This window comes from Neorhizobium sp. JUb45 (assembly GCF_004343585.1).
In the GTDB taxonomy this organism is placed as follows: domain Bacteria; phylum Pseudomonadota; class Alphaproteobacteria; order Rhizobiales; family Rhizobiaceae; genus Neorhizobium.
The window spans coordinates 682,390-738,978 of sequence record NZ_SLYW01000001.1 but is presented as its reverse complement, the minus strand read 5'-3'; the positions used below and the strand labels follow the sequence as shown (position 1 = coordinate 738,978).

The 56,589-nt window shown below is 60.8% G+C and carries 56 protein-coding genes; 27 read left to right on the top strand and 29 right to left on the bottom strand.

The genetic code is table 11. From position 1 onward, the window contains the following. Nucleotides 1–46: 46 nt before the first annotated feature. From sbmA to EDF70_RS03540, 8 genes are all read right to left on the bottom strand, one after another. A complete protein-coding gene (gene sbmA, locus EDF70_RS03575; protein WP_132271945.1) occupies nt 47–1,327 on the bottom strand; it encodes a peptide antibiotic transporter SbmA in 1,281 nt (426 codons plus the stop codon). A 128-nt stretch (nt 1,328–1,455) separates the two neighbouring features. Further along, nucleotides 1,456–2,625, bottom strand: coding sequence for a YbfB/YjiJ family MFS transporter (locus EDF70_RS03570; RefSeq protein ID WP_132271944.1), 1,170 nt, complete (start codon nt 2,623–2,625; stop codon nt 1,456–1,458). 105 nt (nt 2,626–2,730) lie between these two features. Then, nucleotides 2,731–3,486, bottom strand: a complete 756-nt coding sequence (map, locus tag EDF70_RS03565; RefSeq protein WP_132271943.1) for a type I methionyl aminopeptidase — start codon at nt 3,484–3,486, stop codon at nt 2,731–2,733. A gap of 53 nt (nt 3,487–3,539) precedes the next feature. Further along, complete coding sequence (locus EDF70_RS03560) at nt 3,540–4,601, bottom strand: LLM class flavin-dependent oxidoreductase (protein ID WP_132271942.1); 1,062 nt, start codon at nt 4,599–4,601, stop codon at nt 3,540–3,542. A gap of 263 nt (nt 4,602–4,864) precedes the next feature. Beyond that, entirely contained in the window at nt 4,865–5,326 is a 462-nt protein-coding gene (locus tag EDF70_RS03555; protein ID WP_132271941.1) for an SRPBCC family protein, read from the bottom strand. Between the two features lie 87 nt (nt 5,327–5,413). After that, nucleotides 5,414–6,688: an RNA polymerase sigma factor gene (locus EDF70_RS03550; RefSeq protein ID WP_132271940.1), complete on the bottom strand. Its 1,275-nt coding sequence runs from the start codon at nt 6,686–6,688 to the stop codon at nt 5,414–5,416. Further along, nucleotides 6,685–7,077: a YciI family protein gene (locus tag EDF70_RS03545; protein WP_132271939.1), complete on the bottom strand. Its 393-nt coding sequence runs from the start codon at nt 7,075–7,077 to the stop codon at nt 6,685–6,687. The genes EDF70_RS03550 and EDF70_RS03545 overlap by 4 nt, the downstream gene beginning before the upstream one ends. A gap of 127 nt (nt 7,078–7,204) precedes the next feature. Further along, complete coding sequence (locus tag EDF70_RS03540; protein ID WP_132271938.1) at nt 7,205–8,248, bottom strand: SMP-30/gluconolactonase/LRE family protein; 1,044 nt, start codon at nt 8,246–8,248, stop codon at nt 7,205–7,207. A 394-nt stretch (nt 8,249–8,642) separates the two neighbouring features. Here EDF70_RS03540 and EDF70_RS03535 point away from each other — a divergent pair, with 394 nt between their 5' ends. Together EDF70_RS03535 and EDF70_RS03530 are read left to right on the top strand one after the other, a co-directional pair. Then, the gene (locus EDF70_RS03535) at nt 8,643–10,601 is read left to right on the top strand and encodes a methyl-accepting chemotaxis protein (protein ID WP_132271937.1); all 1,959 of its coding nucleotides are present in this window, start codon (nt 8,643–8,645) and stop codon (nt 10,599–10,601) included. Between the two features lie 347 nt (nt 10,602–10,948). Then, the gene (locus tag EDF70_RS03530) at nt 10,949–12,856 is read left to right on the top strand and encodes a HAMP domain-containing methyl-accepting chemotaxis protein (RefSeq protein ID WP_132271936.1); all 1,908 of its coding nucleotides are present in this window, start codon (nt 10,949–10,951) and stop codon (nt 12,854–12,856) included. A 90-nt stretch (nt 12,857–12,946) separates the two neighbouring features. Here EDF70_RS03530 and EDF70_RS03525 read toward each other — a convergent pair whose 3' ends face one another. Continuing rightward, nucleotides 12,947–13,840, bottom strand: coding sequence for a DMT family transporter (locus tag EDF70_RS03525; RefSeq protein ID WP_132271935.1), 894 nt, complete (start codon nt 13,838–13,840; stop codon nt 12,947–12,949). A gap of 403 nt (nt 13,841–14,243) precedes the next feature. Between EDF70_RS03525 and EDF70_RS03520 the strand changes: the two genes are divergently transcribed. Further along, nucleotides 14,244–14,831 (top strand): outer membrane protein, encoded by a 588-nt coding sequence (locus tag EDF70_RS03520; protein ID WP_165931951.1) that lies wholly within the window; start codon nt 14,244–14,246, stop codon nt 14,829–14,831. A gap of 67 nt (nt 14,832–14,898) precedes the next feature. Here EDF70_RS03520 and EDF70_RS03515 read toward each other — a convergent pair whose 3' ends face one another. Further along, nucleotides 14,899–16,491, bottom strand: a complete 1,593-nt coding sequence (locus EDF70_RS03515) for an MFS transporter (protein WP_132271933.1) — start codon at nt 16,489–16,491, stop codon at nt 14,899–14,901. A 106-nt stretch (nt 16,492–16,597) separates the two neighbouring features. On the opposite strand from EDF70_RS03515, the gene soxR reads away from it, so the two are divergent. After that, complete coding sequence (soxR, locus tag EDF70_RS03510; protein WP_132271932.1) at nt 16,598–17,128, top strand: redox-sensitive transcriptional activator SoxR; 531 nt, start codon at nt 16,598–16,600, stop codon at nt 17,126–17,128. Between the two features lie 11 nt (nt 17,129–17,139). Here soxR and EDF70_RS03505 read toward each other — a convergent pair whose 3' ends face one another. Further along, nucleotides 17,140–17,748, bottom strand: coding sequence for a DUF2026 family protein (locus tag EDF70_RS03505; RefSeq protein WP_132271931.1), 609 nt, complete (start codon nt 17,746–17,748; stop codon nt 17,140–17,142). A gap of 324 nt (nt 17,749–18,072) precedes the next feature. Between EDF70_RS03505 and EDF70_RS03500 the strand changes: the two genes are divergently transcribed. Together EDF70_RS03500 and EDF70_RS03495 are read left to right on the top strand one after the other, a co-directional pair. Then, nucleotides 18,073–19,170 carry an AbrB family transcriptional regulator gene (locus EDF70_RS03500; RefSeq protein ID WP_207908213.1) on the top strand — a complete coding sequence of 366 codons (1,098 nt, stop codon included), beginning with the start codon at nt 18,073–18,075 and terminating at the stop codon, nt 19,168–19,170. Nucleotides 19,171–19,295: 125 nt separating this feature from the next. Next, nucleotides 19,296–19,559 carry a DUF982 domain-containing protein gene (locus tag EDF70_RS03495; RefSeq protein WP_132271930.1) on the top strand — a complete coding sequence of 88 codons (264 nt, stop codon included), beginning with the start codon at nt 19,296–19,298 and terminating at the stop codon, nt 19,557–19,559. A 10-nt stretch (nt 19,560–19,569) separates the two neighbouring features. On the opposite strand, the gene EDF70_RS03490 is transcribed toward EDF70_RS03495, so the two are convergent. Genes EDF70_RS03490 through EDF70_RS03480 form a run of 3 tightly spaced genes read right to left on the bottom strand, consistent with a single transcriptional unit; the run spans nt 19,570 to nt 22,591 of the window. Next, complete coding sequence (locus EDF70_RS03490) at nt 19,570–19,767, bottom strand: heavy-metal-associated domain-containing protein (RefSeq protein ID WP_132271929.1); 198 nt, start codon at nt 19,765–19,767, stop codon at nt 19,570–19,572. Nucleotides 19,768–19,778: 11 nt separating this feature from the next. After that, on the bottom strand, nt 19,779–20,192 hold the full coding sequence (gene cueR, locus EDF70_RS03485) for a Cu(I)-responsive transcriptional regulator (RefSeq protein WP_132271928.1): 414 nt from the start codon (nt 20,190–20,192) through the stop codon (nt 19,779–19,781). After that, a complete protein-coding gene (locus EDF70_RS03480; protein WP_245519031.1) occupies nt 20,189–22,591 on the bottom strand; it encodes a heavy metal translocating P-type ATPase in 2,403 nt (800 codons plus the stop codon). Before EDF70_RS03480 ends, cueR begins: the two co-directional genes overlap by 4 nt. 144 nt (nt 22,592–22,735) lie before the next feature. Between EDF70_RS03480 and EDF70_RS03475 the strand changes: the two genes are divergently transcribed. Both EDF70_RS03475 and EDF70_RS03470 read left to right on the top strand, forming a co-directional pair. Then, nucleotides 22,736–23,071 carry a hypothetical protein gene (locus EDF70_RS03475; RefSeq protein WP_132271927.1) on the top strand — a complete coding sequence of 112 codons (336 nt, stop codon included), beginning with the start codon at nt 22,736–22,738 and terminating at the stop codon, nt 23,069–23,071. A gap of 1 nt (nt 23,072) precedes the next feature. Continuing rightward, nucleotides 23,073–23,894: a nucleotidyl transferase AbiEii/AbiGii toxin family protein gene (locus EDF70_RS03470; RefSeq protein WP_132271926.1), complete on the top strand. Its 822-nt coding sequence runs from the start codon at nt 23,073–23,075 to the stop codon at nt 23,892–23,894. Nucleotides 23,895–23,897: 3 nt separating this feature from the next. On the opposite strand, the gene EDF70_RS03465 is transcribed toward EDF70_RS03470, so the two are convergent. Both EDF70_RS03465 and EDF70_RS03460 read right to left on the bottom strand, forming a co-directional pair. Then, nucleotides 23,898–25,004 carry a LuxR C-terminal-related transcriptional regulator gene (locus tag EDF70_RS03465; RefSeq protein ID WP_132271925.1) on the bottom strand — a complete coding sequence of 369 codons (1,107 nt, stop codon included), beginning with the start codon at nt 25,002–25,004 and terminating at the stop codon, nt 23,898–23,900. Between the two features lie 131 nt (nt 25,005–25,135). Beyond that, nucleotides 25,136–25,594 carry a YcgN family cysteine cluster protein gene (locus EDF70_RS03460; protein WP_132271924.1) on the bottom strand — a complete coding sequence of 153 codons (459 nt, stop codon included), beginning with the start codon at nt 25,592–25,594 and terminating at the stop codon, nt 25,136–25,138. Between the two features lie 278 nt (nt 25,595–25,872). On the opposite strand from EDF70_RS03460, the gene EDF70_RS03455 reads away from it, so the two are divergent. Beyond that, nucleotides 25,873–28,044, top strand: coding sequence for a PBP1A family penicillin-binding protein (locus EDF70_RS03455; protein WP_245519070.1), 2,172 nt, complete (start codon nt 25,873–25,875; stop codon nt 28,042–28,044). 68 nt (nt 28,045–28,112) lie between these two features. Here EDF70_RS03455 and EDF70_RS03450 read toward each other — a convergent pair whose 3' ends face one another. Then, complete coding sequence (locus EDF70_RS03450; RefSeq protein ID WP_132271922.1) at nt 28,113–28,550, bottom strand: hypothetical protein; 438 nt, start codon at nt 28,548–28,550, stop codon at nt 28,113–28,115. A 124-nt stretch (nt 28,551–28,674) separates the two neighbouring features. On the opposite strand from EDF70_RS03450, the gene EDF70_RS03445 reads away from it, so the two are divergent. Beyond that, the gene (locus tag EDF70_RS03445) at nt 28,675–29,370 is read left to right on the top strand and encodes an alpha/beta hydrolase (protein WP_132271921.1); all 696 of its coding nucleotides are present in this window, start codon (nt 28,675–28,677) and stop codon (nt 29,368–29,370) included. A gap of 14 nt (nt 29,371–29,384) precedes the next feature. Here EDF70_RS03445 and EDF70_RS03440 read toward each other — a convergent pair whose 3' ends face one another. Next, nucleotides 29,385–30,548, bottom strand: coding sequence for a hypothetical protein (locus tag EDF70_RS03440; protein WP_132271919.1), 1,164 nt, complete (start codon nt 30,546–30,548; stop codon nt 29,385–29,387). A 78-nt stretch (nt 30,549–30,626) separates the two neighbouring features. Here EDF70_RS03440 and EDF70_RS03435 point away from each other — a divergent pair, with 78 nt between their 5' ends. Together EDF70_RS03435 and EDF70_RS03430 are read left to right on the top strand one after the other, a co-directional pair. Continuing rightward, nucleotides 30,627–31,214 carry a DUF1214 domain-containing protein gene (locus EDF70_RS03435; RefSeq protein ID WP_132271917.1) on the top strand — a complete coding sequence of 196 codons (588 nt, stop codon included), beginning with the start codon at nt 30,627–30,629 and terminating at the stop codon, nt 31,212–31,214. Further along, nucleotides 31,207–31,755 carry a DUF1254 domain-containing protein gene (locus EDF70_RS03430; protein WP_132271915.1) on the top strand — a complete coding sequence of 183 codons (549 nt, stop codon included), beginning with the start codon at nt 31,207–31,209 and terminating at the stop codon, nt 31,753–31,755. The genes EDF70_RS03435 and EDF70_RS03430 overlap by 8 nt, the downstream gene beginning before the upstream one ends. A gap of 31 nt (nt 31,756–31,786) precedes the next feature. Here the strand turns inward: EDF70_RS03430 and EDF70_RS03425 are convergent, their stop codons facing one another. Then, nucleotides 31,787–31,966, bottom strand: a complete 180-nt coding sequence (locus EDF70_RS03425; protein WP_132271913.1) for a hypothetical protein — start codon at nt 31,964–31,966, stop codon at nt 31,787–31,789. A gap of 713 nt (nt 31,967–32,679) precedes the next feature. On the opposite strand from EDF70_RS03425, the gene EDF70_RS03420 reads away from it, so the two are divergent. Then, nucleotides 32,680–33,600 carry a DUF2336 domain-containing protein gene (locus EDF70_RS03420; RefSeq protein WP_245519030.1) on the top strand — a complete coding sequence of 307 codons (921 nt, stop codon included), beginning with the start codon at nt 32,680–32,682 and terminating at the stop codon, nt 33,598–33,600. Here EDF70_RS03420 and EDF70_RS03415 read toward each other — a convergent pair. Continuing rightward, entirely contained in the window at nt 33,597–33,944 is a 348-nt protein-coding gene (locus EDF70_RS03415) for a DUF1491 family protein (RefSeq protein WP_132271909.1), read from the bottom strand. The two genes, EDF70_RS03420 and EDF70_RS03415, sit on opposite strands and share 4 nt — an antisense overlap. Nucleotides 33,945–34,128: 184 nt before the next feature. Here EDF70_RS03415 and EDF70_RS03410 point away from each other — a divergent pair, with 184 nt between their 5' ends. Next, the gene (locus tag EDF70_RS03410; protein ID WP_132271907.1) at nt 34,129–34,359 is read left to right on the top strand and encodes a hypothetical protein; all 231 of its coding nucleotides are present in this window, start codon (nt 34,129–34,131) and stop codon (nt 34,357–34,359) included. Nucleotides 34,360–34,390: 31 nt separating this feature from the next. Here EDF70_RS03410 and EDF70_RS03405 read toward each other — a convergent pair whose 3' ends face one another. After that, nucleotides 34,391–35,422, bottom strand: coding sequence for a peptidoglycan-binding domain-containing protein (locus EDF70_RS03405; RefSeq protein ID WP_132271905.1), 1,032 nt, complete (start codon nt 35,420–35,422; stop codon nt 34,391–34,393). Next, entirely contained in the window at nt 35,394–36,983 is a 1,590-nt protein-coding gene (locus EDF70_RS03400; protein ID WP_132271903.1) for a HAMP domain-containing sensor histidine kinase, read from the bottom strand. Before EDF70_RS03400 ends, EDF70_RS03405 begins: the two co-directional genes overlap by 29 nt. 465 nt (nt 36,984–37,448) lie before the next feature. Between EDF70_RS03400 and EDF70_RS03395 the strand changes: the two genes are divergently transcribed. The 4 genes from EDF70_RS03395 (at nt 37,449) to EDF70_RS03380 (ending at nt 39,872) form a co-directional block, all read left to right on the top strand. Then, on the top strand, nt 37,449–37,886 hold the full coding sequence (locus EDF70_RS03395) for a DUF5330 domain-containing protein (RefSeq protein ID WP_132271901.1): 438 nt from the start codon (nt 37,449–37,451) through the stop codon (nt 37,884–37,886). A gap of 245 nt (nt 37,887–38,131) precedes the next feature. Then, nucleotides 38,132–38,839: a glutathione S-transferase N-terminal domain-containing protein gene (locus EDF70_RS03390; RefSeq protein WP_132271899.1), complete on the top strand. Its 708-nt coding sequence runs from the start codon at nt 38,132–38,134 to the stop codon at nt 38,837–38,839. Between the two features lie 50 nt (nt 38,840–38,889). Further along, nucleotides 38,890–39,348, top strand: coding sequence for a GFA family protein (locus EDF70_RS03385; RefSeq protein ID WP_132271897.1), 459 nt, complete (start codon nt 38,890–38,892; stop codon nt 39,346–39,348). A gap of 92 nt (nt 39,349–39,440) precedes the next feature. After that, on the top strand, nt 39,441–39,872 hold the full coding sequence (locus EDF70_RS03380; protein WP_132271895.1) for a VOC family protein: 432 nt from the start codon (nt 39,441–39,443) through the stop codon (nt 39,870–39,872). Between the two features lie 42 nt (nt 39,873–39,914). On the opposite strand, the gene EDF70_RS03375 is transcribed toward EDF70_RS03380, so the two are convergent. Continuing rightward, entirely contained in the window at nt 39,915–41,261 is a 1,347-nt protein-coding gene (locus tag EDF70_RS03375) for a D-alanyl-D-alanine carboxypeptidase family protein (protein ID WP_348639706.1), read from the bottom strand. A gap of 333 nt (nt 41,262–41,594) precedes the next feature. Between EDF70_RS03375 and EDF70_RS03370 the strand changes: the two genes are divergently transcribed. The 3 genes from EDF70_RS03370 to EDF70_RS03360 all read left to right on the top strand — a co-directional run bounded on the left by EDF70_RS03370 (nt 41,595) and on the right by EDF70_RS03360 (nt 43,803). Next, a complete protein-coding gene (locus EDF70_RS03370) occupies nt 41,595–42,089 on the top strand; it encodes an invasion associated locus B family protein (protein WP_132271893.1) in 495 nt (164 codons plus the stop codon). Between the two features lie 79 nt (nt 42,090–42,168). Further along, nucleotides 42,169–42,720, top strand: coding sequence for an SH3 domain-containing protein (locus EDF70_RS03365; protein ID WP_245519029.1), 552 nt, complete (start codon nt 42,169–42,171; stop codon nt 42,718–42,720). 159 nt (nt 42,721–42,879) lie between these two features. Then, the gene (locus tag EDF70_RS03360) at nt 42,880–43,803 is read left to right on the top strand and encodes a bestrophin family protein (protein WP_132271889.1); all 924 of its coding nucleotides are present in this window, start codon (nt 42,880–42,882) and stop codon (nt 43,801–43,803) included. A gap of 11 nt (nt 43,804–43,814) precedes the next feature. On the opposite strand, the gene glpK is transcribed toward EDF70_RS03360, so the two are convergent. Both glpK and EDF70_RS03350 read right to left on the bottom strand, forming a co-directional pair. Further along, complete coding sequence (glpK, locus tag EDF70_RS03355) at nt 43,815–45,320, bottom strand: glycerol kinase GlpK (RefSeq protein WP_132271887.1); 1,506 nt, start codon at nt 45,318–45,320, stop codon at nt 43,815–43,817. A gap of 104 nt (nt 45,321–45,424) precedes the next feature. After that, nucleotides 45,425–45,652, bottom strand: a complete 228-nt coding sequence (locus tag EDF70_RS03350) for a hypothetical protein (RefSeq protein ID WP_132271885.1) — start codon at nt 45,650–45,652, stop codon at nt 45,425–45,427. A 300-nt stretch (nt 45,653–45,952) separates the two neighbouring features. Here EDF70_RS03350 and EDF70_RS03345 point away from each other — a divergent pair, with 300 nt between their 5' ends. From EDF70_RS03345 to xdhB, 5 genes are all read left to right on the top strand, one after another. Continuing rightward, the gene (locus EDF70_RS03345) at nt 45,953–47,056 is read left to right on the top strand and encodes a methyl-accepting chemotaxis protein (RefSeq protein ID WP_132271883.1); all 1,104 of its coding nucleotides are present in this window, start codon (nt 45,953–45,955) and stop codon (nt 47,054–47,056) included. A gap of 176 nt (nt 47,057–47,232) precedes the next feature. Next, nucleotides 47,233–48,078, top strand: coding sequence for a glycosyl transferase (locus EDF70_RS03340; RefSeq protein ID WP_132271881.1), 846 nt, complete (start codon nt 47,233–47,235; stop codon nt 48,076–48,078). 97 nt (nt 48,079–48,175) lie between these two features. Continuing rightward, nucleotides 48,176–48,952, top strand: coding sequence for a 3-hydroxybutyrate dehydrogenase (locus EDF70_RS03335; protein ID WP_132271879.1), 777 nt, complete (start codon nt 48,176–48,178; stop codon nt 48,950–48,952). 59 nt (nt 48,953–49,011) lie between these two features. Next, nucleotides 49,012–50,484, top strand: a complete 1,473-nt coding sequence (xdhA, locus tag EDF70_RS03330) for a xanthine dehydrogenase small subunit (RefSeq protein ID WP_132271878.1) — start codon at nt 49,012–49,014, stop codon at nt 50,482–50,484. Between the two features lie 187 nt (nt 50,485–50,671). Continuing rightward, entirely contained in the window at nt 50,672–53,008 is a 2,337-nt protein-coding gene (gene xdhB / locus EDF70_RS03325; RefSeq protein ID WP_132271876.1) for a xanthine dehydrogenase molybdopterin binding subunit, read from the top strand. A 2-nt stretch (nt 53,009–53,010) separates the two neighbouring features. Here the strand turns inward: xdhB and EDF70_RS03320 are convergent, their stop codons facing one another. From EDF70_RS03320 to EDF70_RS03310, 3 genes are all read right to left on the bottom strand, one after another. Then, entirely contained in the window at nt 53,011–53,331 is a 321-nt protein-coding gene (locus EDF70_RS03320) for a hypothetical protein (protein WP_348639705.1), read from the bottom strand. Nucleotides 53,332–53,345: 14 nt separating this feature from the next. Then, the gene (locus EDF70_RS03315; RefSeq protein ID WP_132271874.1) at nt 53,346–54,260 is read right to left on the bottom strand and encodes a DMT family transporter; all 915 of its coding nucleotides are present in this window, start codon (nt 54,258–54,260) and stop codon (nt 53,346–53,348) included. A gap of 100 nt (nt 54,261–54,360) precedes the next feature. After that, a complete protein-coding gene (locus EDF70_RS03310; RefSeq protein WP_165931928.1) occupies nt 54,361–55,302 on the bottom strand; it encodes a sensor domain-containing diguanylate cyclase in 942 nt (313 codons plus the stop codon). A gap of 206 nt (nt 55,303–55,508) precedes the next feature. On the opposite strand from EDF70_RS03310, the gene xdhC reads away from it, so the two are divergent. Next, nucleotides 55,509–56,342: a xanthine dehydrogenase accessory protein XdhC gene (gene xdhC, locus EDF70_RS03305; RefSeq protein ID WP_132271870.1), complete on the top strand. Its 834-nt coding sequence runs from the start codon at nt 55,509–55,511 to the stop codon at nt 56,340–56,342. Here the strand turns inward: xdhC and EDF70_RS03300 are convergent. Further along, nucleotides 56,316–56,549 carry a hypothetical protein gene (locus EDF70_RS03300; protein ID WP_132271868.1) on the bottom strand — a complete coding sequence of 78 codons (234 nt, stop codon included), beginning with the start codon at nt 56,547–56,549 and terminating at the stop codon, nt 56,316–56,318. The genes xdhC and EDF70_RS03300 overlap by 27 nt on opposite strands. Nucleotides 56,550–56,589 lie beyond the last annotated feature (40 nt).

Below are 56,589 nucleotides of genomic sequence, written 5' to 3'. Positions count from 1 at the left end.
CTTTTCACCCGGCGCGGCCAAAACTGCTGTGTGTTTTATTGAGAAATCAGGTCGGCTTGTTCGCCGCCATCTCGCCGCCTTCGGCTTCACGCTCCAGATAGTTCTGGTCGATCACCGGCAGAGGCTGGTCATCAATGGCGGCCTCGAAGGCAACCAGACGCTTGCGGATCGACAGAAGCTCGATGATCGTCGACCAGGAGCTGACCAGATACTGAAAACTGTCGCTGACCTGGCCGAACGCGGTGGCGATCTGCTGCCAGATCCCCATGGTGATCTTGGCGGCAACGATGGTCGGGATCAGCATGAATGTCAGAATGATCGCATCGAGCTGACCAAACGTGTAGCGGGCGACGTTGAAGTACAGGTAGTGCCAGTACATGCGGAAATAGTTCTTGCGCACATTGGAAAACAGCTCGCGCATGGTCGGCGGCTGCGCCCGATCCTCGTGGTCTTCACCATAGACCAGCTCCTTGCGGAAGGCCGCTTCGACGCGCTGATTGCGGAACTGAAGGCCCGGCAGCTTGATGCCGACGACGGCAAGCAAGACTGTACCAAAAACAGACCACAGGAGCGCCAGCCAGAACAGCGAATGCGGAATGGCTCCGAGCAGTGGGATTTCAGTGACATGCACCGACATCTGGAACAGCAGCGGCAGGAAGACGACCAGCGTCATGATCGAATTGATCAGCACGACGCCAAGACCTTCGACAATGGACGCAAATCGCATCGTATCTTCCTGAACACGCTGCGAGGCACCTTCGATATGGCGAAGCTTGTCCCATTTCGACAGGTAGAAATCGTTCATGGCCGTGCGCCAGCGGAAGACGTAATGGCTGGTGAAGTAGGCAGTAACGACGTTCATCGCCACGCCGACCATGCCGATTTCAAGGAAACGCAGCTGCAGGTCATAAAACTGTCCAGCCGTGATGCCGGGCTGCTTTTCGAGCGCGCGCTGGAAAAGATCGAAGAACGGACCACGCCAGTTGTTCAGCGCCACCGAAATCTGCACGACGAAATAGGCGATGAAGATGATGAAGGCCGATCCCCAGATGGACCAGTTCGACCACGGGTGATCCCGGTCGATCAGCTTCCAGACACCGCCAAAGATCAGCACGAAGATGGTGAAATAGAGATAGAACCAGAGATTGTCCGGGGTGAGGAAATAGGCAAGCCCGAGGGGTGCCTGCTGGCCTGCCTCAAGCGGCGGCATGCCGAGAGCGGCACCCATTTGCGGGCCGACGGCATACCACACGAAGATGCAGACGGCCGTCCACAAGGCAGCGGACAGGAAAAACAGTTTTGGTCGGGGGAAGAAGGAGTGGAACACGGAGCGGCTGCTTTCCTGAGTTCGAATCTAACAATGGTCGGGTGGACCTTTAAGCGCGAAACTAAGGCAAGTCCAAGGGAGCGGCAATGGGGCTTGCCGTTTGTTACCTATTTGTAACCGTGGACATTTTAGCCGCGCTCACGCAGCAGCGGCAGTGACAGTGCAATGGCCGCGACCAGCACTCCGGCGGCCAGCAGCGACGGTGCGGTAAAGCTCCCCGTACGCTCGGCCACAAAACCCGCCACCAGCGGCCCGATGATCTGACCGGTTCCGAAGGCGGCGGTGACCACGGCGATCGCCCGGCGCGGGCTTTGCGGCGCGAAACGGCGGCCGAGTTGCAGACCGAAGGCGGTGATCACCATGAAGGTCGCGCCGAGCAGAAAGCCACCCACCAGCGTGCCGGCCACCGGCGGCAGTTCGACAGACGCGACGACGCCGATCAGAAGCACGACGATGGCCGCGAGATAGGCCCCACCAAGGCCGATCCGGCGCGCGATCGGGTTCCATGCGAACAGCGACACCGCCGCCGCACAGCCGGCCACGAACCACACGAGAAACTCGATCATCGGCCCGGTATTGCCCATGCGCGCAATGGCGACGAGGAAGGTGGCGGTGATGACATAACCGAAACCGTAAAGGCCGTAGGACAAAACCGTCATGATCAGCGGCAGGCGCCAGACAAGCGGCGGCTCGGCCACGCTTTTTGCGTCACCCTGCGGCCTGGGCAGGAAACGCTGAACGAAGACAAAGATGGCAAGGACGACAGCCGCCGAAGCGAACCAGTCGAGACGCCAGCCATGCGCCGCATCCCCCGCCAAGGCATTTACCCCCAGAACCAGCAGCGAGGACAGAGCGATGCCGACACCGACGCCGCCGAAATGCAGCATGCCGATCGTCGGGCGTCCCGCCGCATGCATCATCACGATCGTCGAGGTGAACAGCATGGCAAGCGCGCTGGCCGCACCGGCAAGAAAGCGAATGACGGTGAAGGTGGCGACCGACGTCGTCAGCCCCATGGCCGCCAGAAGCACGACAGACGCCAGCAGACCGGCGAGCGCCACCTTGCGCTCCCGGCCCGCCGCCCAGCCATAGGCCGAGGCGATAGCGCCGAGCAGATAACCGGCAAAATTGCCGGCGGCGATCGTGCCGGCATCAGCCGAGGACAGCGGAATACCGGTGATCATGCCCGGCAGGATCGGCGTGTAGACGAAACGGCCAAACCCCATGGCACCGGCCATGGCGGCAGCGCCGGCAAGGCCGATCCAGAGCGAGGAAGAAGAAGAAGGAGAAGAGGACATGGGCGGCTTATCGCACCCGGCCTACAGCCTGACAAACCACAAATTCTGATCGCTGCGATCAGGCGGATTGAGGCGCCACCGACAGATGGCGCCTTTCGAAAAACCTCAGTTCGGCAGCGTCAGGATGAGCGGGCCGTTGCGGGTAACAACGATCGTATGCTCGTATTGCACGGTTGGCGCGCGCGGATCGCTGTAAAGCGTCCATGGATCACCATTGCCGCCATCTTCCGCCCAGGTACCGCCGAGCGACAGGAAAGGCTCGATGGTGAAGACCAGCCCCTCTTCCATGATCCGGGTTTCATCCGGGTCCGGCCAGGTGGAAACTTCCTTCGGCTCCTCATGCAGCGAGCGGCCGACGCCGTGGCTGGCAAGGTTGGAGATCAGCGTATAGCGGTTCTTGGTGGCGAAGGCGCCGATGGCATTGCCGATACCGGCGATCGGCTTGCCGGTCCTGACCTGCTGCAGACCGGTCCACAACGCGCGACGGCCGTCACGGCAAAGCTTTTCGATCTGTTTGCTGACCGGCGGCACGGCGAAGGACGAACCGGTATCGCCAAAAAAACCGTCCTTGACGGCCGACACGTCGATATTGACGAGATCACCCGCCTCGATGCGGCGATCGCCGGGAATGCCGTGCGCCACTTCCTCGTTGACGCTGATGCAGGTGGCGCCCGGAAATTCATAGCAGAATTCCGGGGCCGATTGCGCGCCATTATCCTCGAGGATCTTGCGGCCGATCAGGTCGAGTTCACGGGTGGTGATGCCCGGCTCCAGAGCCTTTGCCATGGTTTCCACGGCCACGGCGCAGAGGCGCCCGATATCCTTGAGCTTCTGCAGCTCTTCTTCGGTGGAAATCACCATGCGTGCATTCTTCCTATCATCGTGTCTCGCGGCCTTCCCCCAAGGCCGGCTTGTCAGGCAGCCGGTTTCGCGCCATCGGACGATCCGGTCAATTCCTTTCTGACCAGAGGTGCTACTTTCGTGCCGTAAAGTTCGATGCCGCGCATGATCTGCGCATGCGGCATCAGACCGATCGCCATCTGCAGCATGAACCGGTCGTTTTTGAACACCGCGTGCGCCGCGACGATCTTTTCCGCCACCACTTCCGGCTCACCGAGGAAAAGATTGCCCTGGGCCCCACGCGCCGCATCGAAATGCGCACGATTGGTCGGTCCCCAGCCACGTTCGCGGCCAAGCCGGTTCATCACCTCGGCCTGCGGACCATAAAACTGATCGGCAGCGGCTTCAGTCGTATCGGCAATGAAGCCATGCACATTGATGCTGGTCTTCAGCGTCGACGGGTCCTGACCGGCGCGGCGAGCGGCCTCGCGGTAAAGATCGAACATCGGCGCAAACCGGCGATATTCACCGCCGATAATGGCGATGGCCAGCGGCAGGCCCATGGCCCCTGCCCGCGCCACCGATTCCGGCGTGCCGCCAACGGCGATCCAGATCGGCAGCTTTTCCTGCAGCGGGCGCGGATAGACGCCGCGCCCATTGATCGGCGGGCGCAGCTTGCCTTCGTTCCAGCTCACCACTTCCTGATCGCGAATGGCGAGCAGCAGGTCGAGCTTTTCGGAAAACAGCTGGTCGTAATCGGCGAGATCGTAACCGAACAGCGGGAAGGATTCGATGAAGGAACCGCGCCCCGCCATGATTTCCGCACGCCCATCCGACAGCAGGTCGACGGTCGAAAACTGCTGGAACACCCGCACCGGCTCATCCGAAGAGAGAACGGTAACGGCACTGGAAAGGCGAATGTTTTTCGTGCGCACGGCGGCGGCGGCCAGCACGGTCGAGGGAGACGATGCCGCATAATCGACGCGGTGATGTTCGCCCAGCCCAAACACGTCGAGCCCGACCTGATCGGCCAGCTCGATCTCTTCAAGAAGATCCTTCAGCCGCCGATGCGCTTCCGCACCCTTGTTGACCGCGTTCGGATCGACATCCGCAAAAGTATAAAGACCGAGTTCCATGCGCCCAAAATTTCCGTTGTTCGATAGCCTCACATAGATATCGCCGGCAGCCGGCACAAATGTGAAACTTTCGAAGCCATCCTTCGAAGATTTCGATGGGCGAAACGATTCCGATTTCAGAAGGTTGCGGCGACGGGCGAAATCTGCGGGTGAAGCACATATCCTTCAACATGGCGGAGGCGACAGATATATCCGCCGCCTCTCGCTGATTGAATCCAACACGCAAACATGCCTGGCAAACGCCTGAAAAGACTCGCCAAAGCTCAGAACGTCCTGGCGATCTCCGCCATCTGGCCGGCGACGATGCCCCAGCCTTCCTCGAAACCCATCTGCTTGTGGGTTTCCATGTCTTCCTCCGTCCAGTGAAGGGCAGTCGCGGTATAACGCGTGCGGCCGTTGCCGAGGTCCTCGAATTCGATGATACCGGTCATGAACGGCTTGTCTGACGGCTCCCATGCCTTGGTGAAGGCATCGGTGAAAACGATCTTCCTGTTGGGCACGACTTCCAGATAGACGCCGGTATTGGGGATCTTTTCGCCTTCCGGACCTTCCATCAGGATAAAACTGTCGCCACCGGTGCGCAGATCCATGCGCGCCTCGGTCACCTTCCACGGCAGCGGGCAGAACCATTCGCCATAGCGCTCCGGCGTTGCCCAGACCTTGAAGAGCTTTTCGGCTGGCACATCGAATTCGCGAACGAGCTGCAACTGATATTGGGCGGTCATGGCTTTCTCCTCTGGTTTTAACGCATCGCTGTGAATGTGAACCTAGGACGCATGGCGATACGGGAAACCGACAGGGGGCGGAGAATTTTATGTCCCCACCTCCCCCAGCCGGTCGATCTGCATGCGGATATGCGCGGCTTCCGCCGGCGAATTGGCGAGCGATATGGCGCGGTCGAAGGCTTCGCGTGCCTCGGCCTTTTGCCCGGCCTGCATCAGCAACCCTCCGCGCACGCCGTGAAAATAGAAATACCCGTCGAGTGGCGCCGCCACCGTGGCAATCAGCGCCAGAGCCTCCTCCGGGCCTTCCGCCTTCGAGACCGCAACCGCGCGATTGAGGGTAACGACCGGCGACGGCTGCAGGTGTTCCAGCGCCTGATAGAGAAGATCGATCTGCCACCAGTCGGTATCTTCCGGCTTTTCGGCGCGGGCGTGCAGGGCAGCAATCGCCGCCTGCAACTGGTAGGGCCCGCCGCTCCTGTGCCGCACCGCCTTGTCGAGCATGGCGAGCGCTTCGGCGATCAGCTTTTTGTCCCACAGTGAACGATCCTGCTGTTCGAGCAGAATAATCTGCCCGGCCTCGTCGAACCGGGCGCCGGCGCGGGCATGCTGCAGCAGCATCAGGGTTGCCAGCCCCATGATCTCCGGTTCTGCCGGAAAAATCCGCAACAGGATGCGCACCAGCCGGATCGCCTCCTCGCAAAGCGTGAGGCTGTCGGGATTGTTGACGCCGGACGAATATCCTTCGTTGAAGACCAGATAGATCATCGCCGCCACGGTTTTCAGCCGCGCGGCCCGTTCATAGGCATCCGGTGCCTCGAAACCGACGACACCCTTGTCACCCGGCCTCTTCTCGCTCTGGGCTCTGGCAATGCGGGCCTTGGCGCGGGTGATGCGCTGTTCCATCGCCGCATCCGAGACCAGAAAGGCCTTGGCGATCTGCGGCACGGTGAGGCCCGACACGATCCGAAGCGACAGCGCGATCTGCTGGGTGTTGGGCAGTTCCGGATGGCAGCAGATGAACATCAGCCGCAAAATGTCGTCGCGGTAATGGGCATTGTCCAGCCGGTCGGCGATATCCTCTTCGGCATCGGAAAGATCGGAAAACGCCGCCTCTTCCGGCAGCGGCTCGTTCTTGGCGCGTTTGCGGACCTGGTCGACACCGCTGTTGCGTCCGACAAAGATCAGCCATGCGGCGGGATCACGCGGCGGCCCCTTGTCCGGCCAGGTGCGGATGGCGCGCAGGCAGGCTTCCTGAAACGCTTCTTCCGCCGTATCGAGATCACGGAAATAACGCAGGAGTGCGCCCAGTGCCTGCGGCCGCGCCGCCGTCAGCGCCAGTTCGATCCAGCCGAGATCGGTCATGATGCACCACCTGCCCCAACCTGCGCATCGCCGGGATGGAAAACGTAGAACGGCCGGATTTCATAGGAGCTGGAGCCGGGATTGACGGCAGACAGGTCCTTGGCGAAGGTGACGGCCTCATCCAGCGTCTCGAATTCAGCGGTGTAAAAACCGAGCAGCACTTCCTTGGTTTCGGCAAAGGGACCGTCGAGCACCAGCGGCTCGTCGCGGCCCTTGCGCACCGTGGTCGCCGCCGTCGTCGGCATCAGCCGCCCGACCGGGCCAAGCTTGCCGGCTTTCGCCAGCGGCTCCTGCAAGGCGTAAAGTTTTTCCATGACGGCAGCCTCCTCGTCCTTGGACCAGGCGAAAACGGTTTCCTCATGGGCGTAACACAGGATGGCGTAGAGCATGGATTTCTCCCTTCTGCATGGAAGACGCAGAAGTAACGGCAGAACCGACATCATGCACCCGAAAATGCAAGCAGGGCCGGATCGTTCACAGATCCGGCCCCGCAAGTCAGTCATTCAAAACAGCCGATCAGACGGCGCCGCGGGTTTCCACGAACAGCGCGTAGACCGAATGGCTGGACGCCATATAGAGGCGGTTCTTCTTCTTGCCACCGAAAACGAGGTTCGGGCAACGCTCGGGCAGCTTGATGAAGCCGATCGCCTTGCCTTCCTTGTTGAAGATTTTCACGCCGTTGAGGTCTTCCGGCTTGGCACCGGCAGCGCCCGAAGAGCCCCAGCCGCACCACAGGTTGCCGTCAACGTCAACCTTGAAGCCGTCGAGACCGCCATTGTCGTCGGCGGTGATGAAGGCCTTCTTGTTGGAGACGGTCTTGCCGTCCTTCGATACGTCGTAGGACCAGACGATGCGGTAAGGCGCAGCGCGGCCTTCGACAACGTAGAGCTTCTTTTCGTCTTCGGAGAAGGCGATGCCGTTCGGGCCCTTCAGTTCGTCGGTGATGAGCGACAGCTCACCTTCCGCCGAAATGCGGTAAACGGAATGCGGCAGTTCGGCTTCCGCCTTTTCGCCTTCCCATTCGCCGCCGATGCCGAACGGCGGGTCGGTGAACCACAAGGAACCATCAGACTTGCAGACGATATCGTTCGGCGAGTTGAGCTTCTTGCCCTTGAACTTGTCGGCGAGAACAGTGATCGAACCGTCATGCTCGGTGCGGGTGACGCGGCGGGTCAGGTGCTCGCAGGAGATCAGACGGCCCTGCAGGTCGCGGCAATGACCGTTGGCATAGTTCGAATTGGCATCGAACACGCTCCAGGTCTCGTTGGTCTCGTCGAACTTCATGACGCGGTTGTTCGGGATATCGCTGACCAGCAGGTACTTGCCGTCGCCGAAATAGACCGGGCCTTCCAGCCAGCGGGCGCCGGTGGCAACCTGTTCCAGCGAGGCGCTGGCAACGCGGTACTTGGCGAAGCTCGGGTCGAGAACCTGGATGGACGGATCCGGGTAGATCGGCGAGGGCGTGAAGCTGATCGCCTGAGCGGAGGCAATCTTGGTGGTGACGGCAGTCGCGGCGGCGGCAACGCCCAGCGACATGATGTTACGGCGGGAAAGATCCACGGTAAAAGGTCCTTCGAAAACGGATTTTTGATTTCATATCAATTTGCCCCAGCGCATGGGGAAAGCCTGAACATAGCCCGGTCCGGGATTTACCGGCTCAACCTTTCGCACTGCAACAAACAGATGGTTGCCTACTGCGCAGATGGTTACGCGGTTATGAAAATCAGGCAAAAAAGTGGCAAGCCACCGAATTTCGTTCGAAATTGTGATGCACTGCAGCAAGTGTAAGATTTTCTTATGATAATGCCCATAACTTCCGGGACCAAGGACATTGCGATCGATCAGGTCGCCGGGGCGCGCATGATGTGCGCCGTCTTAAAAAGAAGACGATTCCTGCATTTCCCTTTTCCCGCCATGCGCTTCCGTTCCTTCAGCGTGCTCCTGAGGCTATCCGATGCTCAAGAATTTGAAGATCAAGACAAAGTTTTTGATGGCGATCGCCATCCTCGGCGCGATTTCGCTCGCCGGCCTTCTTTTCGTTACCCAGCGCTTCAGCGCTGCCAATCAGTCCTATTCGCACTTCCTCCAGAACGAAAGCACCGCGGCGACCTTCGTTCCTCGCGGTGCAGCCGGCATGTGGACGGCAACCACCTGGCTCAGCCGCGCGCTTGCCCAGGATCCGCAGTCTCCCGCCTTCAAGGATCTTTCCGAACGTTTCGGCAAGGAAATCACAGGCGCCCGCGGCCGTCTGGCACAGGTTCCGGGTCTCGTCCCGAGCCGTCAGGCCGCCACCGACGAACTGCTCGCCGGCGCGGACAAGCTGAAGGCGATCGGCGACGATCTGCTGAAGGCCCATGCCGCCGGCGATACCGCAAAGGTAACGGCCCTCTCGTCCGACCTCGACAAGGCCATCGTTGAACTGTCGCCGAAATTCGGCGCAAGCAACGGCGCCATGGCGGACCTGATCAAGAACGGCGGCGACTCTCTGTCGGCCGAAGTGTCCTCGACCATCCAGTTCGCCATCATCGGCATGCTGATCGGCATCGCCGTTGCCATCGTGCTGGCACTGACGATCGCCCAGAAGGGCATTACCGGTCCGATGGCACGCCTGCGTGAACGCATGGCATCGCTTGCCGCCGGCGAAACCCGCGCCGAGATCGATGGCCTCGACCGCAAGGACGAAATCGGCCAGATGGCCGAAGCCGTCGCAATCTTCCGCGACAACGCGCTGGAGCGTCAGCGTCTGGAGCAGGAAGCCGAAGACAATCGCAGCCTGTCGGAAAGCGACCGGATCGAACGTGAAGCCCAGCGTGCCCGTGAAGCCGCCGACGTCAAGTTCGCCGTCGACAACCTTGCAGAAGCGCTTTCGAACCTGTCCGACGGTAACGTCTCCTACCGGATCGATCGTTCCTTCGCAGCCTCGCTCGATGGTGTCCGCAACGACTTCAACGCCTCGGCCTCCAAGCTGCAGGCAGCTCTTGAAGAAGTCGCCGCAAACGCCCGCAGCATCGAAGCCGGTTCCGGCGAGATCAAGTCGGCCGCTGACGATCTGGCCAAGCGCACCGAACAGCAGGCCGCATCGATCGAAGAAACCGCTGCAGCTCTGGAAGAAATCACCACCACGGTGAAGGACGCCGCACGCCGCGCACAGGACGCCGGTGCACTGGTTGCCCGTACCCGTCAGGGCGCTGAAAAGTCCGGCGAAGTTGTCCAGAACGCCGTCAAGGCGATGGAGCAGATCGAAAAGTCCTCGGGCGAGATCGGCAACATCATCGGCGTCATCGATGACATCGCATTCCAGACCAACCTGCTTGCATTGAACGCAGGCGTCGAAGCCGCACGCGCCGGTGAAGCCGGCAAGGGTTTTGCCGTCGTCGCTCAGGAAGTTCGCGAACTGGCCCAGCGTTCTGCAAACGCCGCCAAGGAAATCAAGACGCTGATCACCGCCTCCAACCAGCAGGTTCAGAACGGTGTTCACCTCGTCGGCGAAACCGGCAAGGCGCTGGAAACCATCGTCTCGGAAGTCCAGGAGATCAACCGCAACGTCAACGCCATCGTTGAAAGCGCGCAGGAACAGTCTTCCGGTCTCCAGCAGATCAACACCGCGGTCAACGCGATGGATCAGGACACCCAGAAGAACGCCGCCATGGTGGAAGAACAGACCGCTGCCAGCCACGGCCTCGCTCGCGATGCCGCCGCGCTGAACGCCCTGCTCGCCCAGTTCAAGCTGTCGCATGTCCGCATGCAGCAGGTTGCCGCCGCCAGCCGCCCGGCTGCTCCCTATGCAGCACAGCAGTCGGCCCGCCCGGTTGCCTCCCCTGCCCGCAAGCTGGCCAACAAGGTCGCGACCGCGTTTTCCGGCAATGCCGCTCTCGCCGTCGACACCCAGGCCAACGACTGGCAGGAATTCTGAGAAACACCGCCTGCGGCCCTGCCGCCGGCAACGGACTGACAACAAAACGGCCGCAGACGAAAGTCTGCGGCCGTTTTGTTTTGATCGCAATTCTTAACAGGCAGCATCCTCACAATTGACGCCTGTCAATTTTAAGTCATTGAAACTGCGACATTTTGTCGAAAACCGCCCAGGAATTTTCAAAGTAAGATTTTATTATAAGACGAAATTCTACGGTTCGCGCCAAGGACACTGGAGACCTCTTCTTCGGTCGCAGCGCGCATGATGTACGCCGTCTCGACGAGACGATCCCTGCTTTTCCCAGACATGAGCCTCCGCTCTTTCCCGAGTTTTTACGAGGTTATCCGATGCTGAAAAATCTGAAGATCAAAACGAAATTCCTGATGGCGATCGCCATCCTCAGCCTGATATCGCTGGCTGGCCTGACATTCGTTACTCACCGGTTCAACGCCGCCAACGAAGCCTATTCGCGCTTCCTGCTGAATGAGAGCATGGCCGCCACCTTTGGCCCGCGCGGTGCGGCCGGCATGTGGACCGCCGTCAACTGGCTGAACCGTGCCGTCAGCCAGGATCCGCATTCCGACGCCTTCACCGAATTTGCCGCCAAGTTCAGCAATGAAATGACCGGCGCCCGCAACCGTCTGGCGCAGATCCCGGACATCGTGCCGAGCCGCAAGGCCGCCATCGACGAATTGCTGGCAGGCTTCGACGAACTCAAGATCGTTGGCGGCGAACTGGTCAAGGCACACGCCACCGGCGACAAGCAACAGTTCGCCGCCGTCTCCGCAAAGCTCGAACAGATCACGCTCGACATGTCCGTCAAATCCGGTGCCAACAATGGCGCCATGGCCGACCTGATCAAGAACGGCGCACAAGAACTGTCGGACGAGGTTTCGACGACGATCCAGCTTGCGCTCGCCGGAATGCTGGCGGGGATCGCCATTGCCGTTGTCTGGGCCATGATCATTGCCCAGAAGGGTGTCGTCACACCGATGATCCGACTGCGGGAACGCATGTCGTCATTGGCATCGGGCGAAACCGAGGCAGCAATCGATGGCCTCGACCGCAAGGATGAAATCGGCCAGATGGCGCAGGCCGTCGCCGTCTTCCGCGACAATTCCCTTGAGCGCGCCCGCCTGCGGCAGGAAGCCGAAGACAATCGCAGCCTGTCGGAACAGGAGCGTATCGACCGCGAAGCCATCACGGCCCGTGATGCCGCCGATGTCAAATTTGCCGTCGACAGCCTTGCCGAAGCACTGTCGAACCTTTCGGACGGCAATGTCTCCTACCGCATCGATCGTTCTTTCGCGGTCTCGCTCGATGGCGTGCGCAACGACTTCAACGCCTCGGCTTCCAAACTGCAGGCAGCGCTTGAACAGGTATCGGAAAACGCCCGCAGCATCGAAGCCGGTTCCGGCGAAATCCGGTCGGCGGCCGACGATCTGGCCAAGCGCACCGAACAGCAGGCCGCCTCCGTCGAAGAGACGGCTGCGGCGCTCGAGGAAATCACCATCACGGTGAAGGATGCCGCCCGCCGCGCGCAAGAAGCCGGCGACCTCGTCGCCCGCACCCGTCAGGGCGCTGAAAAATCCGGCCATGTCGTCGCCAATGCCGTCAAGGCGATGGAAGCAATCGAAAAGTCGTCCGGCGAAATCGGCAACATCATCGGCGTCATCGACGACATTGCCTTTCAGACCAACCTGCTCGCGCTGAATGCCGGTGTCGAGGCGGCCCGTGCCGGTGAAGCCGGCAAGGGTTTCGCGGTCGTCGCCCAGGAAGTCCGCGAACTGGCCCAGCGCTCCGCCAATGCCGCCAAGGAGATCAAGGCACTGATCACCACCTCGAACCATCAGGTGCAGAGCGGTGTGGAACTGGTCGGAGAAACCGGCCGCGCGCTGGAAGAGATCGTTGTCGAGGTTCAGGAGATCAACCGGCACGTCAATGCCATCGTCGAAAGTGCGCAGGAGCAATCGTCCGGTCTCCAGCAGATCAATACTGCCGTCAACACGATGGATCAGGACACCCAGAAGAACGCTGCCATGGTGGAGGAACAGACAGCAGCCAGCCACGGCCTCGCCCGTGACGTGGCTTCGCTGAACACACTCTTGGCACAGTTCGATCTATCGGGCACCCGCCCGACGCTACGCCCGGCCGACCAACGCGAAGCGCCCCCTGCCTCCCCTGCCCGCATGCTGGCCGGCAGGCTGACATCGGCATTTTCCGGCAATGCGGCGCTTGCTTTCGATCGGGACTGATCGCTGCAGCAACACCCGAAACGAGAACGACCGCGGACAAAAAGTTCGCGGCCGTTCTCGTTGCAAGCAAATCGTCATGCCGCGGCCGACTTACGCCTTCAGCACTTCCGCGTCTTCTTTCCGCACGCCGAGGCGATGCTCGCGCCACACCGTAAACAGCCCGGCGCCGACGACGATGACGGCGCCGATCGCCATATTGAGCGTGATCGTTTCGCCGAAAAAGGCGACGGCGACGGCAGCGCCCATGACGAGCTGAAGATAGGTCAGCGGCTGTGCTTCGACGGCACTCAGCAGGCCATAGGCCTTAATCATGAAATAATGGCTGGTGGCACCGCAGATGCAGAGTGCCGCCATGGCCGGCCAGTCCTCCATCGCGATCGGCGTCCAGTAGAACGGCCCGATGACGCTGGCGAGTGCGGCACCCGCAACGCCGGCATAAAGCACGCTCGTCACCGCACTGTCGGTACTGCTCACAGCCCGAGTGGCAATGCTGTAAAGCGCGTACATGAAGCCGGCTGCGAGCGGCAGCAGAAGACGAATATCGAAATGCACATTTGTCGGATTGAGGATGATCAGCACGCCGACAAGACCGACGCCAAGCGCCACGCCGCGACGCCAGCCGACCGTCTCGCCCAGAAGCGGCACGGACAGGAGCGTGATCATCAGCGGTGTCGCCTGAAAGATCGACTGCGTCATGGCAAGGCCGGCAATGGTGAAGGAAATGACGACGACCACCACCTCGCTGACCAGCAGCATGCCACGGATGACCTGCAAAACGGGGCGTTTGGTGACAACGGCGCGACGCAGGCCACCGGGCGAGGTCGCAGCCAGCAGAACCACAAACACCGCAAAGGCCCAGAAGCGGATCATCGTCACCATGATCGGCGGATATTTGTCGCCCAGAAGCTTCGAAAACGCATCCTGGCCCGCAAAAATGGTGATGGCGAGAAGGACGTAGAGATAGCCCAATGTCTTGCTGTTCATGGGGTCTTGCTTTTCATGTCCGGGGTCGTGTGTGGCAGGAGCAACGCTGCGTAATCTTGTTCTTCGGCTCCTATACCGTTTGCGGTTGATACGCCAGTTCGGCCATGCGGCGAACGGTACGCCCGCCTGCAAGCGCCGGTAGATTCATCCGCGACCTGCTCAAAAATGCCGCTTTCTGCACATTTAATCACACAAGCGCGATCGGGATGGCATGGAACCAAACGGCCACCTACGTAGTTTGCGCAACGTGATGGTCCTCCGCGACTTGGCTTGGGAGCCGCGGCTGGAGTGTTCGAACAGCAAGGCATCTGCCTGTCACGATACCCGAGAGGAAAAGTCCATGAAGAAATTCTCCCCCGCAGCCGGCACCGCCCTGGCTGGTATTTTCGCCGCCGCAATCGCGATGACCGCGACCTCGGCAGCACGCGCGGCAGATGCCGTCGAGCAGATCCCGGAAGCGCCGGTTGCGATCGAGGCGACGGCACCGGCCTTTACGTGGAGCGGTCCCTATGTCGGTCTGCACGGCGGTTACGGCTGGGGCAACGGCGATGTCGGTGCGTTTTCGGAAAATTTTGACGGCGGTCGTTTCGGCGGCTTCGTCGGTTATAACTGGCAGATGTCGAATGGTTTTGTCGCCGGTCTCGAAGGTGACGTGAACTACGACTGGAACGAGCAGAGCATTGCTGGCGCTGACGTAAAAAGCGGCTTCTCCGGTTCTGCACGCGCTCGCCTGGGTTATGCCATGGATCGCGCCCTGCCCTATATTGCAGGTGGCTGGACAGCGACCAACGCCAAGGTCAGCGGCCCGGTTAGCGACGACGACACGCTCAGCGGCTGGACGATCGGCGCAGGTGTAGACTACGCATTCACCGACAACATCTTCGGCCGCGCCGAGTATCGTTACAACGATTACGGCAGTGGCAACCTCGCTGGCGCCAACGTCAATTTCGACCAGCATATCGTCAATGTCGGTATCGGCGTGAAATTCTGATCGTCGCAGATCGATTTGAGTTGCCGAGGGCAGCGGGGCACTCCGCTGCCCTTTTTCGTATGCGGGCTTAGCGCGGCAGTTTGACACCGAACGAAAACAGGAAGGCTATGCCGGCCCCGACTGCCGCAAGGCCGTAAAGCCAGAGTGACGGCAGGGCGATAGAGGGGGCAAGTGCGGCATCCGGCACACTGGCTTCCAGCTTGGCGACCAGACCGGTCGCTGTTGCCACCAGTCCGGCAAGACCGGCACCGATCGCGTAGCCCACAGTCGATACGGTTGGTAGCAAGGCCCCTGCCCGGTCGCGCTCCTGCGCAGGCGTGCCGGCCAGCGCTGCGCGATTGACATTGGCCCATGCCAGACCGAAACCGGTTCCGATCAGGATCTGGCTGACAATCACCAGCGCGATCATGTGCGACGTCAGGCCGATCGCGATGATGATGAAGCCCGCCAGCTGAAACAACGGCCCCATGCGGGTGCGCGCATCCTGGAGGCGTGGCGACGGATTGCGGCTGGCAAACACCGCAACAACGCTCCATGTGAGCGGCATCAACAGTACGACCGCGCCGACGGTGATCGGCCGGTAGTGCCAGATCTCCGAGATCGCCAGCGCCAGATAGACCGCACCAACGGAATGGCTGAGCGACATCAGCAGCAGCACCCAAAGTCCGCAGCCGAACACCGAGCGCGAGCCGAATGCCTGCGTCGGCAGCAATTTTGGCCCGATCCGTCCGTCGAACACCATGGCCAGCACGAAAAGAGCGACGCCGGCAATCACCGCAAGCGCCTGTCCCCAACCGGACGAGGCGACCGATGACAGCGACAGGACCAGCGCGCCGACGATCAGCATGCCGATCGCAAACGGGGCTGCGGCCACACGGTCGGCGGTGGATGGCGCGGGCTTGGCAATCGGAGCAAGTACGACAAGCAGGAGAAGGAAAGGCACGATGGCAAGGAAGGACATGCGCCAGGAAAACGCTTCCGTCAGCCAACCACCGACAATCGGGCCGAGCAGAGACGCCACTGCCCAGACCATCGCTTCCGCCGCGAAAACCTTGGAGATCAGACCGGGGCGAAAATTGCCGGGGATCAGGCTGTAGGCGATCGCCACGATCAGCCCGTCGGCAACACCCTGCAGCAGCCGTCCGGCAAGGATGAAACCAAAATTTTGCGCCGCCAGCGCAGCAAAGCCACCCAGCGCGAACAACAGGCACGAGACAAGCAGCGATGTGGAAAGGCCGACACGATCACGAAAGGCAGCAGCCCCCGTTCCGCCGGCAATCGAGCCGATGAAATAAAGGCTGTAGGCCCAGCTGAAAAACGCCGTGCCGCCAAGCTCCGCAGCCGCGAGTGGCATGGCCGCGACGATGGCAAACGAGTTGAAGGCATGCAGCCCTACCCCGGCCGATACCAGCGCCAGCATGACGGCATTGCGACCGGATAAAAGGGCCGACCAGTCGTCTGCGGGATCGGTCTGTGGTCTGTCGGCTGCTGCTTGAGCCTTCGTCTTCAATGTCGCCCCATTCGAACCAACGGCACTTGCGCCCTCTTCCATGCCGGTCTCTTCAGGCTCTCGCACCGCATTTTCCCCTTCGCATCGCTCGGCGAATTTTCCGCCGCGCTCGGAAATGCGCTGCCTGAGATTTTCTTCTACCGTGTCCATCCTCTGCCTTCCAGTTGGGGGACTGCATGGGCACGTTTCAAAAAAGCGCTGCCATTCCCGAAATCATGCTGTACGATCTCAACCTTACTTGAGGTCAAGATGCAAAATGGCAAAATCGAAACCACCGGGCGATGCCGGTGCAAGTGCAGGCTACACCTCTGTCGAGAGCCTAAGTCCACGCATCCGTGCCAGTGATGGCGTCAGTGTCGGTTTCGTGGCGGAGCGATCCGGCGTCGCCGTTTCGGCCCTTCATTTTTACGAGCAGGAGGGGCTGATCCGCAGCTGGCGCAACGGCGCCAACCATCGCCGCTACGATCGTGACGTGTTGCGGCGGGTGGCGGTGATCCGGGTCGCCCAGAAGGCCGGCGTCCCGTTGAAGGAAATCGCCAGGGCCCTCGCCACGCTGCCGCAAAGCCGCACACCGAATGCCCATGACTGGGAAAAACTGTCGACCGGATGGAAAGCCGAACTCGATGCGCGCATCGAACGCCTCACGCGTCTGCGCGACGAACTGAACGGCTGCATCGGCTGTGGCTGCCTGTCGCTAAAAAACTGCCCGCTTCGAAACCCCGACGACCGGCTGGCCGCCGGAGGGCATGGCCCGGTCTTGCTGGAAGAGTTGAAGGCCGATGAGTAAGCGAGCAGGCGTTACCAGCTGCCGGCAAGCGGATTGCCAGACAGGGAAACGGTTCTTGCCTTGCCGTCACGATCGCTGAGTGAGAGCGAAGCCGGCATCTGTCGTGGCGACTTGCGGAACCAGCCGGCGGCAACGGATGCAAGGTCGCCGATTGCGCCATGTTTGTGCCATTCGGCGAAACGGCGAGACATTGCCTCGGCTTCCACCTGATAGAAAAAATCGCCGGACTGGTTGAGCGCGTTGATGCCGGATGCCATCTCGGCGAGCGGCCGCTGGAACATTTTGGACGCCACCGCCAGTTCGGGCACGGTCTGCGGAAAGGCCGGCGCCATGAAATCGATCGCCCAGCCATCGGCCTCCACCCAGCAATGAAAATTCTCGCCGGCACCGGTCACATATCCGTCTTCGCGATGGTCTGCGAACAGCAGCATCGCGCCGCCGAGATTATAGGCCGCCAGCCCGCCCTTCGGCTTCGCCTTTATCTTGAAATGGTGCTCCAGAATGAAGGCGCCAAAGGTGGAGAAATACATGGCGGCCGTTGCCGGATCGGCATTGTTGGCGGTGAGCAGGCTATGGATCACCTTGTAAATCCGATGGTAGTCGCTCTGCTTGATCAACATGGGCCTTCATCCGCAAAATTCTGTTCTGGCGCGGTGACTATGCGAGAGCGGGCGAGATGTAAACGCCGACACAGGAAATCCCTCGCGCAAATCGACCATGCCGGGCACAGGCACAACCGGGAGGAAATATCTTGCGGCACCGCAGCATCAGTTGCTCATCGGATAGATGGCATTGCATCGATTTCGCCCCTGCCAGCCTTGCGAGCTGTCCGAGAACGTGATTACCACGAGGGCGCCCGGGCATAACCCGGCATCCAGCCTTTTGCGGAATACCGGTTGTCTCTGTGCCGCCGGATCCGGTCCGCGCCATTCACGGAGCATGTTTTGACCGAGAGAAATCCAGCAGGCCGCGCCTTCGAGGCAAAGCGACCCGCCACATGGCCCGTTCCGCTGCGCTGGATCGCCCTGCTTCTCGTCTCCGCCGTCATCGTTTTTCTTCTGGAATTGATGCATCTGCCCGCCGCACTGCTGCTGGGGCCGATGGCGACGGCCGTGCTGATGGCGACGATGGGCGGTGGCGTGCGTATCGGCAGCCGCGCGTTCACCTCCGCACAGGGCATTATCGGCATGATGATCGCCAGCAACATGCCACTGTCGCTGTTCAGCGAACTGAAGTCCGACTGGCCGATCTTTATCGTCGGCGTGTTCTCCACCGTGGCCGCGGCAGCATTTCTCGGCTGGTTGATGGCGCGCACAAAACTCTTTCCGGGCACGACAGCCATCTGGGGCTCCTCGCCCGGTGCCGCCTCCGCCATGACGCTGATGTCAGCCGGTTATGGTGCAGACATGCGCCTCGTTGCCTTCATGCAATATGTTCGCGTCGTCTGTGTCGTGCTGGCCGCCACCATCGTCGCCCGCTTCATGGGCGTCACCATCGTCGATGAACAGGCAACCGTCTGGTTTCCGCCGGTGGATTGGCTGGCCTTCGCCGCAACCATCGCTGCAGCACTTGTCGCGTCCTGGGTCGGCATGCGCTTGAAAGTTCCGGGTGGTCCGCTGCTTCTGCCGCTAGCCGCCGGCATGGTGCTGAAATTTTCCGGCGTTATGCCGATCGTGCTGCCGCCATGGGTTCTGGCCATCAGCTTTGCCGCCATCGGCTGGGGCATCGGCATGCGCTTCACCCGCGAAGTGGTGGCCCACGCCGCCCGCGCCCTGCCCCGCGTGCTGCTCTCGGTGTTTTCGCTCATCGCAATCTGCGGCTGCTTCGCCGCCGGCCTCGTCCATTTCGCCGGCATTGATCCGCTGTCCGCCTATCTTGCCACCAGCCCCGGTGGCGCCGACAGCGTCGCCATCATTGCCGCCTCCACCAATGTCGATGTGCCCTTCGTGATGGCCATGCAAGTAACGCGCTTCATCTTCGTCGTCATCACCGGTCCGGCAACCGCACGCCTGCTTTCGCGTAGCTCACAAATACACAAATAATCTGATATATACTCTCATTCAGTAATTTATTAGATAAATCGAATTTAACGGGACAGCGGAATCCACCCATGATATTTTGGGCAGCGACCTGATTTGCGAGCGCATGGCGCCGGGAGGCTTTGGCTATGGACGCTGTTTTCAGAGTGGATTTCGAGTTGAGATGGAACATGCCGGTTTATGTCCTGCATGACGACGGCTCGGAGCAGCCGATTTTCGGGCCACACGACGCTCTTCGTTACCTGCGCGAATGCCCGACGACAGGACCGAAGGAAAATTACGAACTGGCGATGGACGCCTGCGAACGCTGCATGAACCGAGAAATTGACCGGGCCCTGGCGCGTGCGCTGTTCGTGGTGGCCTATACGAATTTGGCGATGATGCGGATGTGATCCGACAGGCTTAACCCGCCCGCTCCGGCGAATAGCCTGCCTCGCGGATCGCTTCTTCCGCCGTCGCTGCATCGCCCTCCACAGTCACCGTGTGGGTGGAGAGATCGATGCTGACGGCGGCATCCGGAAGCACGTCGGCGAGTGCACCGCGCACGGTCTTTTCGCAATGGCCGCAGGTCATGTCGGAAACGGTGAAAATGGCTGTCATGTCAAAACTCCTTATACGTTATGGGTATGGGCTTGGCTGTCGCCCGCCAGATCATCGAGGATCGGGCAATCCGGGCGATGATCGCCGCCGCAACAATGCGAAAGATGTTTCAGCGTCTTCACCATGCCCTGCATTTCGGCAATGCGGCGCTCGAGGTCATTGATATGGCTCGTCGCGACATCCTTGACGGCGGCGCTGGTGCGGCTTTTGTCCTGCCACAGTTTCAGCAGCGTTTCGGTCTCTTCCAGCGAAAAGCCCAGCGAGCGGGCGCGCTTGATGAACCGCAGCACATGCACCTGATCGGCGCCGTAAACCCGGTAATTGTTGCCGGTGCGCGCGGGCGGCGCGATCAGGCCGATCTCCTCGTAATAACGGATCATTTTTGCGGAAACGCCGGAAGCCTCGGCGGCCTGTCCGATATTCATGTCGCCTCTCCGATTGTCACGGTTTTCAGCCTCAGTGCATTGGCAAGAACAAAGGTGCTCGACAGCGCCATCGCCGCCGCCCCGATCATCGGCGAAAGTGTCAGGCCGAAAGCCGGGTAGAAGACGCCGGCGGCCAGCGGGATCAGCGCCACGTTGTAACCGAACGCCCAGAACAGGTTCTGACGGATGTTCTTTATCGTCGCACGGCTGATGGCAATGGCAGAGACGATGCCGGTCAGCTCGCCGCCGACCAGCACCACGTCGGCACTTTCGATCGCTACATCCGTGCCGGTGCCGATGGCGATGCCGATATCGGCCTCAGCCAGCGCCGGTGCATCGTTGATGCCATCGCCGACAAAGGCGAGTTTCCTGCCGTCACCGCGCAGGTCATGAATGGCGGCGACCTTGCCCTCCGGCAGCACTTCCGCAACGACCTTGGTAATGCCGACCTGTGCGGCAATCGCCTTCGCGGTCAACGCATTGTCACCGGTCACCATCGCGACTTCGATGCCCTGCGCCTGCAATGCCTTGATGGCGACCGCACTCGACGCTTTCAGAGGATCGGCGACGGCGATGATCGCTGCAAGACTGCCGTCGACGGCAGCGTAAAGCGGCGTTTTACCCTCATTGCCGAGACGGGCCGCACTATCGGCAAAAGGCGTGACCGAAAGCCCGAGCTTTTCCATGAATCGATCGGCCCCGACGGCAACCATGTGGCCATTCACCTGAGCGGAAATCCCGTAGCCGGTGGTGGATTCGAATTTTTGCGCCTCCGCCACGCCCAGCCCCCTCGCCTCAGCGGCCTTGACGATCGCCTCGGCAATCGGGTGTTCGGAACGGCTTTCCACCGCCGCCACCAGCGCCAGCACGTCATCGCCGGCAAAACCATCGGCAACCAACAGGTCCGTCAGTTCCGGCCGGCCCTTGGTGACGGTGCCGGTCTTGTCGACCACGACGAGATCGATGCCGGAGAGCGTCTGCAATGCTTCGCCTTTGCGAAACAGCACGCCGAGTTCGGCCGCACGCCCGCCACCCACCACGATCGACACCGGCACCGCCAGCCCCATGGCGCAGGGGCAGGCAATGATGAGCACGGCCACGGCGCTGATCAGCGCATGGGTGAGAACCGGCTGCGGCCCGATCAGCAACCACGCCACAAAAGTCAGCACGGCGAGCACCATAACGGCCGGCACGAACCACGCGGTGACGCGATCCACCAGCGCCTGGATCGGCAGTTTTGCCCCTTGCGCCTGCTCCACCAGCCGGATGATGCCGGACAGAACGGTATCGCGGCCGACTTTTTCGGCGCGGAAACGGAAGGATCCGGTGCGGTTCACCGTGCCGCCGGTCACGGTTGCGCCTGCGGTTTTCTCCACCGGCAGCGGCTCGCCTGAAATCATCGATTCATCGACATTCGACTGACCATCGATGACGGTGCCATCGACAGGCAAGCGTTCACCGGGGCGGATGACGAGAATATCGCCGACCACGACATCCGCCGTGGGGATATCCAGAACCTGCCCACCGCGCTCGACACGCGCGGTCTTCGCCTGCAGGCCGGCCAGTTTGCGGATCGCCTCACCGGTGCGCCCCGTCGCCCGCGCTTCCAGCAGACGGCCGAACAGGATGAGCGTGACGATGACGGTCGCCGCTTCGTAATAGACGTGCTGCGCATCATGGGGCAGCAGATCCGCCGCGAAGGTCGTCACCAGAGAATAACCATAGGCCGCCAGCACGCCGACCGCGACCAGCGAATTCATCTCCGGGTGGCCACGCAGCAGCGCCGGCAGACCGAGCCGCAGGAAGCGCAAACCGGGCCAGAAAATCACCGCCGTCGCCAGCGCGAAATAGAGATAATAAAGGGTCTGCGTGTCGATCACCTCCATCAGCCAGTGATGGAAGGGCTCATAGGCATGGCCGGTCATTTCCAGAACGAACAACGGCAGGGTGAGGACAAAGGCGATGACGAGATCGCGCTTCAGGACGGCTTCCTCGCCTTCATGCATGTGGGCATGGTCATGATCGACGGCGCCTGATGTTTTCCCGCCCCCCGAAACCTCGACATGGCCATCGTGATCAACATGATCGCTGACGGAAGCCGGAATCTCCGGCACGATCCGACCTGAATCGCGCAATGCCTGCAGCATCGCACCCGCCGGGATGTCATAACCCAGCTTGTGGATCGCCTTTTCAAGCGTCAGCGGATCGAACCCCTCACCCGTTTCCACCGTGAGTTTTCGGGTGGCGAAATTGACGATGCTTTTTTCCACCCCCGCCACCTTTGCCGCACCCGTTTCCACACGGCGGACACAGGAAGCGCAGGTCATCCCTTCCACCGGTATGGTCAGCGGCTCGATGGGCATAACGGGTTTGGTGAGCAGTTCGATGGGTGTGTTCATGGCGAAGCGGGATCCTTTCGCAGCACCATGTAGGCCTTCCCATCATGGGAAGGTCAAGGGCGTGGGTGTAGGATTATTTGCTCCGATTGTCGAACCTTGCAGCGTATCCCGGATACGGGTAAACTTTTCACAGAGGAAAAGGCAATGGCAATTCACGACAGGATCAAGCGATATCGTGTAAGCGGCGGCGCGGCAGACCTCGTCCGGGTGGAAGTCCTTGTGCCATCGCACAAACGGCAGGACATTCTGGACAACGCCGCTACCTTGCGCGCGGGACACCGGCAGAAAAAACAACGACTGCAGGAACTGATGGACCGGGCACTGCAACTCTACAGCCTGCGTATTCTCGACAATATCGACCTCGATCGATTGCCAGACATCCACGATCGATCAAGGGTTATCGCAAATGCATTGATGGAACGTGGGGATGCACGTGCCTTTGCCATCGGTCGTCGTCTGCTTGCGGAGATGGAAAGCTGATATGGCCCCCACATCGCTTCAAAAGGCCATCATGGAGATCCTCGCGCAGAACCGCTCGGCATCCAGCTACCTGGCAGGCGGCGTGGTTCTCAATCGGGATTGGCCACGACAATCCGATGACATCGATATTTTTCAAGATACGGACGAGGAAATCGGTTCCGTGGCCACAAGAGATATCGACAACCTGCGACGACACGGCTTCGACGTATCGATCGATGTCTTCATATATGGCTGCGTTGAAGCCTCAGTCGGACGCGATGGTGAAGCGACCCTGATACAATGGATGAGCGAAGCGCGGCAGCGCTTCATGCCGCTGGTTGACGATCCGGGATGTGGCATCCGCCTGCATCAGGCCGATCTTGCCGTCAACAAAGTGCTGGCTGCCTCCACACGCCGCAAGGCACGTGATTATGTCGATCTCCTTTTGATCGAGGAGAATTTCTGCCTGCTCGGCCCCATCATCATGGCCGCAGCGGGCAAACCACCGCATTTTTCGCCTGTGCGGATCATCGACGAAATACGCCACAAAGGGCTGTCCATCGCTTCCGAGGACTACCAGTCGGTAAAAGGGCTTCCAACCGATTATGATCCGGCATCCATTCGTGAAAAGCTTGAGCGCGCCTTACAGAATGCGCAAGCCTATATCCGCATAGCCCCAATCGATCTTGTCGGATTGTTGGCGGTCGATGCCGATGGCAGGCCGATCGAGGTCCATGCAGACACAGCTGCGCCTTACGAAATCAGACGCGCCTCGATCCAGACAGAGATCATGCCGGCATTTGCCGATCAACCCGGCCCTTGGCAGGTACCATCTGACGGATAGTCCTCAAAATCCGCCCGGTCCGCTACCCGGCGCATTCAGCCCGGACAGCAGCAACACCAGTTCGGCCTGCCGCGTCGTGCCGGTCTTGTGCATGATGCGTTTCAGGTGCGAGCGCGCGGTTTCCACCGAAACGCCGAGCGAGGCTGCCACCATTTCCGGCGTATGGGCCATGGCGATGCCGCGGGCGACGCGGGCTTCGGCGGGTGTCAGGTCGAACAGGCCGCAGAGCACGCGCATGTCCGGCGGCCCCACCTGCCCGACTTCGGTGACGGCCAGAACCGCCATGGCGCGGGAAAAGATGTCGCGGGCGGCACGACGGATGGGCAGGAGATGCAGGATCAACGGCGGCACACCGTCATCGCCCAGCATCGGTACCGATTGCACCGTCGGTTCCGCCTGAGCGCGGTAACGGGCAATCGCCTCGTCGAGCAGAACGCGTGCACCCACACTTTCCAGCACCAGCCGGTTTCCCGCGGCCGTGCGGATGCGCGGCGACAGCGCCTCCAGTTCCGGGTTCATCGCCAGCGCCTGACCGGCATCGCCGATCACCACGGCCGGCAATCCGATCATCGACAGCGTCTCGGTCATCGAGCGCGCTTCCCTGAAGGCGAGGCGAGACGCCATATAGGCGGCGCGGGAAATATCCGGCTTCAGCAGGTTGAGATGCTGCAACTGCTCCGGCGAAAAATGATCAAGCCCGAAGGCGCGCATCAGGGTGATGACGACAATATGGCCGGTCGGTTCCTGAAACGCATATCCCGCCTCCCATTCCATGCCGTGCGGATGGATGAAATCGCGGTTGATCGCGTCATTGGCATATTCTTCGGGCGACAGAATGTCCGTGGTGCGGGCAAACGAGAACGGATACCGCTCCATCGCCCGGATAGGCCGCAGATTGTTGAAGCGATGTTCGCTCTCGATGAAACCGGCAAAGGCATCGGCGATATTGGGCGTCGTCACATAACGGTGCTTGCCGATCGTATCGACGGTGAAGATCGATGCCGTCGATGATCCGACCGTATCCGCAAGCGCGGTACAGGCATCGCCCCACAGTTCGGGGATCATCGCCGCCTCGTAAAGACGGTCAGCCAATGTGCTTTCAGCGTTCATCACCCACCCACGATACGCTATCGGACCCAACTTGGCCTTTCGGTTGTATCGCTGCAGACCTTATCAGTACATCAGCAAAATGGCGTAGACATCCGTATGTTCCGACGGGGCAACCGGCGCACTGTCAATTTTCAGGCCTTTTCACCGACATGCATCGGCCAGTCGACGAGATAATCCTCGAAATCATCTACATCGACATCCTTCTCGCTGACGGTGCGATCCTTGGCCGAGATGCCGGCGATATGCACCGTTTCGGGATCGCCCGAGATCAGCGGATGCCACCATTTGAGGTCCTCGCCGTCGCGCACGAGGCGATAACCGCAGGTCGGCGGCAGCCAGCCAATGTCGCGCACCTCTTGCGGCGTCAGCTGAATACAGTCCGGCACAGTCGCCTGCCGGTTGGGATAGTCCGAACAGCGACAGGTCGAACCGTCGAGCAGGCGACAGGCAACCGAGGTGAAGGCCACCGCGCCGGTTTCCCAGTCCTCCAGCTTGTTGAGACAACAGAGACCGCAACCGTCGCAGAGGCTTTCCCACTCGGCGGGCGAAAACTCTTCCAGCTGTTTCGTCTTCCAGAATTGTTCGACCATGATTTGTTTTATTTTCGCAACGCGGATCGCAAATAATTATCCCGAAAGCGAGACCAGCGGCGCGTCATATCTCGCCGGTCAACCTTTTATAAGCTAATGCTTCCTAAGGGAGATGCTGGCAGCTTTTGATCCTTCTGCAAGGAAGCGTCAAGGCTCGGTTGAAAATGAGACGTGGGAGCGCCGGCGTGCACAACGAAAATGGCTCCGAAGAGAGCCGCAAGACGGCACCGGGTAACGGACCTGAAAAGGCTCGTCCGCAGCGCAAACGTCATTTTTTCCTGAAACTCGACAGCTGGATCGATTCAACCGTCTGGAATCTCGGCTTCAAGCTGGCCGAGACATGGGAGGAGATCACCATCTTCTTCCGCCGTTTTCGCGTGCGCGGCTGGAAACGTCTCGGTTTCGAACTGGCCGGCGAAGCGATGACCTTTGGCACCGCCGGCGCGGTCGTGCTTCTGACGCTTGCCCTGCCCGCCTTCGAGGAAACCAAGGAAGACTGGCGCAACCGCGGCGATTTCGCCGTCACCTTCCTCGATCGCTACGGCAACGTGGTCGGCCATCGCGGCATCATCCATGAGGATTCAGTGCCCGTCGACGAATTGCCGGATCACCTGATCAAGGCGGTGCTGGCCACCGAAGACCGGCGTTTCTTCGACCATTACGGCATCGATTTCATCGGCCTTGGCCGCGCCATGAGCGAAAATGCCAAGGCGGGCGGTGTCGTGCAGGGTGGCTCGACGCTGACGCAGCAGCTGGCAAAAAACCTGTTTCTGACCAACGAACGCTCGATCGAACGCAAGATCAAGGAAGCGTTTCTGTCGGTCTGGCTGGAAGTGAACCTGTCGAAGAAGGAAATCCTGTCGCTCTATCTCGACCGCGCCTATATGGGCGGCGGCACATTCGGAGCAGCGGCTGCATCGCAATTCTATTTCGGCAAGAACATCACCGAGGTCAATCTGGCCGAAAGCGCCATGCTGGCCGGCCTGTTCAAGGCGCCGGCCAAATATGCACCGCATGTCAACCTGCCGGCCGCCCGCGCGCGCGCCGCAGAAGTGCTGACCAATCTCGTGCAGAGCGGCATGATGAGCGAAGGCCAGGTCGTGGCCGCGCGCCGCAACCCGGCAACCGCCATCGACCGAGCGGAAGTGACCGCCCCCGATTATTTCCTCGACTGGGCGTTTGACGAAGTGCAGCGGCTCGCGGCAACGGGAAAAATCCATCAGCGCTCCGTCGTGGTGCGCACCACCGTCGACACCGGCCTGCAGCAGGCAGCGGAAGCGGCAATGGAATCCGGCCTTCGCGAATTCGGCGAGAGCTACCGCGTCAAGCAGGGCGCGCTTGTGATGATCGAAAACGGCGGCGCCGTGCGCGCCATGGTCGGCGGTCGTGATTACGGCGAAAGCCAGTTCAACCGCGCCACCAAGGCGCTGCGCCAGCCCGGCTCGTCGTTCAAGCTCTACACCTATACCGCCGCCATGGAGCGCGGTTTTACGCCGGAAACGATGATTTCCGACGCACCGATCACCTGGCGTGGCTGGTCGCCACAGAACTATGCGCGATCCTACAAAGGCAGGGTCAGCCTGCTGACGGCAATGGCACAGTCGCTCAACACCGTGCCGGTTCGCCTTGCCAAGGATGAACTCGGCACCGACCTGATCGCCGACACCGCTATCAAGATGGGCGTGGAAACACCGCTGCGCCGCGACAAGACCATTCCGCTCGGCACCTCGGAAGTGACCGTCATGGATCAGGCAACCGCCTATGCGGTGACGCCGGCCGGTGGCATGCAGTCACGCCGCCATGGCGTCGAGCAGGTGATCAATTACGAAGGCGAAGTTCTCTACGACTTCAACCGTGACGAACCGGCGGCGAAACGCGTGGTGTCCGAACAGGCGACCTCGTCGATGAACCGTATCCTCACGCAAATCCCGGTAATCGGCACGGCAAGGCGCGCGGCCCTTGATGGCGGCGTCGTCACCGGCGGCAAGACCGGCACCTCGCAGAGCTATCGCGACGCCTGGTTCATCGGCTTCACCGGCAATTACACGACCGCCGTCTGGTTCGGAAATGACGACTTCACCTCGATGAACAACATGACCGGCGGTGCGCTTCCGGCCATGACCTTCAAGAAATTGATGGATTACGCCCATCAGGGCATCGAGTTGCGTCCCATCCCCGGCATCGAGAACCCGCTGCCGCATGGCAACCACGCCACCGGCCCGAGCATCGCCGATGCCAGCCACAAGGGCGGCGAACCGATCGCGCCGGCACTGGTGCGTCCGCGCACACTGTCGGCTGAAACGGCACGCGTGCTGCGCGGCATTGCGGAAGGCTTGAAGGGCGCCGGCCCGATTGTCGCCGGCGCTGCTCCCGGCACTGTCTCCGACACCGCCCCTGCCCGCCCTCAGACGGCAAAAGTGACGCCGATCCGGCTGGATGTGAAACCATAAGATCGCAGTCGTCGTCCACGAGCCGACGCTTCAGGCCGCGGACAGCAATTCCGCGGCCCCTATTTCCATCAGGCGTACCGCATCCTCTCGACGCTTTCGACAATGATAACCCGCGCAAGCACGCCATAAACGACAGACAGCAACGCCGCCCGCAGTGGCGATGGCCATACCATCTCATCCGTTGCGTAGGAGGATGACAGCAAGGAAACGACCAAGTTGACCAGCGTTGTGATGATGACCATGCCGATAAGCAGGACCGAACGGTTCTGCGACAGGACACACCGGAATGTCACCGGATCCGGTGCTCCCCCGAGCACCGCATGCGCCTGCCGGCTCATCGAAAGCAGGATGGCAACAACAAAGAAAAGCAATCCGAGAAGATTATCGATTCCATCCGCAGTCGGATTCCAGTCGACCACCTGCGAAAGAATATTGCCCGTGCCGGCGAGCACTGCAAGCAACGCCGAATAGCAAGCTCCAAATATTACAAATACTCTGATTTTCATACCACACCCCTTTGGCGCAGGAGGTATCAGGAGACCTATAACGGGCTTATAAGTCGAGATATAAAAATCTATACATTTTCGAAATACACACAATACTGCCGCGCAACACCCAAGGAAACACCATATGCCCCTGCTGCTGATCCCCGGTTTCATGCTCGATGCCGATCTCTGGCGCGACGTCGAACCGGCGCTGGCGCAATGGGGACCCGTCGTCCACGCCGTGGCGACCGAGGGCGATACACTCGCGGAAATGGCCGGCCACATTCTCCGGGACGCGCCACAGACATTCACCCTGATCGGCTTTTCGATGGGCGGCTATATCGCCCGCGAGATTTTCCGGCAGGCACCGGAACGGGTGGAAGCCCTTATCCTGATCGCCACTTCGGCACGCGGCGATAGCGAGGTGCAGGCCAAGCGCAAGCAGGCACTTTTCAGCCAGCCGGACGGCGTCACCTTTCGCGGCTTGAGCACCGCCGCCGTCGCCTCCTCGCTTCATCCCGACAATACCGGCCGCAGCGATCTCATCAGCCGCATCCAGGAAATGGGCCAGCGCCTCGGCGGACCAGTGTTCCGGCGGCAATCGCTGCTCGAACGTCGCGACGAGCGTCAAGAGCTGCAGATGATCACCTGCCCGACGCTGGTCATCTCGGGTGATGAGGACCGGCTGCGATCACGCGAGGAAGCGCTTGAACTGCATGAGGGAGTTTCCGGCTCGGCTTTTGCGGTGATCGAAGGGACCGGTCACATGATACCGCTGGAAGAACCGGAAAGGCTGGCAGAGGTCGTGAATGGGTGGCTGGGGGAGCGGCAGCGAAAATAGCCCAGGCGGCGGTTTCATCCGTCCGTACCAAGGCCCTGTTGAGTTTCTTCCGCCAGCATCCTCTGCAGATATTCCAGGCGAAACTGGATGCTCGGCTTCGGGTCGCCAGAGAGCTCTTTGAGACATCTGACAATCAACGGCTGGAAACCCGGATCCCGGCGATGCCGGATCACTGCATCAAGGGCTTCCTTGCGAACCGCATTGGCACGGTCACCGAGGGCACACGCGACGACCGAACTCACATCATAGCCGCCGACAGACCGTTCGCCCATGTCGGGGACCATCCGGAACATGCCGGCAGACTTGTCCACCCATTGCCGCGACCACGTCCCCAACGGAAAACGCACGTAAGCGGCACTCAGATAGTTCACGGCAATGGCCCTGATATGCGGTTGGCTTGCATGCACGGCAAGAAAGGGCAAAAGCGGATCGACATGCCGGCTCTGGCAAACGATCCCGAAAACACCGCCCGCTTTGCTGCGTTTTTCCGATACCAGGCGGTTCACCAATGCCTCAACAAGATCGCGACGCTCCATAACTGCTTCGCGAAAATCGTTTGTACCGGCCCAACGAAGCCAGTGCCTCGAATTGATCAGCAAGACCCACACAGCCGGAAGCAAAACCTCTATGGACGTCTTGTCAAAACAGCGCGCGAATGTCTGCCTGGCGGCGGCCCGGACCTCTGGTGACCAGTCATTGAGGCGCGACACAAGCCCGTAAAAGACCACAGGCAGGGTAATCGCACCATCCAGCACCTTGAGCGCCACCTCGCGGACACGCCCGTCGCCGTGAAAGATGAACGCATTGGCCAGTTCGGGACGCCTGGCCAGCGACACAGATCCGGCCTCACGACGATCACCATGATGTCGGCTGCCATCCATCCAGTGGAACAGATGAAAACCATTGCGGATTTCTCTTTCGATTGATGCAAACTGCAAAGGATCGTCCTGCGCTCGCAGAAAGACAATCAGACGATCATCGTCAGCATCCTGGAGCGCCTGCGTATCGCTCGGCGCCTTGCCACGCAATGTGACAAGCCGCTTCAGGAAATCGTACCAGTGCATGAAAATTCCTTGTGCGGCGAAACATGGCGGGCACAGACTTGATAGCCCCGGATCACTGGTTTGGCAAAAGCATCTGCCGCGAGAAAGCAGGATCATTCGGGCATAAGGGCGCATGGCAGCACCCTCCCCGGTTCCTTCCAGCCAGAATCAATGCTAATCCTCGGCCACCGTCCGCGAGGTCCAGAATAAAACGTGCTGCGTGTTCCCCTTCTCATTGCCATTTCGCTTGCCATCGCCTTCGGCGGCGGCATCTGGTCGACGCTGGTGGCGCTTGAGGCCACGATCGGGTTCGGTGCGATCAAGCTCGGCGCCTGGGAGGCTTTTCCACGCGCGCAGACTGCCGATGCCGATCCTTATGCAAAATCGCACCGCGCCAATGCCGGCAAGCTGCTTTACGGCACCGCCGAAGGTCTGACGTTTACCGCAGCTGTCGATGAAACCGGCGCCCGCCTTGATGGCAATTGCACCTATCGGATGACCGGACATACGCCACCGGCGCGGCTGTGGACGCTGTTCACCAACGATGCCAACGGGCGGCCGCCCTCCGAAAGTGCCGAACTGCCGGCAGCGCTCAATTCCCGCACGGTGCTGCGCGGTGCCAATGGTGATTTTTCCGTCGATATCTCCGCATCCGCCCAGCCCGGAAACTGGTTGTCCGTTGCGCCGCATCAGCCTTTCCGGCTGGTCCTGACGCTGTTCGACACCCCGACCGCCGGCAGTTCCGGCCTGATCGACCTGTCCATGCCGAAAGTGCAGAAAATCGGGTGCGGCAATGCTTAAAATCCTGCTTGCCATCGTCGTCGGCCTTGTCGGCGCGGCGCTGCTGCATCTCGTCATCGTGCTGTCGCTGCCGTATTTCAGCGATCGTGACGCCTATAGCCGTGTGATTTCGGAGGGTGAGCCGTTCACCTTCCATATTCTCGAACAGAAACCCGATGATGCCGGTCTGGCGCAGGAGGATCCGTTCCTCGAAACCGCCGTCTGTTCCTTCGATACGGAAGAGCGTCCGGTGCGGTTCAGCGCGGGTTCGGGCGTGCCGTTCTGGTCGCTGGCGGTTTATGATCCGGCATCGAACGAGACGTTTTCGATCAACGACCGAACATCGTCCGGCGGCAAGCTGGATGTGATCGTCGCCACGCCGCTGCAAGCCACGGCCCTGCGCAAGGCGATGCCCGAGGGACTGAACCAGTCCATCCTTATCGAGACCCCGTTGACGCAAGGGTATGCGGTGTTGCGGGCCATGGCACCACAACCGAGCTACCGGCCCATGGCCGCAGCTTTTCTGTCCTCTGCCGGCTGCCTGCCGGCGGAATGGCGTTAAGCGCCCGCGACGGAACTCCGTCGTTTTTTTCTCAGTTCTGCTCGGCCCGAACCGGCGCCAGATCCATGGAGCGATGATCGTTCACTTCGCGCCGCTCATAGCGAACGCCGGTGTAGATCAACACCTTTGCCGGTGCGGTATGCGGCGATCTTGCCGGAACTCTGCCGGGATGCTGTTCACGCCATGCTTTCAGGACAATTACATTGGCCATTACACGTCTCCATTGGGGTTTCGAGACGGATGAAGGACGGACCGATTTCACCCTGCCCTTTTCAGGGGCCGGCGCATCCTCGTTTCCGGGGCATCTGCGCCTTTCTCGTCAGCATGTCCGGTTCTTCCTGAACGGGACTTAGCGACATTCCATCCTGACCTGAAACCGGAAGTTGCCGAATTTTCGGATTTTCCGTTTCAAGAAGCCTCCGCAACTCAAGGGTGCCTGCGATGAAATCGCCAACAACCCTTATATTTCGGGGCATGCACGTCAGTCTCGGCCTGGATGATTAACAATTCGCTAATGCTAATAAGCCACTTTATCCCTATTAAAAGTTGTGCCAGGCTTGCGCTAACGCAAGGCCCGCGAAGAAAACGCATGAGTGCCGCTTCGGTTCGGCTGACGAGAACAAAAATTCGGGAAAGCTGCAGAGAACCATTTGCCTGGTGACACAAACGACATTCCGTCCCGAAACCGGCCAGTCTTCACCGCTCATTAACCGTGATCTGCCTAAGCTTCTGCCTCATGGTGAGACAGGTGTTTGCGGCAGGGCCATGGCCCGCGGTCAAGCGATGTCTAAAGCCAGTCCTCCCGCCACGGGGCGCAAAACCCGGCGGTTTCGGTGTCAAAGTATTGCGTTGTTGGATTTATCCGTGGACCGGTTTCGGGAACTTGAAAGGCCGCAGGCCATGCGTAGGAAGGATGTGGTTCTCATGGCCACCGTGACGAGCTTCGAAGGGCTCGAGCGCCCGTCCAGGTCAGAGCTGCGCCAATTTGCCGAACTGTTCGAACCGCTGTTTGCCAATTCCAGCGAAGAGGCACGCCGCCAGGCAGTCGCCGCGCTGTCGCAGTCGGCCAACGTCCCCGCTGCCGTCGCCTTTTTTATCGCCAGCCAGCCGATCACGATCTCCGCTCCATTCATCGCCACGTCGAAATGTCTGGATGACCAGACCTTGATCACCATCGCCCGTACACAGGGTGCCGCCCATGTTCGCGCCATCGTGCGCCGCGAAAACCTTTCACCGACCGTGATCGATGCACTTGTCGGTTTGCGCCACGCACTCGACGACAGCAAGAGCGCAGCCGAAAAGCCAAAGGCGCCGGAAGCGCAGCGATCGCTGCTCGATGCCGCGCCTTCCGGCGATGACGAAGCCCTGCGCGAGCGTTTGCGCGCCATGGCAGCCCATGTGGTGCGGCCGGAAAGCGACCGGCTTGGCCTGCGCACGCTCACGGCCATGCAGGAAGCACTGCTGGTGCGGTTTGCCCGCAATCGCGAAGCCGAACTTTTTGCGGCCACGCTCGCCGACGCGCTGTCCGCCAGCCGCTGGCTTGCGGAGCGCATCATGCTCGACATTTCCGGACGACAGCTGGGAACCACGTTGAAAGCCATGGGCATGCCGCGCAACGAAGCCCTGCTGATCCTCGAGCGTCTTTACCGCCACCTCGATGAGCTGGAAGGCGACGTGCCGCAGTCAGAGGGGCTGTGGGACGGGCTGGATGCCGATGAATGCGGCCGCCGGGTGGAAGCCTGGGGCCGCGCCGATCGTTACACCTATGAGGATCGTAAGCTCGCTCAGGCGGCACCGGCCGAAGCCGCACCGACAACCGCACGCGCCAGCGGCGGTCGTCGCTAAGCTTCGTCGGGTTTCACGATCTCGAAGAGATCACCGATCTCGTCCAGCTCCAGTTCCACCACCCAGAGATCCGAGTCAAACCGGCTTTCGCGCCCCACAACCGCATCGACGGCGGACGGTTCAGCACGCGCCAACCGCGCCTCGAAGCGACGCATGCCATCGTCATCGCGGGCAAAGGTCTGAGGGGCCGGGCCATAGACGCTTTCCAGCCCATCGCGAAACCGCTGGCGGATGAAAATGGCACCCGCCGCCTCTGCACCCTTTTGCACGACGGCCGCAAATCCACCGGCAGAAAAGCCGCGACGGATCAGGGCGGAAACGAAAATGTCGGAACGGATACGCATCCGGCCTTCTTAACGCATTGCCTGCGCAAGCGGAACCCATTGAGGCAAAACGCGAAATGGAGCCGCCGTCCGCGGCATTTCATCAATTGTCAATATTACGTCCGGCATAGTCAGCCTGTTGCTACCATTCCGGCAGGCAGCAACGGCATGCAAGCATCCGAAAATGCCGGCACACGGGTCTGCAATGGCACAGTTCAAATACCAGAATTTTCTGCGCGAAAGTAACGTTCCGGCTTTCGACCGCGACTGGCAGCCCGGCCAGATCGTGGCCAATGGCGGCATCTATCGCTGCAAGACCTGCGGTGACGAAACCGCCGTTGGCAAGGGCGGCGCTCTGCCGGCAAATCATCATCGACACGATCTTCTCGGTGCCGTCGTCTGGCAGATGATCGTGTTTGCCCAGCAGCGCCCCTGATCGGCGCTCGGTGTAGAGCAAAAAGGCGCGCCTAAAGCGCGCCGATGGATTTCAGCTTCTTCAGAACGATCTCGTTCGGCTCACCGGTTTCCGGCAGCCGGTAATGGCGCTCGAAATGGCGGATTGCCGCCTTTGTCTGCGAGCCCGCCACACCATCCACCGACACATCCGTATAGGCGATATTGGCAAGACCGCGCTGGATCTGCTGCACCATATCCGGCGACGGAAGACCTGTGCCAGTGATCGGCGCGCGGTTATCGGCGGTGCGGATCGCGGCATTTTCAGGACGTGCGGAAGCGGGCGTCACTTTGGCCGGAATGGCGGCGGGCGTTTTGGAGCCGCCCTCGGCGGCGCGAATGGCAGCAGCGACAGGATCCTCGCCCTTGAGGTTTTCCGTCGGGCGCGGTTTGGGGACCGGGCGGCTCGCAAGCTGCGGCGCCACGGGTTCGCTCGGAGACGGCACCGCGTGCTGCGGCTGCGTTTCTGCAATCGGCGGCGTCGCCTGCGGTTCTGCCCGCAAAGCAGTGAGGATTTCAGCAGTCGGCGCACCGCTCTGCGGCAGACCGGCCGTCTGTTCGAAAAACAGGATTGCCGCTTCCGTGCGCGTTCCGATCACGCCATCGGCTGCACCATCATAGAGGCCCCGGCGCGTCAGTTCGCGCTGGATGTCGGCAACGAGCGGGTTCGGCTGTGCGGTTGCGCCAGGTGCTGTCGGCGTTGCCGTGACCAGCTTGCTGTCATCGGCACGCTCGATACGAAACGTGGTGACATCGGCAGGCGGCTGCGGCCGTGCAAGACGATAGCCCGGAATACCGTTCGGATCCTCGACGTCGCGGGTGCGCAGGAAAGGTGACGGATGGCCGCCGGGCTGGTACCAGAGCGCATTGGCGGAAACGAAGCCGAAAATGATGGCAAAGCAGGCGCCGCCACCGATCACGCGTGGATAACGCGCAGCAAAGCTGCCCACCATATAGATGGCCTGAATGAAGAGAGCCGGCTGCCTGCCTTTGGCCTTGGCCGAGCCCTTCTTGCGATCAGGCGATTTTCGCTTCGGCGCGTTCATCCGCAAAGTCCTGTGCCTGAATATCTGTCTGGTCGGTTTTTACCGAATTGATCTTGTCATGAGCAAGGAGACGCTGGTTTTCCACAGCCGAAGTCAGGCGCGGCGGAAATTCGAAGGCGATATCGGCGGCAGCTTCCGCATCGACGACACCGGTGCCATCAGCTGGCAGCACGATCGTCACAACGGTGCCGACGCCCGGATGGCTTGCCATCGCGAACTTGCCGCCATGCAGCGCCACAAGCCCCTTGACCAGAGACAGGCCAAGACCCGTGCCCTCGTGCGAGCGGACATAATGATCCTGCACCTGCACGAAAGGCTGGCCGATCTGGCCGAGCTTGTCGGCGGCGATGCCGATACCGGTATCGCTGACGGTGAGGACGAGATCGTTGCCGGCAAGGGTCGCATCGATGGAGACGACACCATTGGCATCGGTGAACTTGATGGCATTGCTGACCAGATTGATCAGCACCTGCTGCAATGCGCGACGATCGGCTGTGACTTCGCCAAGATCGCGCTGGATGCGGGTCGTCAGCGTCACGCCCTTTTCACGCGCCTGCAGGTCGAGCATGGCGCGGCAGGCCTCGACGGCATCGCCGATGAGGAAGGGTTCGGTCATCAGCTCGTAACGGCCGGCCTCGATCTTGCTCATGTCGAGCATGGTGTTGACCACCGAAAGCAAATGCGCACCCGACTGGCGGATCAGGCCGACATATTCGCGCTGGCGATCATTGGCGAGCTTGCCGAAATATTCGCCGGCCAGCACGTCGGAGAACCCGAGAATGGCGTTGAGCGGCGTGCGCAGCTCATGGCTGACGGCGGCCAGGAAACGCGACTTGGCTTCATGTGCCGAGCGCACTTCTTCGGCACCGAGCCGAATTTCCTCGCGCAGCTTCATCTCTTCGGAAATGTCACGCAGCTGCACGAAGACGGCAGCGAGGTCGCCGAGATCATTGCGCACAGCGCTCATGTCCAGTCGCGACGACATGAACTGGCGACCCGTTTCGGGATCGACCGGGCGTTCGATACGGGCGTCGACGATAGCGCTTTGCGCACCGAGCCTCAGCGCATCGAATGCCTGAACGACAGCGATGCGATCGGATACATGGACGATATCGGAGAGCGTCAGGCCGACCGGCTCGATCAGCATTGATGGCATGCGGCTGCGTTCGCGCCCACCGGCGCGCTGGATGCGACCGGAAGCATCCGCATAAAGCGCAAGACCGGGGCAGGCATCGAACATGATCCTGTCGATATCCATCACCGGCGCATCCATACGGTCGGCACGCGAACGCGGCAGGGCGATGACCGCCGTTGCCAGCGCCAGAAAGAAGGACAGGACGATTGCCACGCCAAGCGGCAGCGCCAGCGACGGCGCCATGACGGTGACGAGCAGAAGCGGCACGATGACAAAGGAAGGCAGTGCCGCAAAGGCAAGGCAACGCAATGCGACAACCTCGCCCGCACGGGCTCCATCCCCCTCGCCGAGATGCTGTAGCCAGCGAACCGCGGTATGGTCGACTGTCGCGACCACCCTCAAGCCGATGTTACTCAATACACGCACGCCCGGACCCAAAAATTCACGGTTTTCATGACACCGACAATAGGCGTCGGCGGCTTAAGGAAAGGATAAAAATGGCCTGCCTGCGCTATCCGGCGAGGCCCAAACATGACTTTCCGACGCTTTTTGAGGGTACTTTTCCCAACATGGTTAACGCGGCGTAAGCGACGGATTTGCCTGAATTTTCCGGTTCGCGTTAATAATTTGGGCAGCGCATTCGCCTGTTAACACTCGTGACTTTGGGCTCGCCCGCCATAAATATGCTTAACAGAGGTCGCTAAAGTTTGACGCAAACAAGCATCGAATGTGTGTCGAATACGCACAGGCATTTGAAAAGATAAAATTCGATACAAATTTTGCGAAAATTCGCGGCTCTGCCATAAGCCGGCATTCGGGGATGGCGCCTAAGGTGAGCGTCAGAACCGGGCAAGAACCGGCAGCCGACAACAGGGCGAAACGGGTAATAATATGTGGTTTTTGATCAAGGGTAGCGCTTATTTCGGTCTCGGCCTCGTTGCCCTGTCCTATTTCAGCGCCCATAGCGACGAGGCAAACGGCCCGCAGCCGTTCGAAATGGGCAGCGCCATTGCCGCCGCAACCGGCGCCTATGACTATGTATCCTCGCTGTGCATCGAAAAGCCGGATGTCTGCGTCAAGGGTGCCGAAACTTTCACGGCACTCGGTTACCGCGCCAAGGAAGGCGCACGCGTCGCTTACGAGCTGCTCGACAAGAGCCTTGCCGACGACGACACCAAGACCGCTGCAAACGATGCCATCATCGCGAACCCTACACCGCAGCCGATGCCGCAGAAAGTCGCCGCTGTCGGCGAAGCGCAGCCGGCCGACCAGATCTTTACCGGCACCGTCATCAACATCCCGGTACCGATGCGACGACCGCAACTCTGAAGAATTTTGCCGCACGATTCCGCGCGGCCTGATGACCGCGTCACGGCCTGCCTTGCCCGTGACACGAAAATACCGACTGCAACCCTGTTGACGCCGCAAGCTCCCTGTCTTGCGGCGTTTTTTTGTGCGTCGTTCAAATGGAAAATGTTTGATCAGGCAATGCACGAGTGATCTTCTGCGCATTACGCGGCAGGACAAAGCGTGAGTCCCGCCGTCTGCGAAGCCAATAACGCATGAGGAAACCCATGGCCGATCTGTCCGCATTTCCAATCACCCGAAAATGGCCCGCGCAGGATCCGAACATCCTGCAACTCTATTCGACACCGACGCCGAACGGCGTGAAAGTGTCGATCATGCTGGAAGAGACGGGCCTGCCCTACGAGCCGCATTTCATCAATATCGGCGCAGATGAAACCTGGGGACCGGAATATCTGGGGCTCAACCCGAACGGCAAGATCCCGGCAATCCTCGATCCCGATGGCCCGAACGGCGCGCCGCTCGCCCTGTTCGAATCGGGCGCCATCCTGATCTATCTCGCCGAAAAGACCGGCAAGCTTCTGCCCGTCGATCCGGCGAAGCGTTACGAGACCATCCAGTGGGTGATGTTCCAGATGGGCGGGCTCGGGCCGATGTTCGGCCAGCTCGGTTTCTTCCACAAATTCGCCGGCAAGGATTTTGAAGACAAACGCCCGCGTGACCGTTACGCCAAGGAAAGCGCCCGCCTGATCCGCGTGCTCGAAACCCGGCTGGAGGGCCGCGACTGGATCATGGGCGACGAATACACCATCGCCGACATTTCCATGCTCGGCTGGGTGCGCAACCTGATTGGCTTCTACGGTGCCGGTGAACTTGTGCAGTATGACGAACTGAAGACCGTGCCCAAATGGCTGGAACGCGGCCTTGCCCGGCCGGCAGTCGAGCGCGGTCTGGATATTCCCAAACGCCCCGCCTGACTTCAGGCAATGAACGCGCTATCTCCCTGATATAGACAAGGGAGATAGCCATGCCGATGCCAAACCTGCCGATCGAAGGGTCCTGCCGCTGTGGCGAGGTGCGCCTGAAGATCAGCGCGCCGCCGATGATTACCATGGCCTGCCATTGCCGCGGCTGCCAGAAGATGAGCGCCAGCGCCTTTTCCTGTTCGGCGGCCATCCCTTCCAGCGGCTTCGAGATCACGGCGGGCGAGCCGGTGATCGGCGGCGCCCATGGCGACGATACCCGCCACTATCATTGTCCGCGCTGCAAGAGCTGGCTTTTCACGAAGCCGGTCGGCATGGACTGGTTCGTCAACATTCGCCCGACCATGCTGGACGATGCCTCCTGGTTCGCACCTTATATCGAAACCTATACCTCGACGAAATTTCCATGGGCCGAGACCGGTGCCGTCCGCAGCTTTGCAGAATTTCCGCCGATGGATGCCTATGAGGCGCTGACGAAGGATTTTGCGCAGTGGGCACCTTAAAAAATGTTGTGCCGACTGTCGGCTTACCGCTTCCCACTGCGTCCTAAAGATATCCCGGCGAAACGGGAGGCCATGGCAAGGAGGATCAGGACATGGAAAACGCAATCGAACAAGGCACAGGCGAACAGCAGCCGGCACCCGTCAAGGGCGGCATCGTTGCCTATCTGCAGGTGGACGGCGCCATGAAGGCGGCCGAAGTCTATGGCAAGGCGCTCGGTGCCGAACTTGCCGGCGCGCATCCGCCGGATGAACAAGGCCGCACCATGCATGTGCATGTCTATATCAACGGCTCATCGCTGATGCTGAGCGATCCTTACCCGGACTATGGCTATGCGCTGGAAAAACCGCAGGCGTTTACGGTCATGCTGCCGGTTCAGGATATCGATTTCTGGTGGAAACGGGCCGTCGATGGCGGCTTTGCCGTCGTCACCGAATTGCAGGTGATGTTCTGGGGCGACCGTTACGGCCAGTTGCGTGACCCGTTCGGCGTGCTCTGGGCCATGAACGAGCCGGTCAAAAAGTGAAAGCCATGCGAGGGAGTGAAGCTGAGAGCTGCTCCCTCCCCGTCAGCCGGCTCCCTGAAGCACGAAACATTCCACCGCATATTGCTGCAGGGCGCTGCAGGCTGCCATTGCGCCCCGGCGATCACCAAAACCCACCAGCTGCGCACGGAACATCGCCGCGCCTGACGTGCTGGTGGCCTCGTTGATCAGAGGCGCAACGGCGCCAAAATGATCGGCGAGGATGGCCTGCGCACGGGTCAGAAGCCGCGATGCCGTGCTGCGGCTGCCGGCAGCGGCAATCTGCACCCGCCAGCCGTTCGGATCGGCAGAGGCAACGGCCGCCCCCGGCGTCGATGGTGCGATGGCCGCGATACCGTCCTGCGCGCTCGAGCGTGCATTCGCTTCCAGAGCCAGAGTCGGCACAGGCGCCGCGCGCGAAACACCCGGCAGGCTTGAGACCGATTTTCCGGCCAGTTTCGTCTGCGCCATAACCTCGGTGGTCGCAGGATCGCGGAACGGTTTTGGCACGTTTGCCGGAGCAGCCGCGACGACACCGGCGCCAGAACGCTTGGCATCCGCACCGGCCACCAGCGTTTCGCGGCCAAGCGCACGGTCAAGCAATGCTTCCATCTGCGCATCGCGGCTACGGGCGGTCTTGCCACCCATCACGACGCCGATGATGCGGCGGCCGTTCTCGTTGACCGCGCTGACGAGGTTGAAACCGGAGGCATCGACATAACCCGTCTTGACGCCATCCATGCCGGCGTAGCGATACATCAGGTTGTTATGTCCACGGATGGTGCGGCCGCGAAAATTGAAAGAGCGCTCGGAAAAGATGCGGTATTCCTGCGGATAGTCACGGATCAGCGCCGCCGCCAGCACGGCCATGTCGCGCGCTGTCGTCACCTGCGCCGCATCGGGCAGGCCCGAGGCATTGCGGAAAACGGTGCTGCGCATGCCGAGCGCCCGTGCCTTCAGCGTCATCATGCGGGCAAAGTTTTCTTCGCTGCCGCCGAGATGATCGCCGATCGCCTGGGCGGAATCGTTGGCGGAGCGGATGGCGGTGGCATAAACGGCTTCACGCACCGTGAGTGGCTTGCCGGCCCCGATCCCCAGTTTGTAAGGGATCTTTTCCGCTGCATTCGGGGTCATGATGATCTGCTGGTCCCAGGAGAGACGCCCCTGCCCGATCGCCTCGAAGGCGAGATAGAGCGTCATCATCTTGGTCAGCGATGCCGGGTGATTGAGGACATCGGCATTTTCCGCCGCAAACACTTCACCGGAATTGGCATCGACGATGAAATGCGCGTAACCGGCGCGCGCGGCATTGGCGGACATGCTGAGCGCCACGAAAAGCAGGCCGGCAACAATATGGAAAAGGCGGCTGCGGGCCACGGAAATCATGCGCATTATCGTCCCATCGATGCGTTCGGGCCGCGCATAATATGCACAACCGACCAGACCCAGCCCATGGCGGGAGACACTATCCTCTCGGCAATGGTGGATGCAATCACCTTTGCCATTTGTCCCCGCCTTAGCATTGCGTGTTTAACGACACGCCTATTGCGATGCCTCTATGGCCAACAAACGGCGGTATTGCGGCGACTTCACGGCTTCGTGAGGCTCCTTGAACAGCAGAAAGATAAGATTTTAACTAATGAGTAACCCGGCCCGCCTTTGATCGGGCCTCGCCGGCCGGTCTGTCCAGACCTTTATGCCAACACCAATCGTCAGGGACATCCGATGCTCGTCAAGTCCATTTCCGCTGCAGTTTCCATCACCCTTCTCGCCGCTGCCGCTGCGCAGGCACAGCCCGCCCGCGTCAAGCAGTTCGACGCATGGGGCGTCTATTCCTATGAGAGCGGCGGCCAGAAACATTGTTACGCACTCAGCGTACCCACCTCCTCGCAGCCCGCCTCCGTCAATCACGGCGACAATTTCTTCATCGTCGCGCCACAGAACGGCGGCGCCGTCATGCCGCAGGCGATCATGGGTTACGATCTGCGCTCGACCTCCGATGTCACCGTCAATATCGACGGCAACAGTTTTGACATGCAGCCCAAGGACAATGCTGCCTGGGTGCGCAACAAGGATCGCGAACCGGCCATGGTCACCGCCATGCGCGGCGGCAGCAGCATGAGCCTCAACGCCACATCGGCGCGCGGCACCAACACGCAATATTCCTATTCGCTCTCCGGCGTCACCGCCGCGCTTAACGAAGCCAACCGCTGCAATTGACGTGACGAACGCGCCGATGCGGCCGCGACACAAACACCCGACCGGAAAAAAACGCGGGAAAGGCCATGGCACACTTGCCGTGGCTTTTTCGGCTGTTCTGGTCGGCGTGGCGCTGGCGGCGGCTTTTATTGCTCCCGCAAGCGTCAGCGATCCCGTGGAGGCGGCTCCCGCATTTAATGCCGGCTGGAAGAAAGGCCGGGAAACCGGTTTTCCGGTGCCGCGATACGTGTCGCTGAAATTCGCCAATTCGCGCATGCGTGTCGGCCCCTCGACCGACTATGGCAGCCGCTGGGTCTACAAGGCGCAAGGCCTGCCGATGGAGATCACCGAGGAATTCGGCAACTGGCGGCAGGTGCGCGATTATGACGGCATAAGCGGCTGGATGTACGCCCCGCTTCTGTCCGGCCGCCGCACGGCAGTCATCGGGCCGTGGATCGAAACGACGGTGCCGCTCCATCGCTCAGCCTCCAGTCGGGCGACGATCCTTGCCGATCTGGAAGCCAAGGTGCGCATGTCAATCAACGAGTGCGATGGCCACTGGTGCGAGGTGTCATTGATCGGGCACAATCTCAAGGGCTATGTCGAACAGGCCTCGCTCTGGGGCGTTTATCCGGGCGAGACGATCAAGTAGTCGGCCCGAACAGCCGCGACTGACCGCTTGCTTCAATACGCCGCAGCCATCTGTCGACAAGGCGATGAAATTCGGCCGGCATTGAGCCTATAGGGACAGGCATTCCTTGACGATTCGCAAGGATACCCATCCTCATGCCATTGCCTGTCGAGCTTTCCGATGATCGTCCGTCCCCGCCCTTCCCTTTTCAAACTGTTCTTCATTGTCAAAGGCTCGATCATCATGCGGATCCTGCCGCAGATGCTGTTCGTCTTTGCCGTCTCAACCATCGTTGTCGCCGGTCATCGTGATCTGCCATGGCTGGTGCCCGGTTCGCTTGGCGCACCGTTCGCGCTGTTCGGCATCGCCATTTCCGTCTTTCTCGGCTTTCGCAACAATGCCTGTTACGACCGCTGGTGGGAGGCGCGCAAATGCTGGGGCCAGCTGATCTATGCGGCCCGAGGGCTCGCCCGGCAGTCGGTCATGCTGGCGGAACTGCATGGCGAGCGCGGCGAGACGGCACGCCGCTCGCTGATCGACCTGACGATCGCGCTGCCGCATGTTCTGGTCGGTTATCTGCGCCCGGATGGGCAGCAGACCGTGACGCCGGTTCTGCCGGAAGACATCCGCACCGCCATCATCGCCTCTAAAATGCCGGCGGAAGTGGTGCTGAACCAGATTTCACGGCAACTGGCCATCCTGCGCCGCGACGACATGCTGACCGATATGCAGCTGAAAATGCTGGATGAAAACGTTCAGCAGATGGGCATCGCGGTCGCCAATTGCGAGCGTATCCGCTTCACGCCGCTGCCCTTCGGTTACACGTTGCTGCTGCACCGCACGGCGCATCTTTTCTGTTTTCTGCTGCCCTTCGGTTTTTCAGACCTGCTGGGCTGGGGCATGCCGTTTGTGACGGTGCTGATCGCCTACACATTCTTCGGCCTCGACGCTCTGGGTGACGAGCTGGAGGAACCGTTCGGGCTTGGACCGAACGACCTGCCGATCACGACGCTTGCCGCCGTCATCGAACACAATCTGCGCGAGGCCCTGGGCGAAACCGACCTGCCGCCTTTGCCGCAGCCGGTCGATTACGTTCTCACCTGAAATCCGAAGCGTCAGGCGCGACTTAAAGTGCGCCTGACGGCATCTTTCCACCCCGCCAGACGCGCCTTGCGGGTCTTCGCATCCATCTCCGGCTCGAACCGCCGTTCACGCGCCCAGGTCTTGGCAAAGGTTTTACGATCCGGCCACAGACCGACGCGACTGGCGGCAAGCCAGGCAGCACCGAGTGCGGTCGTCTCCAGAATGGTCGGCCTGTCCACCGGCGCATCGATGAGATCGGCCAGCCGCTGCATCGTCCAGTCGGAGGCAACCATGCCGCCATCGACGCGCAGAACGGTTTCCTCGCCCGATGCGGAGCGCCAGTCCTTGTGCATGGCATCGAGCAGATCCCGGGTCTGAAAGCAGACGGCTTCGAGTGCTGCGGCGGCAAACTCCGCCGGGCCGGTGCTGCGGGTCAGGCCATACATCGCACCGCGTGCATCCGCATCCCAATGCGGCGCACCAAGACCGGTAAAGGCCGGCACGAGGTAAACCTCCTGCTGCGGATCGGCCTTGGCCGCGAGTTCACCGGTGCGGGACGCCTTGTCGACGATGCCCAGACCATCGCGCAGCCATTGCACGGCGGCGCCGGCGATGAAGATAGACCCTTCCAGCGCATAGATCGTCTTGCCATCGAGGCGATAGGCGATTGTCGTCAGCAGCCGGTTTTTCGAGCGTACCATCTGGGTGCCGGTGTTGAGGACGGCAAAACAACCGGTGCCATAGGTGGATTTGACCATGCCCGGTTCGAAACAGGCCTGACCGATCACCGCCGCCTGCTGATCGCCGGCCACACCGAGGATCGGGATTTCGGCGCCCAGAAGCGCCTCTTCGGTGATGCCGAAATCGGCGGCGCAATCCTTCACCTCCGGCAGCATGACGGCGGGAATTTTCAGGATATCGAGAAGTGTCTTGTCCCAGCGGTTGTCGGCGATGTTGTAGATCAGTGTGCGCGACGCATTGGTGGCATCGGTGACAAAACTTTTAGCCCCGGTCAGCCGCCAGATCAGAAACGTATCGATGGTGCCGAAGCAGAGTTCGCCCTTTTCCGCCTTTGCCCGCGCGCCTTTGACGTTGGACAGCAGCCAGGACAGTTTTGTGCCGGAAAAATAGGGATCGAGAATGAGGCCGGTGCGGCGGACGAATTTCTTCTCCAGCCCCTTGGCCTTCAGCTTTTCGCAATCGCGCGCCGTGCGGCGATCCTGCCAGACGATGGCATTGTGGATCGGCTTGCCGGTTTCCCGGTCCCAGACGACAACGGTTTCACGCTGGTTGGTGATGCCGATGGCGGCGATCTCGCCGGCCTTGATCTTGGCATTGGCGATCGCCCTGCGGATCGTCGACAGCACGCTTGACCAGATGTCTTCAGGATCGTGTTCGACCCAGCCGGATTTCGGAAAGAATTGCGGAAACTCCTCCTGGGCAAAACCGGCGATCTTCATGTCCTTGTCGAACACGATCGCCCGTGTCGACGTCGTGCCCTGGTCGATCGCCAGAACATAACCCTTGGCAGCCGCCATGTCGCTCCTCCTCAAGCCCGAAATGACCGGACATGGTTTGAGCAGAAGCAAATGACGCCTGTCAACCATCGGTCGGCAGGCGTCACAGATCAAATCCGGTGGCGTTACTCGGCGGCGATACGCGGCGGCTCATCGCGACCGGCATCATGGCGCGGAGCAACGTCCGGCGCCGGCTGCGGTACCGGTGGTAACCAGCGCATCGGCAATCGCGGGAACATCACGAACAGGACCGTGACGAGCAGCGAGAAAATCGACATCTTTTTATTGTAAGCGGTATCGCGTGTAAAATCGTCTGCGGTGGCTGCATGGTTCATGTCATCGGCCTCTTTCATGGGCGTTCCTCCAATGGAAAGCACCATAGACGGGCAAACTTGATGGCCGCTGAAAATGATCATTCGAAATTTAACATTCGCAACTGTTGCGCTTAATATTTTCACAACTCGCGCGATTATGACTCATCATCGGCTTCCATCAGAAAGACCTGAACTGATCTCAAAATAATCAATATGCCCAATGAATTAGCATGAAAAATACTTGGACTTCGGGAGCATCGTTAATACTTCTACAATCTTGCAATGCTTAAATGTGCCAAACTGTCACGTTTCATTTTCAGCCACTTTCGGATATTCGCGATGATTCCTGTTGAAGCCCATGCGCATGAGAAGCAGGCCGCCACACCACGTTCGGTCCGTCTGGTGACGGAAGCGATCGGTACGGATCTGGAGCGGTTCAGTGCCGACAATACCCATGTGGTCAGGCAAATCCGGCTTCTGGCCATCAACGCCCTGATCGAAGCGGCTCGCGCCGGCGAAATGGGCAAGGGATTTGCCGTCGTCGCCAACGAAGTGCAGCGACTGGCGCAGGTAGCATCCGACATTGCGGCCAAGTTCGAAAGTAATGTCGTCAGCCGCATCGGCCTCAGTCGCCAGATGGCAGATGCGCTTGTGAACGAAATGGAAGGTGTGCGGCTGACCGATCTGGCACAAACACTGGTGCAGCTGATCGTTCGTAACCTTTTCGAACGCACTGCCGATGTGCGCTGGTGGGCGACCGATACGGCACTCTGGCAGGCGTTGGCGGAACCGACCCCGCAAAGCCTTGCCTTTGCCAGTGAGCGTCTTGGCGTCATCAACCGCTTTTACACCGTCTATCTCGATCTTGTCGTGACCGACCTCTCCGGCAAGGTCATTGCCTCGGCCAATCCGCGCTTCCAGCGCAAGGTGATCAACCGGCCACTCGCGGGCGATCCGTGGTTCGAAGCCGCCCGCCGCACCAAATCCGGCGATGACTACATCGTCGATACCGTCAAGCCGAGCGCCTTGCATGACGAACAGAACGCACTGGTTTATGCGACCGGCATACGCGAGGGCGGCAAGGTGGATGGTGCATTGCTCGGCACACTCGGCGTCTATTTCGACTGGAAAAACCAGGGCCAGGCAATCGTCGAGAAGGAAGCCAACCTGCCGCCGCAGATCGCCTCACGCACGAAGGTGATGCTGCTCGATGGCGAGAGCCGGGTCATCGCCAGCACCGATCCGGCACTGATGTTCACGCACTTCGTTCTGGCTGGCCAGCACGGTCAGGCGTCCGGCAGCTATTACGACAATAGCGGCTCCATCGTCGCCTATGCGAAAACGCTGGGTTACGAGGACTATGACGGCCTCGGCTGGCATGGGGTCGTGGTGCAGCAGACGGAAAACGACGAGGCGATCCGCGAAGCGCTCGACATTCGTTGAGGCCCGACAGACGCGCGAGGCGCCAGTGGCTTCGCAACAATACGCCATCTAAATTCATCTCTCACGCCTTGCGTGCGTGCCAACGCCTCATTAAGTAGGCCGGCAGCGCGCCTCCCTGCTCTTGGCGGTGCCGACGTCGCATGGACGCGGAACCGACGATGAAAGACCGTTTTTAGATGACCAACAATGTTCTGGCTGCTACCTCGGGCACCAAGCAAATAATTTGCATTAACTGGGGCATGACTTACGGGCCTGAATTTATCAATCGCCTTTACGCGATGGTAAAACGCAACATCACACCGCCCTTCACATTCACGTGCTTCAGCGACATCCAGACCGGTCTCAATCCGGAGATCCGCTGCGAAGACCTGCCGCCGCTGCCCATCGAGAAATTGCCTGAGCGCACGCTCGGCATCTGGGGCAAATCCCGGCTTTGGTATCCGCAACTCGGCTCCCTGACCGGGCCTGTCCTCTTCCTGGACCTCGACATCGTCATCGTCGGCTCTCTCGACGTGTTCTTCGAAGTCGGCGATGCCGACGACGTCGTCATGGCACGCAACCAGACGACCCCGTTCGAGCGACTGGGACAATCGTCGGTGCTGCGTTTCCCGATAGGTAAACTGGCGCCACTGCTGGACATATTGCGCGCGGACCCGCAGGGCGTCGCCGACAAATACAGGTTCGAGCAGCGCTTCGTGACCCGCAATGCGCCCGGTGGGGTAAAATTGTTCCCGCGCAACGCCGTCCTGCATTTCCGCCAGGATTGCCGCCGGCCATTTCCTCTGAACTACATCCTGGCGCCAAAACTGCCGCCGAAGGCGCGGGTCGTGCTTTTCCCGCGTGGTCTGCATCCCGAACATGCGGCGGAAGGTCGTTTCGGTGGGGAAAATGCGCCACGCTCGCCGCTAGCGCATCTGCGGGGGCTGTTCGACAGCCGCATTCGCGGCAGCCAGCGCGCGTTTCGTTATCTGCGGCACTACATCTTGCCGACGCCCTGGATCAAGGACCATTGGTACGAATGACCTCGTACCTGATGGCCACTCCGCTCATGCATTGCCTGACGAACTGAAATACGCGTAACCTGCCGGGCAGCATCATGGCTGCTCGGGAGGAAACCGCATGCCAAGAACCGTCGTCGTTACCGGCTCCACCTCCGGCATCGGGCTGGGGATAGCCCGCGCATTCGCCGCCGATGGCGCCAATGTCGTGATCAACGGGTTTGGGCCTTTCGAGACGATCGAAGCAACCCTGCAGGATCTCGGCGCCCTCACCGGCGGACGCATCATCTACCACCCCGCCGACATGACCCGGCCTGACGAGATCGAGGATCTGATCGGCACCGCCGCGAAAGAATTGGGCGGCATCGATGTGCTGGTCAACAATGCCGGCATCCAGCATGTGGCGAGGATCGAAGAATTTCCGCCGGAAAAATGGGACCAGCTGATCGCCATCCTGCTCTCCTCGGCCTTCCATACGATGCGCCACACCATCCCGCTAATGAAAGCGGCCGGCAAAGGCCGCATCATCAACATTGCCTCTGCCCACGGCCTTGTCGCCTCGCCGTTCAAATCGGCCTATGTCGCGGCCAAACACGGCATCATGGGCCTGACCAAGACGGCGGCGCTGGAACTGGCGCAGGAAAACATCACCGTCAACGCCATCTGCCCCGGCTTCGTTCTGACGCCGCTGGTCGAAAAGCAGATCCCCGATCAGGCCCGCGAGAAGGGCATCAGCGAAGCACAGGTGAAGGACGAGGTTCTGCTGCGTCTGCAGGCCACCAAGGAATTCGTCGGCATCGAGGAAGTGGCCGCAACCGCGCTTTATCTGGCCAGCGATGCCGCCCGCAGTATCACCGGCACGCATATTTCCATCGACGGCGGCTGGACTGCGCAATAGGATCGGGATTCGAGGGCCAAAACAGACACCGAAAACGGTGCAAGCCCAAGGGGAACGACATGAATTCTGCAATACGCTTCATTCTGAATTCTGAAGAGATCACGCTGGCCGACTTTTCAGCCACGGAAACCCTTCTCGATTACCTGCGGCTGCGCCGTCGGCTGACCGGCACCAAGGAAGGCTGCGCCGAGGGCGATTGCGGCGCCTGCACCGTGCTGGTCGGACGACTGGTAGAAGGCAGGCTGGTCTATGAAAGCATCAATGCCTGCATCCGCTTTCTTGGATCGCTGCATGCCACCCATGTGGTGACGGTCGAACATCTGGCAGCAAAAGACGGCACGCTGCATCCGGTGCAGCAGGCGATGGTCGACTGTCATGGCTCGCAATGTGGCTTCTGCACGCCCGGTTTTGTCATGTCGCTCTATGGCCTCTGGCTGTCGAACGAGGAGCCGGATCGGTCGGAGATCGAGATCGCGTTGCAAGGCAATCTCTGTCGATGCACCGGATACGAACCGATCATCAAGGCCGCCGAGCAGGTTTCGCTCACCCGCCCGAGCGCCCTGTTCGACCCGCTGGAGCGCGACCGCGCCGACATCATGGCAAAACTCTGGACGCTGAAATCTTCGAGCGACACGATCGCGGTCGAAAAGGACGGCGCGCGGTCGATCATTCCGGGCAGTGTCGAGGCGCTGGCCGGCATTCTGGCCGACGCGCCGCAAGCAACCATCGTTGCCGGCGCCACCGATGTCGGCCTGTGGGTGACGAAACAGATGCGCCGGCTCGATCCCGTCGTCTTCATCAATCACCTCACCGAATTGCAGCGGATCGAGAGCGACGATACCGGCATCACCTTCGGCGCGGGCGTTACCTATGCGCAGGCACTCGAAACCCTGCAGATGGAAATCCCGGCATTCGGCGACCTGATCGACCGGATCGGTGGCGCGCAGGTGCGCAATGCCGGCACGATCGGCGGCAATATCGCCAACGGCTCGCCGATCGGCGACACGCCGCCGCCGCTGATCGCGCTCGGCGCCAGCGTGACGCTGCGGTCTGTCGAAGGTTCGCGCAGGCTGCCGCTGGAAGATTTTTTCATCGCCTATGGCAAACAGGACCGGCGGCCGGGCGAATTCGTCGAAGAGATCCTTGTGCCGCATCCGCACGAGGATGCGTTCTTTTCCGTCTACAAGATCTCCAAGCGCCGCGACGAGGACATTTCGGCGCTCTGCGGCGCGTTTTACCTGATGATCGATGCCGAGGGATGCGTCGGAGACATCCGCATCGCTTTCGGCGGCATGGCGGCAACGCCAAAACGTGCGCAGGCGGTGGAGGCAGCGCTTCTCGGCCAGCCATGGAGCTGGCAAACAGTTGCCGAGGCAAGCCTTGCCTTCGACGAGGATTACCAGCCGCTGACCGACTGGCGGGCGAGCGCGGAATATCGCAGCCTGACCGCAAAAAACCTGCTGACCCGGTTCTTTCTGGAAACGGCCGGTGCGCCGGTGCATCTGCAACGGTTCGAGATGGAGGAGGTGTGAGGATGACAAGACATTCGACGACCACCTGCCCCCTCTGGCCTGCCGGCCATCTCCCCCACAAGGGGGGAGAAGACTTGCCGCAAACGTCTGCCTCAATTGAGCCACAACGGAGCGGCTGGGTTAAGCCCTCCCCCTTGTGGGGAGGGTGGGGAGGGGTCTTTTTCTCCGAAATCGGAGGCACCCTCTGATGGACAAGCTCACCAACGCCCCAAAATCCGTCATCAACGGCCCGATGCACACCTCGCTAAAACATGACTCAGCCCATAAACACGTCACCGGAACCGCCGAATACATCGACGACATCGCCGAACCGGCCGGCACGCTGCACGGTGCGCTTGGCCTATCCGAGCGCGCCCATGCAGAACTCCTGTCGGTCGATCTCGACGCCGTAAAAGCTTCACCCGGCGTCATCGCCGTCCTGACCGAAAAAGACGTGCCCGGCTTCAACGACATCGCCTCCACCGGCCAGCACGACGAACCGCTGCTGGCGACCACCGACGTGCGGTTCCACGGCCAGCCGATCTTTGCCGTCATCGCCGAGACCCGCGATCAGGCGCGGCGGGCGGCAAAGCTGGCAAAAATCGAATATCGCGACCTGCCGCACTGGAGCGACATTCAAGGCGCACTCGAAAACGGCGGCAAGCTGGTCACCCAGCCGATGACGCTCCTTCGCGGCGAGCCGGAAACCGAGATCGACAAACCGCCGCTGCGCATACAGGGCTCGATGGAGATCGGCGGACAGGAGCATTTTTACCTCGAAAGCCAGATCGCCTTTGCCATGCCCGGCGAGGATGAGGATGTGCTGGTCTGGTCCTCCACCCAGCATCCGAGCGAGATCCAGCATATGGTGGCGCATGTGCTCGGCATCGCCAACCATGCGGTGGAGGTGAAGACACGGCGCATGGGCGGCGGTTTCGGCGGCAAGGAAACGCAGGGCAATCTGTTCGCCTGCCTCGCAGCACTGGCCGCCAAGACCCTCAAGCGCCCCGTGAAATTCCGTCCCGACCGCGACGAGGACATGGTCGTCACCGGCAAGCGCCACGACTTCAAGGTCGATTACGACGTCGCCTTCGACGAGGATGGCCGCATCCACGCGGTGGACGCCACCTATGCGGCGCGTTGCGGTTGGTCGGCGGATCTGTCCGGCCCGGTCACCGATCGCGCGCTGTTCCATGCCGATTCCAGCTATTTTTATCCGCATGTGCGGCTGACCTCGAAACCGCTGATGACGCACACCACGTCCAACACCGCCTTTCGCGGTTTCGGCGGGCCGCAGGGCCTGCTCGGCGGCGAACGCATCATCGAGGAAATCGCCTATGCCGTGGGCAAAGATCCGCTCGATATCCGAAAGCTGAATTTTTACGGCCAGCCGGGATCGGGCCGCACCACCACGCCCTATCATCAGGAGGTCGAGGACAACATCATCCTGCGGATCGTCGAGGAACTGGAGGCGTCGAGCGATTACCGCGCCCGCCGCGAAGCGATCGTTGAATTCAACGAACGGAGCCCGGTGATCCGCAAGGGTATTGCGCTGACGCCGGTGAAATTCGGGATTTCCTTCACCATGACCGCCTATAATCAGGCCGGCGCGCTGGTGCATGTTTATCAGGACGGCTCGATCCACCTCAACCACGGCGGCACCGAAATGGGCCAGGGCCTTTACACCAAGGTGGCGCAGGTGGTGGCAGACGCGTTCAACGTCGATATCGAACGGGTAAAGATCACAGCAACGACCACCGGCAAGGTGCCCAACACATCCGCCACCGCCGCCTCTTCCGGTTCCGATCTCAACGGCATGGCAGCTTACGATGCCGCAAGACAGATCCGCGAACGGCTTGTCGATTTCGCCTGCCGCCAGTGGAAGGTGCATAAAGACGACGTCGAATTCCTGCCCAACCGGGTGCGGATCGGCACGGAAGTGGTACCCTTCGACACGCTGGTGCGCGCCGCCTATTACGACCGCGTACAGCTCTCCGCCGCCGGTTTCTACAAGACGCCAAAGATCCATTGGGACCGCGCGGCCGGCCGCGGCCACCCCTTCTATTATTTCTCCTATGGCGCCGCCGTCTCGGAAGTGTCGATCGACACGCTGACTGGCGAATACATGGTGGACCGCACCGACATCCTGCATGACGTCGGCAAGTCACTGAACCCGGCCATCGATATCGGCCAGGTGGAAGGCGCTTTCGTGCAGGGCATGGGCTGGCTGACGACGGAGGAACTATGGTGGGACGACAAGGGACGGCTGCGCACCCATGCGCCCTCCACCTACAAGATCCCGCTCGCTTCCGACCGGCCGCGCATTTTCAACGTGAAGCTTGCGGAATGGGCGGAAAATACTGAACCGACCATCGGCCGCTCCAAGGCCGTCGGCGAGCCGCCCTTCATGCTGGCGATCTCGGTTCTGGAGGCGATTTCCATGGCGGTGGCGAGCATCGCCGATTATGCCGTCTGCCCGAAGCTGGACGCACCGGCTACACCGGAGCGGGTGCTGATGGCAGTGGAGAGGTTGAAGGCGATGTAAACTCAGCGACCGGCCTTGCGCCAACCTGCCGCTCTTGCCTCTGTTTCAGAACAGAACCAGCGCTCGCCGTATTCGGTGCGAATAATCGTATCCGCATAATTTTCCTGGCCGCGAACGTGATAAATCTTGGCTCCGGAGTTGATCGAGATATTGCCCTTGATATCGCAGCTCTGATCATAGGTCTGACGTGGCAAAAGCGTATACCCACCTGTCGCCATGAAGACGGCGCCGGAAATCAGCAGTGTGACGAGTGTGAAATTGCTCATTGCCACAGCATGCACGGCAGTCAATTCATTTCGGTTGATCGTGCTTTTAAAATACAACCAAACTCAGATATTCACGGCACCCCATCCTGATGCGGCAAGGGCACTGCCGCCACCTTGCTCCGCTGCCACGGAAACAAGCCCAGCACCAGCGCGCAGCCGAGAATGATCACCGCAGCGCCGACGATCTGGATGGATGACAGCGGCTCGTCCAGCACGATGGCACCGACGAAAACCGCCACCACGGTCACCGCGAACTCGACGCTGATCGCCTTGGTCGCGCCGATCGAACCGACCAGCTTGAAATAGAGAACATAGGTGGTGGCGCTCATCACGCAGGCGGAAATCAGCAGATATAGAATATCGAGCGCTTCCGGCACACGCGGCACCGGCACGGCAAAAAGAAACGGCGCAGAAATCAGCCCGCCGAACAGGAAGGAGCCGATGGTGACTTCCCAGGATCCGGTATGTTTCAGCTTGTGGGCGGCGTAATTGCTGCCGAAGGCGGCGGAAAAACAGGCGGCGAGCGCCGCGGCACAACCGAACACGAATTCGCTCGTCACCGGCACCGCCGGAAAACCGACCAGAAGCACGATACCGGCCACCCCGAGTGCCAGCCCCGTCAGGCCGCTCGCCTTCATCCGCTCCAGCCCCCAGACCTGGCTGATGACCATGGAAAACAACGGGATGGAGGCGACCAGAATGGCCGCCATGGCGGTGCCGATCATCGGTATCGCGTAGGAAAGGCCGAGAAGCTGACCGGCCACCGTGGTTGCGCCGACCACCAGAAACGGCTGCCAGCCGTCACTGAAATCCAGATGGCGGTGGGTGAGCTTTGCGATCGCAAACAACGTGCCGCAGGCGATGAAGCCGCGGATGGAAGTGGCGGCGACGAACCCGAAGGCATCGACCACCTTGACCACGACAAGGAAGGAAAGGCCCCAGGCAAGGGCGAGAAAGAGATAGATGGCAAGGTCGCGGGGTTTCATGGGCGGCAGGATCACGCGTTGAAGTGGCAATGTGCATAACCGATGCCCGCCCGCTTCGCCATGCCATTCGCGACATGTCCCCGCCTGAATGGTCGGACGCTCAGGAGGCCAGCGCCACCCGTTCCATCTCCACCGACACCAGTCGGTCGCGGCCGCCGCGCTTGGCCTCATAAAGCCCATTGTCGGCACAGGTGACCATATCGTCGAGCCGCGCCTCGCCGGCAAGCGTCGTCACGATACCGGCGCTGACCGTGAGATTGACCGGCTCATGGCCTTCCCAGTGGAATTCGATTTCCGTGAAGCGCGCACGAACCCGCTCCACGACAACAGCGGCCATTTCCGCCGAACCGGGAAGAAACAGGATAAATTCCTCGCCGCCCCAGCGGCCGACAATATCGTCGGCGCGAACGGTGCTGCGCAGAACCTCGGAAAAACGCACGATCACCTCGTCGCCGGCATCATGGCCAAAACGGTCATTGACGCTCTTGAAACCGTCGAGATCGAACAGCGCCACCGACACGGTCTTCGCCGCATCGCGGATCAGGCTGCCCGACACCTGCTCGCGAAAGGCGCGGCGGTTGAGAAGGCCGCTCAGACTATCGGTTTCCGCCAGCCGCTTGAGATCGTTCTGGTAACGGACATGGTCGCTGATATCGCGCACCACGGCGATCATCATCGGCTCACCGGCAGCCTCGGTGCGCAGGATGGTGATGCCGCAATGGATTTCGGAACCATCGGCCCGCCGCCCCACGGTGTTGGCATCACGCTGGCCCATGTAGCGGGCATCCGCCGCGCCATGTTCGAAACCGGAGACCAGCTTGTGGTGGAAGGAATGCAGCCGGTCCGGCAACAATACCTCCAGCGGTTTGTCCAGCAGTTCGCCCGGCTTCCAGCCAAAAATCGCTTCGGCCGCCGGATTGCACAGGCGGATCGTGCCATGCGAATCGATGCCGATAATGCCATCGGCAATCTCGAAGACGATCTTGCGATAGATGTCCTGCGACGCCGGGATCAGCGACGCGATCGATTCTCTTTTTGCCATAGTAGTCGGATGCAACTTTCGCAGACACGCAGTAATGCGGCGCAGCATTTGATAATGCGCAAGATCTATCGGTAAAATACTGATAAATTTCTAACTCGCACTGCTGGTTCACCTTGCAACGACACCAGTATAACGCGTCAAAAACCGATACGGAGACATAAATCCGGATGATGCGAAGGTTTTGCCGCGATGCTACAGTCTCCCCCATGCACCAGTCATCGGCCCTCGATTTCCTTGCTGAACATCATGCCTGCATCCTCATCGAGGTGACGGAGGCAAAAGGCTCGACACCCCGCGATGCCGGCACGTTCATGCTGGTTGCAACGGATGCGATCTGGGGCACGATCGGCGGCGGACAGCTGGAATATATGGCCATCGACAACGCCCGCGACCTGCTGGCCGGCAGCGGCCTTGCCGAAATGAATATCCCGCTTGGCCCGGAAATCGGCCAGTGTTGCGGCGGCCGCACGCGGCTGTCGTTCGACATGATGACGCCGCAGCTTGCGGAGAACCTGCGTCATCGGCTGGAAGCCGAAAAATCCGCCCTGCCGCACATTACCCTGTTCGGCGCCGGCCATGTCGGCCGCGCGCTGATACAGGCACTTTCCCCCCTGCCCTTTACGGTAAGCGTGGTGGAAAGCCGGGCCGAGGAACTGCGCTCCCTGCCGGCTGGCATCAATACCCGGCTGACGGCACTGCCGGAAGCCGAGGTGGAAAAGATGGCGCCAGGCAGTGCAGCGTTGATCCTCACCCATGATCACGCACTGGATTTCCTGATCGCCCGCATCGCCCTTGCCCGGCATGATCTCGCCTATATCGGCATGATCGGCTCAGCCACCAAACGCGCCACCTTTGCGCACTGGCTGGAACGCGAGGGCGAAGACCGGGCTCTGCTGCAACGCCTCGTGCTGCCGATCGGCGGCAGCGTGGTGAAGGACAAGCGCCCGGAAGTGATTGCCGCTCTGGTGGCGGCCGAACTGCTGACCGTTTATGCCGTGCGGCAGGAGAAGCGATCAGAACGGCAGGTCTCGCATCCGTGATCCCTGCCGGGTCTGCCAGAAAACATCCGCCCGGTCGGCCGGCAAGGTCTCGGCAACGCCGACATCCCGTCTGAGGTCATCGGGCAAAACCGCACTCCGCCTTGCTCTTCCCTGCAAAACACAGCGAAGGAGGCCGATCAGCCGGCGCGGCAGTTCATAACCGCGACGCGGTTTCGAAGGCAAAAGGTCAGCGATTGCGGTCAGCATGGTCGCTCCACATCGTTTTTTTAAGGGTTGCATGCGGTGA

Coding starts and splice junctions, on each gene's coding strand:
- EDF70_RS03570 (WP_132271944.1), bottom strand. CDS start 2,625: ATGTCCTCTTCTCCTTCTTCTTCTTCCTCGCTCTGGATCGGCCTTGCC.
- map (WP_132271943.1), bottom strand. CDS start 3,486: ATGGTGATTTCCACCGAAGAAGAGCTGCAGAAGCTCAAGGATATCGGG.
- EDF70_RS03560 (WP_132271942.1), bottom strand. CDS start 4,601: ATGGAACTCGGTCTTTATACTTTTGCGGATGTCGATCCGAACGCGGTC.
- EDF70_RS03555 (WP_132271941.1), bottom strand. CDS start 5,326: ATGACCGCCCAATATCAGTTGCAGCTCGTTCGCGAATTCGATGTGCCA.
- EDF70_RS03550 (WP_132271940.1), bottom strand. CDS start 6,688: ATGACCGATCTCGGCTGGATCGAACTGGCGCTGACGGCGGCGCGGCCG.
- EDF70_RS03545 (WP_132271939.1), bottom strand. CDS start 7,077: ATGCTCTACGCCATCCTGTGTTACGCCCATGAGGAAACCGTTTTCGCC.
- EDF70_RS03535 (WP_132271937.1), top strand. CDS start 8,643: ATGCTCAAGAATTTGAAGATCAAGACAAAGTTTTTGATGGCGATCGCC.
- EDF70_RS03530 (WP_132271936.1), top strand. CDS start 10,949: ATGCTGAAAAATCTGAAGATCAAAACGAAATTCCTGATGGCGATCGCC.
- EDF70_RS03525 (WP_132271935.1), bottom strand. CDS start 13,840: ATGAACAGCAAGACATTGGGCTATCTCTACGTCCTTCTCGCCATCACC.
- EDF70_RS03520 (WP_165931951.1), top strand. CDS start 14,244: ATGACCGCGACCTCGGCAGCACGCGCGGCAGATGCCGTCGAGCAGATC.
- EDF70_RS03515 (WP_132271933.1), bottom strand. CDS start 16,491: ATGGACACGGTAGAAGAAAATCTCAGGCAGCGCATTTCCGAGCGCGGC.
- soxR (WP_132271932.1), top strand. CDS start 16,598: ATGGCAAAATCGAAACCACCGGGCGATGCCGGTGCAAGTGCAGGCTAC.
- EDF70_RS03505 (WP_132271931.1), bottom strand. CDS start 17,748: ATGTTGATCAAGCAGAGCGACTACCATCGGATTTACAAGGTGATCCAT.
- EDF70_RS03495 (WP_132271930.1), top strand. CDS start 19,296: ATGGACGCTGTTTTCAGAGTGGATTTCGAGTTGAGATGGAACATGCCG.
- EDF70_RS03490 (WP_132271929.1), bottom strand. CDS start 19,767: ATGACAGCCATTTTCACCGTTTCCGACATGACCTGCGGCCATTGCGAA.
- cueR (WP_132271928.1), bottom strand. CDS start 20,192: ATGAATATCGGACAGGCCGCCGAGGCTTCCGGCGTTTCCGCAAAAATG.
- EDF70_RS03480 (WP_245519031.1), bottom strand. CDS start 22,591: ATGAACACACCCATCGAACTGCTCACCAAACCCGTTATGCCCATCGAG.
- EDF70_RS03475 (WP_132271927.1), top strand. CDS start 22,736: ATGGCAATTCACGACAGGATCAAGCGATATCGTGTAAGCGGCGGCGCG.
- EDF70_RS03470 (WP_132271926.1), top strand. CDS start 23,073: ATGGCCCCCACATCGCTTCAAAAGGCCATCATGGAGATCCTCGCGCAG.
- EDF70_RS03465 (WP_132271925.1), bottom strand. CDS start 25,004: ATGAACGCTGAAAGCACATTGGCTGACCGTCTTTACGAGGCGGCGATG.
- EDF70_RS03460 (WP_132271924.1), bottom strand. CDS start 25,594: ATGGTCGAACAATTCTGGAAGACGAAACAGCTGGAAGAGTTTTCGCCC.
- EDF70_RS03450 (WP_132271922.1), bottom strand. CDS start 28,550: ATGAAAATCAGAGTATTTGTAATATTTGGAGCTTGCTATTCGGCGTTG.
- EDF70_RS03445 (WP_132271921.1), top strand. CDS start 28,675: ATGCCCCTGCTGCTGATCCCCGGTTTCATGCTCGATGCCGATCTCTGG.
- EDF70_RS03440 (WP_132271919.1), bottom strand. CDS start 30,548: ATGCGCCCTTATGCCCGAATGATCCTGCTTTCTCGCGGCAGATGCTTT.
- EDF70_RS03430 (WP_132271915.1), top strand. CDS start 31,207: ATGCTTAAAATCCTGCTTGCCATCGTCGTCGGCCTTGTCGGCGCGGCG.
- EDF70_RS03425 (WP_132271913.1), bottom strand. CDS start 31,966: ATGGCCAATGTAATTGTCCTGAAAGCATGGCGTGAACAGCATCCCGGC.
- EDF70_RS03420 (WP_245519030.1), top strand. CDS start 32,680: ATGGCCACCGTGACGAGCTTCGAAGGGCTCGAGCGCCCGTCCAGGTCA.
- EDF70_RS03415 (WP_132271909.1), bottom strand. CDS start 33,944: ATGCGTATCCGTTCCGACATTTTCGTTTCCGCCCTGATCCGTCGCGGC.
- EDF70_RS03410 (WP_132271907.1), top strand. CDS start 34,129: ATGGCACAGTTCAAATACCAGAATTTTCTGCGCGAAAGTAACGTTCCG.
- EDF70_RS03405 (WP_132271905.1), bottom strand. CDS start 35,422: ATGAACGCGCCGAAGCGAAAATCGCCTGATCGCAAGAAGGGCTCGGCC.
- EDF70_RS03395 (WP_132271901.1), top strand. CDS start 37,449: ATGTGGTTTTTGATCAAGGGTAGCGCTTATTTCGGTCTCGGCCTCGTT.
- EDF70_RS03390 (WP_132271899.1), top strand. CDS start 38,132: ATGGCCGATCTGTCCGCATTTCCAATCACCCGAAAATGGCCCGCGCAG.
- EDF70_RS03385 (WP_132271897.1), top strand. CDS start 38,890: ATGCCGATGCCAAACCTGCCGATCGAAGGGTCCTGCCGCTGTGGCGAG.
- EDF70_RS03380 (WP_132271895.1), top strand. CDS start 39,441: ATGGAAAACGCAATCGAACAAGGCACAGGCGAACAGCAGCCGGCACCC.
- EDF70_RS03375 (WP_348639706.1), bottom strand. CDS start 41,261: ATGCGCATGATTTCCGTGGCCCGCAGCCGCCTTTTCCATATTGTTGCC.
- EDF70_RS03370 (WP_132271893.1), top strand. CDS start 41,595: ATGCTCGTCAAGTCCATTTCCGCTGCAGTTTCCATCACCCTTCTCGCC.
- EDF70_RS03360 (WP_132271889.1), top strand. CDS start 42,880: ATGATCGTCCGTCCCCGCCCTTCCCTTTTCAAACTGTTCTTCATTGTC.
- glpK (WP_132271887.1), bottom strand. CDS start 45,320: ATGGCGGCTGCCAAGGGTTATGTTCTGGCGATCGACCAGGGCACGACG.
- EDF70_RS03350 (WP_132271885.1), bottom strand. CDS start 45,652: ATGAAAGAGGCCGATGACATGAACCATGCAGCCACCGCAGACGATTTT.
- EDF70_RS03345 (WP_132271883.1), top strand. CDS start 45,953: ATGATTCCTGTTGAAGCCCATGCGCATGAGAAGCAGGCCGCCACACCA.
- EDF70_RS03340 (WP_132271881.1), top strand. CDS start 47,233: ATGACCAACAATGTTCTGGCTGCTACCTCGGGCACCAAGCAAATAATT.
- EDF70_RS03335 (WP_132271879.1), top strand. CDS start 48,176: ATGCCAAGAACCGTCGTCGTTACCGGCTCCACCTCCGGCATCGGGCTG.
- xdhA (WP_132271878.1), top strand. CDS start 49,012: ATGAATTCTGCAATACGCTTCATTCTGAATTCTGAAGAGATCACGCTG.
- xdhB (WP_132271876.1), top strand. CDS start 50,672: ATGGACAAGCTCACCAACGCCCCAAAATCCGTCATCAACGGCCCGATG.
- EDF70_RS03315 (WP_132271874.1), bottom strand. CDS start 54,260: ATGAAACCCCGCGACCTTGCCATCTATCTCTTTCTCGCCCTTGCCTGG.
- EDF70_RS03310 (WP_165931928.1), bottom strand. CDS start 55,302: ATGGCAAAAAGAGAATCGATCGCGTCGCTGATCCCGGCGTCGCAGGAC.
- xdhC (WP_132271870.1), top strand. CDS start 55,509: ATGCACCAGTCATCGGCCCTCGATTTCCTTGCTGAACATCATGCCTGC.
- EDF70_RS03300 (WP_132271868.1), bottom strand. CDS start 56,549: ATGCTGACCGCAATCGCTGACCTTTTGCCTTCGAAACCGCGTCGCGGT.